Origin of the sequence: uncultured Bifidobacterium sp., assembly GCF_945269915.1 — a bacterium.
In the GTDB taxonomy this organism is placed as follows: Bacteria; Actinomycetota; Actinomycetes; order Actinomycetales; family Bifidobacteriaceae; genus Bombiscardovia; species Bombiscardovia indica.
In genome coordinates this window covers 1-57,671 of record NZ_CALYOY010000003.1, presented here as the reverse complement: position 1 = coordinate 57,671, position 57,671 = coordinate 1, and the positions used below count along the sequence as shown (strand labels likewise).

The following is a 57,671-nucleotide window of genomic DNA, read 5'->3' as shown; positions in this document are numbered from 1 at the left end:
CTCTGCGGGAACCGGGGCCGTCTGTGCTGGTGCCGGGGTCTCTTCAGGGCTCTCGGCTGTGGCAATGGGTTCGGCGCCGGCCTGGGGGGTCTCGGCGGCAGTGTTCTCCTCTGCCGTCTGATCCGTGCGCTGCTCCTCCTCAGGCGTCTGGGTGTTCTCGGGTGTGGTGGCAGTCTCGTCGGCCATGGCCAGCTCCTTAAGCTTGTGTGTTGGAGAGATCGCAGAATACGGCGATGCCATTTTCCTTGACCTCTTCTATTATAGGTTCTTATGGCAAAAGGCGCATCATTATCAGGATTTCCGGAATGGCTGCCCTCCCAGCGGGTGGTTGAGCAGCGGGCCATCGATACCCTTCGCAGGGTTTTTGAGCTCAATGGCTACATCGGCATAGAGACCCGGGCCGTCGAACAGGGCTCCAGCCTGCTCAAGAAGGGGGAGACCAGCAAGGAGATCTATCTCCTTTCCCGCCTGCAGGATCTTGGCCAGGAGAAGGACGTGCCCGTCGAGAACCGTCTCGGTCTTCATTTCGACCTGACCGTGCCTCTGAGCCGGTACGTGGTCGAGAACAGCGGTCAGCTCACCTTCCCCTTCAAGCGCTGGCAGATTCAGAAGGTCTGGAGGGGGGAACGGCCCCAGGAGGGTCGGTTCCGCGAGTTCGTCCAGGCCGATGTGGATGTGGTGGGCAACGGTGACCTGCCGGACCACTATGAGGTCGAGGTGCCCCTGGTCATGCTCAGCGCCCTGGAGGGGCTACGGGCCCTGGGGCTCCCCAAGCCCACCGTCCACGCCAACAACCGCAAGCTCTCCGAGGGGTTCTACCGGGGGATAGGACTTACCGACATCGAGGGTGTCCTCCGTGAGATTGACAAGCTGGACAAGATCGGGGCCGACGATGTGGCCAAACTCCTGGTCTCCGAGTGCGGCGCCAGCCAGGACCAGGCCCGTGCCTGCCTTGACCTGGCCGAACTGACGGCCCAAAATGGCACCCAGCTGCGTGAGCGCTTCGAGGCCCTGGCCGACAGGGTCGGGATCGACATGGCTTCCGATGCCTACAGCCTGGCCATGGAGGGACTGGGGACCCTGGCCATGATCATCGACGAGGCGGATCGGATCCGGCCTGGTTCGGTCATTGCAGACCTGAAGATCGCCCGCGGACTGGACTACTACACCGGGTCCGTCTACGAGACCTTCCTGGAGGGGGCGGAATCGCTGGGTTCCATCTGCTCGGGCGGCCGTTACGACAACCTGGCCTCCCAAGGCAATCGGACCTACCCGGGAGTGGGCCTGTCCATAGGGCTCTCCCGTCTGCTCTCCTACCTGCTGGCCCAGGGCGCCCAGGCTTCGCGCGTTTCCCCCGCCACGGTCATGGTGGCCGTCTGGAACGAGGAGGAACGGCCCGTCAGCAACCACATCGCCCAGGGTCTGCGGGCACGGGGGATTGCGACCGATGTTGCACCCACCGCCGCGAAGATCGGCAAGCAGATTCGTTATGCCGACCACCTCGGCATTCCCTATGTCTGGTTCCCCGCCCAGGAGGATCAGGAGGAAGGGGACCAGGTCAAGAACATCGTCACCGGGGATCAGGTCCCCGCCGACCCGGTGTCGTGGACGCCCGATAGCGTATACGCCCGGCAGACAGTGGAATTCAAGGCCTGACACAGGGCCAGGCGAGCACTATGGAGGAACGAGGAAGCATGGGCCATTCGGCTTACAGAACCAGCTACGCCACGGAGGTCACCGAGGCCAGGATCGGCGAGGAGGTCACGGTCGCCGGTTGGGTGGATCGTCGTCGCGATCACGGCGGCGTGGCCTTCATCGATCTGAGGGATCGTTCCGGTCTGGTTCAGATCGTCATCTACGACGAGGAGGTTGCCCGCCCCCTGCGTAGTGAGTTCGTCATTCAGGTCAGGGGGAAGGTCAGGGCCAGGCCCGAGGGCAATGACAACGAGCACCTCTCCACAGGCCACGTCGAGATCGTCGCCGATGCCATCACGGTCCTCTCCAGGTCCGACGCCCTGCCCTTCCAGGTCTCCACAGCCCTGGAGAACGAGTCGGAGAACAGGCTGCCCGGCGAGGATGTCCGTCTCAAATACCGGTACCTGGACCTGCGCAGGCCCTCCATGCAGCACGCGATCCGTCTCCGGGCCAAGATGAACAAGGCCGCACGAGCAGCCCTGGACGACATGGACTTCTGCGAGATCGAGACACCCACCCTGATCAAGTCCACCCCTGAGGGCGCCCGTGACTTCCTGGTTCCGGCCCGCCTGGTGCCCGGCTCCTGGTACGCCCTGCCCCAGTCGCCCCAGCTCCTCAAGCAGCTGCTTATGGTCGGTGGGTTCGAGCGCTACTATCAGATCGCCCGTTGCTACCGTGACGAGGACTTCCGCGCCGACCGCCAGCCCGAGTTCACCCAGCTGGACATCGAGATGAGCTTCGCCTCCCAGGAGGACGTCATGGCCATGGCCGAACAGGTCATCGCCGCCGTCTGGAAGGCCGCCGGGTTCGAGGTCAGGCTCCCCATCCAGCGCATCTCATGGCATGACGCCATGGATAAGTACGGTTCCGACAAGCCCGATCTCCGTTTCGGCAACCAGATCGTGGAACTGACCGACTACTTCAAGGACACCCCCTTCAGGGTTTTCCAGGCCCCCTACGTGGGTGCCGTGGTCTACAAGGGGGCCGCGGACCTGCCACGCAGGCAGTTCGACGCCTGGCAGGAATGGGCCCGGCAGCGTGGGGCCAAGGGTCTGGCATACGTTCAGTTCTCCACGGATGGTGTCCTCAAGGGCCCCGTGGCCAAGAACCTCTCCGACCGGGAGCGTGAGGGTCTCAAGGCGGCCGTTCATGCCGAAGACGGGGATGCCGTCTTCTTCGCCGCCGGGCGGCGTGAGGTCTCGCAGACCCTTCTGGGTGCGGCCAGGGTGGAGATCGCCCGCCGCCAGGGTCTCCTCAAGCCTGATGAGTTCGCCCTGGCATGGGTCGTGGACTTCCCGCTCTTCAAGCCCACCGATGACCCGGAGGACGACGATGTGGCCGTTGGCCACTCCAAGTGGACATCCATGCACCACCCCTTCACCATGCCCTCCGCCGACTGGATTGACACCTTCGACCAGGACCCTGAGCATGCCATGAGCGATTCCTATGACATCGTCTGCAACGGCGAGGAGATCGGCGGTGGTTCCGTCCGTATCCACCGGGACGACATCCAGGACAGGGTTCTGAAGGTGCTGGGCATCGGGCAGGAAGAAGCCCAGGAGAAGTTCGGGTTCCTACTGGAGGCCTTCAAGTATGGAGCACCTCCCCACGCCGGCATCGCCTTCGGATGGGACCGGACCGCTCAGATCCTGGCGGGCGTCGATTCCATCCGCGATGTCATCGCCTTCCCCAAGTCAGGTGGCGGTCAGGATCCGATGACCGGTGCCCCGGCTCCGATCTCCGATGATCAGCGTGCGGAGACCGGCGTCGACTACGATCCTGATGAAGTGGGCAAGGCCGACTGATAGCCGTATTCCTTGCAGGGGAGGACCGCCAGGTTCGGTCCTCCCGTTCTTGTCTGTGATGTTCCACGGTGGTCTCGGTCCCCGGATCTGATGGTCGGCTATGCTCTGTGTCGGTCTTCTCGAGTCCCATGGGCAGGTCATGGCGGCCTTTTCGTGTGCCGCTGAGGAGTCCATGCAATGCGATGTGCGGGGAGGATTTCAGGTTTCAGTGCCTGGTTGCGCCCACTATGTGAGACAGTTTCTCCCGTCTCTGACCCCCTGGAGATTTTGGCGACTTTCCGGCGCTTTCGCGCACCCCTGAACCTCCCGTGGATTTGGAATCCGTTCCGTTATCTGCCAGCTAACAATCCTTGGGTACACTGCCGTCTATGAGTGAAACCGAGACAAGAACCACGCCCATCGACGCAAGTCGTACTGATAGGGGCGCCTCAGCAGCAACAACAGCCACCAGGCCCCTGGTGGAACTGTCGCATGTCGAAAAGCACTTCGGCTCCCTCCATGTCCTCAAGGACATCAACCTGCGGGTCAACATGGGGGAGGTCCTGGTGGTGGTCGGGCCTTCCGGCTCCGGGAAGTCGACCATGTGTCGGACCATCAACAGGCTGGAATCCATAGACTCCGGCGTCATCAGGATCGATGGTGAGCCCCTGCCCCAGGAAGGCCGGGACCTGGCCAACCTGAGGGCCGAGGTGGGCATGGTCTTCCAGTCCTTCAACCTCTTCGCCAACAAGACCATACTGGAGAACATGACCCTGGCTCCGATCAAGGTGCGCCACATGGACAAGAAGGATGCCGAGGACCTGGCCATGGATCTCCTGGCCAGGGTGGGTGTGGAGTCGCAGGCCTCCAAGATGCCCTCCCAGCTCTCAGGCGGTCAACAGCAGCGTGTGGCCATCGCCCGCGCCCTGGCCATGAAGCCCAAGATCATGCTCTTCGACGAGCCGACCTCGGCCCTGGATCCTGAGATGGTCAACGAGGTCCTGGATGTCATGATCCAGTTGGCCCAGGAAGGTATGACCATGATCTGCGTCACACACGAGATGGGCTTTGCCCGCAGGGCCGCCAACAGGATCGTGTTCATGGCCGATGGGCGCATCCTGGAGGAGGACACCCCGGATGGGTTCTTCGACCATGCCAAGACCAAACGTGCCCAGGACTTCCTCTCCAAGATTCTGACCCATTGATTCTGGTGGCGGCAAGACTTTGAACAGTCATAGAAAGAACGTTGAATGAAAGACACAATGCAAGGAACGGGGATTCATGCCAGGCGGTTCTTCCGCAACCTGACGGCCTTCCTGTGCGCCCTGGCCTGTCTCTTCTCCCTGACGGCCTGCGGGTCAGACAAGGAGGCCGGAAAGATTCGTATAGGGATCAAGTTCGACCAGCCCGGTCTGGGATTCAAGAAGTCCGGCACCTACGTGGGCTTTGATGTGGATGTGGCCACCTACGTGGCCAACAAGCTGGGGTACTCGGAGGATGACATCATCTGGAAGGAGGCCCCATCCAAACAGCGTGAGGCCATGCTCCAGAACGGCGATGTGGACATGATTGTGGCCACCTACTCGATCACCGATGAACGCAAGAAGGCCGTCAGCTTCGCCGGACCATACATCGTGGCCGGCCAGGACCTGATGGTCAGGACCGATGATCACCAGATCAACGGACCGGAGGACCTGAACGGGAAACGCCTCTGCTCGGTGACCGGTTCCACTTCGGCCGTCACCGTCAAGCAGAAGTTCGCCAGCGAGGTCCAGCTCATGGAGCAGCCGGGGTATGCCGAATGCGCCACGGCCCTTTTCTCGGGGATCGTCGATGCCGTGACCACCGACGACATCATCCTGGCCGGTCTGGCCTCCGCCTCCCGTGGGCGTCTCAGACTGGTCGGCAAGCCCTTCACCCAGGAACGCTATGGGGTGGGCATCAAGAAGGGCGACAAGGCCCTGGCAAAGAAGATCAACGCGGCCCTGGCCGATATGGAGGCCAACGGCTCCTGGCAGCGCGCCCTGGACAACAACACCAGGGGAACCCACTACAGACCAGATCCCCGGTACAATCCGCCCAAGCCTCAGGAAGGGGAGTGATCATGGGTTCCGTGCTCCAACTGTTCTCCGAGTACAATATCCCGGGCGCTTTCTGGGTCAACATCCAGCTGACCCTCTGGTCCGCCCTCTTCTCGCTGATTCTGGGTGTCATTCTGGTTGTCATGCGCATCTCTCCGATCTCCTCCATGAGGGTCTTCGGCAGGACATATGTGGAATTCTTCCAGAACATGCCTCTGACCATCATCATGGTCTTCATGGTTCTGGGGGTCTTCGCCCAGCTCAAGTTGAGCTTCTCGACCGTCTTCTCGGTCAACTTCTTCTGGTTGGCCGTTGTGGGGCTTTCCCTCTACACGGCGGCCTTCGTCTGTGAGTCCTTGCGTTCGGGCATCAACACGGTTCCCCTGGGTCAGGCCGAGGCCGCCAGGGCCCTGGGGCTGAGCTTCATCCAGTCGGCCTCCGAAATCATCCTGCCCCAGGCCTTCCGCGGATCGGTGGCCCCCCTGGGCAACACCTTCATCGCCCTCCTGAAGAATTCGACGGTGGCCGCGGCCGCCTCGGTGGCCACTGAGAGCTCCTCCCTGATGAGCGAGATGATCGAGTACCATGCCAATTCCATCGTGGCCATCTTCCTGATCTTCGCCCTGGGGTATGTGATCCTGGTTCTGCCCATCGGGGCCCTGACCACCTTCCTGTCCAACAAGCTCGCTGTGAGGAGGTGACCCGGATGGCACAGACAAACGAAAGTTCGCTCCTCTTCGACCAGCCCGGTCCCAAGGGTCGTCGCACCATCCGCATCGCCAACCTGATTGCGGCGGTGATCTTCGCCCTGGTCATCCTCATGATCCTGATGCGCCTGCACAATCCGCCGGATGGGGAGAACCAGCTCAGTTGGGAGCTCTGGAAGCCCGCCCTGGATTACGAGGCCTGGTCGGACTTTTACCTGCCGGGCCTGTGGCTGACCATCAAGGCCTCGGTGCTGGCGGTGATCGGGTCCGTCCTCTTCGGTTTCATCTTCGGCATCGGGCGTCTCCTGCCAAATCTCATCCTCCGGACGGTTTCCGGGGTGATCGTCGAATTCTGCAGGGCCGTGCCCGTGCTGATGCTGATGATCTTCTTCTGGCGCTGGTTCGCCTTCTCGGGTGTCAGCGAGGCCTCCTACTGGGCCGTGGTCCTGGGACTGATCCTGTACAACGGTTCGGTCGTGGCCGAGCTGATCCGCTCTGGTGTGGGCAATCTCCCCAATGGACAGCGTGAGGCCTCCCTGGCCCTTGGACTGACCAGGACCCAGTCCCTGATGCAGATTGAGGTGCCCCAGGCGGTCTACGCCATGCTGCCGGCGGCCGTGACCCAGCTGGTCGTGGTCCTCAAGGATACGGCCCTGGGCTCCATCATCATGTATACCGACCTCCTCCAGGAGTCACGGCGCCTGGGATCCATGTATTTCAACATTCTCCAGACCCTGGTCGTAGCGGCCGTGATCTACTTCCTCGTTTGCTTCCTTCTCTCGCACTTCGCCAGGTGGCTGCCCAAGAAGATGCAGGAGCGGACGGCGGCCCCGGCCGACTTCGTGGAGCCTGTGGCCCCCCTGGCCATCATGGATCCGTCGAATGTCAACCAGATCGCCGTGGCCAAGGAGGTTGACGAGGACAAGTACGGTGGCGCCCCCAGGCAGTACCACGCCCACCACCGCGGCTCCAACGCCTCCATCAAGCATTGGAAGAAGACCAGGTACATCCAGGGGTATGACAGGACACAGCCGGATACGCTGGTCGACCCGAAGAGCCTGGATATCCCTGAATTCCTCAAGCCTTCCCCCCCGCATAAGGTCAAGGGCGGCAAGGGGAAGAAGAAGGGGAACGGCCACTCCAAGGGTTCTTCGGACACTCCGGACAAGGAGTCCTGAGGAAGGTTCCCGAACGCGGCGCCCCCGCATACGGCAGGCCGGTCATGACCGGGCTTGTCCTGGCGGGGGCGCCCTCTGTATGCGGCAGCCCGATATCGTGTACCTCGTTCCCAATCAATACCCAGTGATGGCGTGTTTGTGTGAGGTTCCCGGCACCAGTCGTTTCCCGGTCTAGGTCGGGGGGGGGGGGCCATGAAAGGCCCTCTCTTGTGGTTGCCGGCGGATAGACTGGAGGACATGTCTGTGTCAGCAAGCACCCAACCCGCCTCATCCGAACCGGGGGAGACCTCGACGATCGGAGGGGGTGCCGAACCCGTCTCCTTGGGCGACCTGGTCCCGGGCATGGGGGAGCCGCGCAACCTGACCGATGATGACATCTATGGGCGCTTCTTCCAGTGGGTCGAGTCGAGTGGCATCACCCCCTGGCCCCACCAGGAGGATGCCGTCCTCTCCCTGGTGTCGGGCAATCATGTCATCCTGTCCACGCCGACCGGGTCGGGCAAGTCCATGGTGGCCCTGGCCATGCATTTCATCGCCCTCTGCACCGGCAGGCGCTCCTACTACACGGCCCCCATCAAGGCCCTGGTATCGGAGAAATTCTTCGACCTGGCCAAGGTGTTGGGGCGTGACCGGGTGGGGATGGTTACCGGGGACACCCATATCAATACGGATGCACCGGTCATCTGCTGCACGGCTGAGATCCTGGCCAATCAGGCCCTGCGCGAGGGGCGGCAGGCAAATATCGGCTGTGTGGCCATGGACGAATTCCACTATTACGGGGACCCGGATCGGGGCTGGGCCTGGCAAGTGCCCCTCCTGACACTTCCCGACACCCAGTTCCTGCTCATGTCCGCCACCCTGGGCGATGTGAGCCAGATCGCCGAGGATCTGGAGAGGAAGACCGGAGTGGATGTGGACATCGTTTCCGATGCGCCGCGGCCCGTACCCCTGTCCTATGAGTACGTCGAAACCCCCCTGCCCGCCACGGTCGAATCCCTGATGGAGGAACAGGACACCCCGGTCTACATAGTCCACTTCTCCCAGGATGCCGCTCTGGAGACGGCCCAGGCCCTGTCGGCCACCGGGGTCTCGGACCGGCAGCAACGTGACCGGATCAAGGAGGCCATGGCTGGGACCCGGTTCACCACGGCCTTTGGCAAGATCCTGCAGAGACTGTTGCGGACCGGTGTCGGCATTCATCACGCCGGCATGTTGCCCCGGTATCGTCGCCTGGTCGAGCGGCTGGCCCAGGAGGGGCTCCTGCCGGTCATTTGTGGTACCGATACCCTGGGGGTGGGTATCAATGTTCCCATCCATACGGTCCTCCTGACCGGGCTGACCAAGTTCGACGGGTTCAAGATGCGCAGGCTCCGGGCCAGGGAGTTCCATCAGATCGCCGGTCGTGCGGGTCGGATGGGCTTCGATACCCAGGGCCTGGTGGTGGCAGAGGCCCCCGAATACGAAATCGAGAACGCCAGGGCCGTGGCCAAGGCGGGCAATGACCCCAGGAAGCTGAAGCGGATCAAGAAGAAGAAACCCAAGGAAGGGTTTGTCACGTGGAGTGAGGGGACCTTCGACAAGCTGATCCATGCCAGTCCCGAGACCCTGACCCCCCACTTGAAAATCACCCATTCCATGGTCCTGAACGAGGTGGACCAGGGTGGCGACGCCCGGGCCCGTGTGGATGATCTGATCGAGGATTCCCGCCAGACCCCCCAGCAGAAGGAGGACCTCCAAGACAGGGCCGATGAGATATTTCAGACCCTGACCGACTCCGATGTCATCGAGACCGAGCGGAACCCCGATGGTGGGCTGAATTATTACACCACTGTCGACCTGCCCGAGGATTTCGCCCTGGACCAGCCGCTTTCGCCCTTCCTCCTGGCGGCCCTGGAGCTCCTGGATCCGGAGGACCCCTCATACGATATGGACCTGATCTCCCTGGTCGAGGCCACCCTGGAGGACCCCAGGCAGATCCTCAAGGCCCAGCAGCGCCGGGCCCGCGATGCGGCCATCCAGGAGATGAAGGAGGAGGGGCTGGAATACGAGGACAGGATGGAGCGTCTCCAGGAGGTGACCTACCCCAAGCCCTTGGAGGAGATGCTGACCCAGGCCTTCGACCACTATCGGAAGGATGTTCCTTGGGCCAATGACTATGAGATCCACCCCAAGTCCGTCCTGCGCGACATGGTCGAGACGGCCTCGGACTTCAACGGGTACATATCACGCTATGGCATCTCCCGGTCGGAGGGGACCCTCCTGCGCTATCTTTCGGACGCCTACCGGGCCTTGGACAGGACGGTTCCCGAGGAGTACCTGGACGACCGCCTGGACGACATCGTCTCCTGGCTCGGGTTGATTGTCCGCTCGGTCGATTCCAGCCTGGTCGACGAGTGGGAGGCCGCAGGTGTTACGGATTCAGGGGAGAGGACCGGCCTGGACGCCGCACCGCCCAGTCAGGCCGATCAGGTGGTCAGGGACCGGCGTGGGCTGATCGTCCTGGTCCGCAATGCCATGTTCCAACGGGTGGAGCTGGTGGCCTATGACAGGCCCGAACGCCTGGCCGAGTTGGATGGCGACTGGGGGTATGGCCTACGGGCCTGGCAGGATACCCTGGATGACCTCTACGAGGACCACGAGGGGATACGGACCGATGCCCAGGCCCGGTCCGCCGACTACTTCAGCATCGACCAGAAGGGGGAGTCGAAAGACCATACCTGGAAGGTCCGTCAGATCTTCGACGACATGGAGGGGGACCACGACTGGGGGATTGTCGGTGTCGTCGACCTGGATGCCACCCAGGACAGCGGTCAGGTGGTCTTCAGCGCCTACAAGGTCGGTCCCATCGAAGATATCCTGGACATCTGAACCGGCAGACGCAAGGGTCCCTGTCTTCGGTTACGCAATCCGAAGACAGGGACCCCTGCGTCTGTAGTAGACTTGTTTCCACACGGTGCTTTTCGGGCCAGGGAATCCGTCTCCTAGAGGACCTTGGAGAGGAAGGACCGGAGCCTGGGGCTTTGGGGGGTGCCGAAGATCTGTTCGGGTGTCCCTTCCTCCTCGATCACTCCGGCGTCCGTGAAGATCACCCGGGAGGAGACCTCCCTGGCGAATCCCATCTCGTGGGTGACCAGGATCATGGTCATACCGCCCTCGGCCAGGGACCGAATGACCTCCAGCACGTCGCCCACCATCTCCGGGTCCAGGGCCGACGTGGCCTCGTCGAAGAGCATGACGGCGGGATTCATGGCCAAGGCCCGGGCGATGGCAACACGCTGTTGCTGACCGCCCGAAAGGTCGGTGGGGCGTACGTCCGCCTTCTCCTTGAGTCCGACGATCTCCAGAAGGTCCAGGGCCTGCTGGTAGGCATCCTCCTTGGGGGTCTTGTGGAGCATGCGCGGGGCCAGCATGATGTTCTCGGCCACGCTCATGTTGGGGAAGAGGTTGAAGTGCTGGAAGACCATGCCCACATGTTCACGGACCTTGTCGATATTGGTCTTCGGGTCGGAAAGGTCCATTCCGTAGACGGTGACCGAGCCGGAACTCGGCCGTTCCAGGGCGTTGATGCACCGCAGAAGGGTGGATTTGCCGGCACCCGAGGGGCCGATGATCGAAATGACCTCACCCGATTTGACCTCCATATCGATGCCCTTGAGCACCTCGGTATCGCCGTAGCGTTTGTGTAGGTCCTTGATCATGATGGCCACCCCGGTCTGTCCCTGCTCGTCGCTCTGCTGGGTCTGACGGATGCGCTGGGTCAGTCGGCTGGTGTCCATCGCGGAATCCTCGAGTTCGCTCTTGGTCCGGTTCAGTGTCTGGTTCATCGATTCATCCTTTTATCGAGAATATTGGCCAGCCATGTCAGCAGGGTGATGGCCACGAAATAGATGACACCCACCATGAAGAGGGTTTCGGTCACGCGGAAGTTGGCCGCATAGATCTGCTGGGCCTGGTAGAGCAGTTCGCCGAAGCCGATGGCCAGCAGGAGCGAGGAATCCTTGAGCATGATGACCAGCTGGTTGATGATGGACGGAGTCGCGATGCGGACGGCCTGGGGGAGAATCACCCTGCGCAGGGCCATCCGGCGGGTGAGGCCCAGGGACCGTGCTCCCTCCATCTGCCCGGTGTCGACCGATTGGATGGCCCCCCGGACGATTTCGACCAGGTAGGCTCCGGAGTTCAGGGAGAGGGTCAGGGCACCGGCCAGCCAGATGCTGATCTTATGGCCGATCAGCTGGGGAACGCCCAGGTAGAAGAAGAAAGCCCAGACCAGGACGGGTGTGCCTCGGAAGATGGCCACGTAGATCCTGGCGACCCAGGAGAGTATCCTGTTGGGGCTGACCCGCCAGAGGCCGAGGATGATGCCGATCAGGAGAGCAATGACGAAGGCCATGGCCGTAATCAGCAGGGTGTTCTTCAGACCCAGCATCAGAGCGGGGAAGGATTGACGGACCAGACCGAAGAAGCTGAGCTTGTGTGCCGCCGCCCCCTTTCCGGTGGTCCCCTGCCCGCCCAGGTACTTCTTGAGAAGTTTGTTGTAAGTGCCGTCGGTCTTCATCTTGGCCAGGCCCTCGTTGAAGGCAGCCACGAAGTCCTGGTTCTGCCCCTTGTTGACGGCCACCCCGTAGGAACCGCCCCTGACCTTCGCGGTGACGGTCTTGAGCCCGTTGCCCTGGGTGATGCCATAGGCCAGGACGGGGTAGTCGTCGATGACAGCCTGGGCGTTGCCGGACTTGACCATCTCGTACATGGTCGAGGACTGGTCGACGGCCTTGACCGTGTACCCGTACTTGGACGCGTTCCTCTTGGCGAAGGCCTCGCCCTCGCTGCCCGTCTTGACGGCGACGATTGCGCCCTTGAGATCCTTGTACCCCTTGATCTCTTCATTGTCCTTGGCGATGGCCATCTGGACCCCGGAATCGAAATATGGGTCCGTGAAGTCATAGACCTGCTTGCGGTCCTCGGTGATGGTCATACCGGCTATGACGGCATCGGCCTGCTTGGAGGTCAGGGCCTGGAGGGCGGCATTGAAGCCCAGGGACTGGATTTCAACCTTGAATCCTTCGGTCTTGGCGATCTGCTGGATCAGATCCATATCGATGCCGACCAGTTCGCCTGTCGTGTCGCGGAACTCGAAGGGGGCAAAGGTGGTATCTGTGGCGATTCTGAAGGTCTTTCCCTTAACCGCTCGGGAGATGGTGGAGGCCTGAGCCGGCGCCCCGGTGGTCACCACGGTCCCCGCCAGGGCGGCCATGCCCAGGAGCAGGGCCAGAAGGGCCGCAACCCACCTGGACAGGCTCTGGGTCCCGCCTAGAACTTTCCTCAGAGGCATCACGTGCATCCCTTCCTGTCTGTTCTTGCCCCATCGGGGGCATGGATACGAAACCGTGCGTTTCAAGACGTGTCTCACAGCATGGTCCACCCGGTATAGGGGTCCGGGCACGACACAAGTCGCATCAAGGCATTGGTCCCGCCTGTGAAGTCGAACAATACTGTACTCGCCGATGGTTACGAACCGTTGAATTCGCGTAAGGCGATGAGTCTTGTTGTTCGTCCATACCGTCCCCGGTTCTCGTCGGTCTGCCTGCGGCCCGTCCTATGCTGGAGGGCAGTATCGGTGCTTGGATGCGGTCAGTGTACAAGGAGGACTTTCATGGTAGATGATCTGTTCCAGGTGGCGGATCCGCCACAGGACCATACCCTGCCCCTGGCCGTCAGGATGCGCCCCACCAAGCTTGACCAGGTGGTCGGGCAGGACAAGGTCATCGCCCCGGGCACGCCCCTGGAACGACTGGCCCAGGCGGATCCGGTCAACAGGCTGACCGCCCCAAGCTCGATCATCCTCTTCGGGCCTCCCGGTGTAGGCAAGACCACCCTGGCCTACATCGTCGCCGGTCAGTCAGGTCGGCATTTCGAGGAGCTCTCAGCCGTCACCTCCGGGGTCCGTGAGGTGCGCGACGTCATCGCCCAGGCCCGGGACCGCCTGGTAAGCCGGGGTCAGGAGACGGTTCTCTTCATCGACGAGGTCCACCGGTTCTCCAAGTCCCAGCAGGATGCCCTCCTGCCCAGTGTGGAGAACCGTGACGTGACCCTGATCGCCGCCACGACCGAGAACCCCAGTTTTTCGGTCATCTCCCCCCTGCTTTCCCGATCCGTGGTGGTGAAGTTGGAGGCCCTGGATGAGGAGGACATCAGGACCCTGATTGAACGGGCCCTGAAGGACGAGCGGGGACTCAAGGATCAGGTTCGACTTGATCCTGCGGCCTTGGACCAGATCGTCCGCTTCGCCGGAGGGGACGCGCGCCGGTCCCTGACCATCCTGGAGGCGGCGGCTGGTGCCGTCACCGAGGGCAAGACCCGGGCCAAAAGTGCCCGCCGCCCGGTCATCACCGCGGACGTGGTCTCCTCGGTCATGGACGTGGCGACGGTCAGATACGACAAGAAGGGCGATGACCACTACGACGTGGCCTCGGCATTCATCAAATCCATGCGGGGGTCGGATGTTGACGCGGCCCTGCACTACCTGGCCAGGATGATCAGGGCGGGGGAGGACCCCCGCTTCATCGCCAGGAGGATCATGATCGCCTCGGCCGAGGAGGTCGGTATGGCCTCCCCGGAGGTCCTGCAGGTAACGGTGGCGGCGGCCCAGGCCGTGGCCATGGTGGGGATGCCCGAGGCCCGGCTCATTCTGGCTGAGGCTGTCATAGCGGTCGCCACGGCCCCCAAATCCAACGCCAGCTATATGGCCATCAATGAGGCCCTGGCCGATGTGGATGCAGGCAGGACAGGTCCGGTTCCCCTCCACCTGCGCAACGCTCCCACCAAGCTGATGAAGCAGTGGGGCAACCACGAGGGTTACCAGTATGCCCATGATGCCCCGGGGGCCGTGGCACCCCAGCAGTACATGCCGGACGGCCTGGTCGGGCGGCGGTATTACCACCCCAACGATCGCGGATACGAGCACCAGTTGGGGCCCCGCCTGGCGGCCATCAGACGGATACTGGACCAAGCCGGTGATTCACCGGACGAATCCCATGAGGGGTAAAGGAAAGCAACGGAATCTGCATGCGGCACGGCTCTTCACCATGCTGGTCGGCTCATGCGTGGGCCGTTTCCCTCCAGGCACCTGACCATCATGTTCCTCAACCGGTGCAACGGGTATGGCTGTGCCCCGACCCGGAAAGGAATCGGGGCACAGCCATTGATCAGACCAGGGAAATATCAGACATCTGTAGCCAGAAGCCGGTTGTACACGCAACGTAGTTCATCGTGGAAGCCCTGTGGGTCGATCTGGGGATTCTGCTCGAAGAGTTCGACCCACCAGTTGTTGATGGCCTTGATCCTGTCCCGGGCCATATCGGCTCCCTCACGGGTCAGGGCGATGATGTTGACTCTGCGGTCGGCGGGATTCTGTTCGCGGCTCACCAGACCCTGGTCGGTCAGAGTCTTCAGGTCCCGGGCGAGCAGGCTGGGGTCCACGCTAAGATCACGGGCAATCTGCCGTTGGCTCAGTCCCGGGTGGTCATAGAGATACATGATCAGGTCGCTTTGCGTCCCCCTGATGCCGTTGTCCATGACATACCTGTTGATATCGTTCTTGGAATGCCTGTAAATGCCGGCAATGCAACCGCTGAGGTTATGGTATTGCTTTTTCTTGAGCATCGTTCCGTTGCCTTTCCCTAGCCAATGCGAGCATCAAACCGGCATAGATTTCATGCTCCCCTTCGTGTTCCGCACCTGCCCGGGCATGCCCCTTGTTTCATGTGGGAACAAGCAGAACCAGGAACCATAGTACATATCATGGAACCAAAATTGCAATATTCAATTGATTGCAAAGCGGCCTAATCATTTGGCCTCGTGTGATAAGGCGGGTATTCGTATGGGGGGAGCCGATTTCCCGTCTTTTGACAGCATCGGTGATCTTGGTTTCTTTGCTGTCATTACTCCACGATATGGTTCGCTTCGTTTTGCGGACGGGAGCGGAAACGTCGGTATGCGGGTACTGGATTCCGACGTGACCTTCACGATGGTGAGAGCCTGCCCGACTTCCGCTTCCTCACCCTGTACCGGTATGGCGGCCTGGCCGGGTTCTGCGCCCACCGCCATGTATTTCGCGCTCAGGTACAGGTCGGGAAGGACGGCCCAGGAAGAACTGGACGGGCCATGCGCCGGTTGACCTCCGGACCCGGTTTTGATATGGACGGGCTGGTCGGGGAATTCTGGGATCGGAACATGCACAGGGTCATGGATCGGTACCGGCCCCGGGAGGACGACGTCGTGCTGCCGGCAGGTTTTGACCTTCCTGTTGGAGAGGCCTGCCGGCGCCTGGGTGTGGGCGGGTGCATCGGATCCACCCTTGACCAGGGGACCTTGGAGGTCGGACACCTCGACTTCGGCCCGGGCAAGCCCCGTTCACTTCCTTGAGATGGTCGGGGAGGGGCACCGTGATTGATTTCTTCCGCAACGGCAGCGGTTTCGATGCCCTGATGACCGGTCTGGCCAGGAAGGCCTATCTGGTTGAGGGGGGAGGGCAGTGCCGCCGCATCAAGTGAGTGACCCCGCCCCGGAGGTTGGTCAGGCCTCGAAGGGATAGACAAGTCCCCACTGGTGGCGAATGGAATCCATCAGCTCCATGATGCGCAGGGTGTCCTGGTGGGGCATCTCCGGGCACTCGGTCTTTCCGTCCAGGATGGCTTCCGCTGAGCTGGCCACCTCATATTCATATCCGGTCAGCTGGGCGGGGATGGGGTAGCTGCGTGTCAGCCTGTGGTCGGAATTATAGAGGTCCAGGGATTCCACGTTGTTGATGTTTCCGCACATGAGGTACCCCCTGCTTCCCCAGACGGAACCGAACCGGTCGCTGTCGGAGACCATGGAACTGGTCGCGGCCCCCATGGACCCATCCCGGTAGAACAGGGTCATGGAATTCTGGCTGTCGACCCCCTCGGGACTGCGGACCCAATCCGTGCTGATTCGCTCGATGGGCTTGGGCCCCATGACCATGTCGATGAAGTTGAGCGGGTAGACACCCACATCCAGGAGGGCGCCGCCGGCCAGGGCGGGGTCCGTCATCCTGGCCTTGCCGGTGGTTACATAGCCGAGGTTTCCGGTTACCGTCTGCACGGTACCCAGGTCTCCCGAGGCCACGACCTGGTCGATGATCGAGCGTGAGGGCATGTACCTGGTCCAGATGGCCTCGGTGCAGAGGAGCCCGGTCTCCCGTGAGGTCTTCAGGACCTGCCTGGCCTGTGATGCGTTGGCTGTGAATGACTTTTCGACCAGCACGTTCTTGCCGGCCTTCATGCAGGCTATGGCCTGTTCGGCATGCAGGTTGTGGGGGGTGGCGATGTAGACCAGATCCACATCGGAATCCTCCAGAAGCTCCTGATACGAGCCGTAGGAGCGCTCGAATCCGTACTGGGCCGCGAAGGCCCTGGCGCGCTCGCCGCTCCTGGCGGCCACTGCATAGGGGGCTATCAGGTGGCTGTACCGCTCGTCCATGGTCATCATGACCAGGGTCTTCGCCAGGGAGTGGGCTATCCGCCCGGCCCCGAGAATGGCCACTTTGACGCGAATCCCCTTCTGCTCGGCTTCCTGACGTTTGCCGTTCAATCTACTCATCCTTGACTCCTTTGTTGGGATCGTCCGCCTCGTCGGTCTCCCCGATTCGACCGGGGTCGGTGAGGGCTTCATACAGGTCGTTCAGGGTCTTCTTGCTGTGGGCGGCATCCAGCTGGCACTCCCAGACCGTGAAGACCCTCCACCCCATGGCACGCAGTTTGCGACCCTGCTCCAGGTCACGCTGACGATTCCTTGTCAGCTTGGTGGTCCAGAATTCGACGTTGGACTTGGGAATGGAGAATTTGGCACAGCCCTCATGCATGTGCCAGAAGCAACCGTTGACGAAGACCATGGCCCTCCATTTGGGCAGGACCACATCGGGGTGGCCCGGGTACCTCTTGTCGTTCTTGCGGAAACGAAGTCCGCGGGCGAAGAGGTAGGACCGGACCTGGCGCTCGATGGAGGTCTCCTTGCCCCTGATGCGGGACATGGTGTAGCTGCGGGTGCCGGGCTTGTACTTGCTTGGTATCGTCTTGGAAGCCATGCCCGGACCGCCGGCTCAGAGCACTTCGATGCCGTTGATGAAGACCGGTTCCTGGGGGCGGTCGCCGGAGTCGGTGGCCAGGGCATCAAGCTTGTCGACAACCTGCCTGGAATCCTCATCGGCCACCTGGCCGAAGATCGTGTGGTGGCCGTCCAGCCAGGGGGTGGGGACCGTGGTGATGAAGAACTGGGATCCGTTGGTGCCGCGGGCCTGTCCGGTGGCGGGGTCGCGGCGGAGTCCGGCGTTGGCCATGGCCAGCTTGTAGGGCTGGTCGAAGGTCAGGGAGGGATCGATCTCGTCATCGAACTCGTACCCGGGGCCGCCGGTGCCGGTGCCCAGGGGGCAGCCGCCCTGGATCATGAAGTCCTTGATGATACGGTGGAAGGTCAGGCCGTCGTAGAAGGGGTCCTTCCGCTCCTTCCCGGTCTCCGGGTCCGTCCAGGCTTTCCTGCCCAGGGCCAGGTCCAGGAAGTTGGCCACGGTCTTGGGGGCCTGGTCGTCAAAGAGGTCGAGGCGGATGTCGCCTTCTGATGTGTGCATGATGATGGTAGTCATACACTTGATTCTTTCATGACTGCACGACGCCCCGGCCCTGGTCGCCACCTGGTCAGAGGATGACGGCCCCGAAGGGCATCAGGGCCAATTTGGCCATCTTGAAGGACTGGAGACCGAAGGGGATGCCGACGATGGTGATGAGGTTGAGGAGACCGGCCGTGAAGTAGGTCAGAGCCAACCACCAGCCTCCCAGGACCAGCCAGAGCAGGTTGGCCAGGGTGGATCCGACCTGCCCCCCGTAGACGACGGAATGGCCGAAGGGCGCCAGGGTCAGTCCGGCCATTTTGAAGGCCTGGGACCCCAGTGGGATGCCGATGATGGTAAGGCAGAGAATGATGCCGATGAGGGCCCAGATCAATGAGATGACCAGGCCGCCCAGAATGAGCCAGATGATGTTGCCCAAGAGTTTCATGAGTTCATGTCCTTGCATGGGTTCGCCTGGTTTGTCCGGCGGTCCCCGTTCGTCCTGACTGCCCGGCTTCGCTGATCCGTCTGCCTGATCGGGTCCGCCAGGGTTCTTTGATCGTTCCGCCCGGTTTCGGTCTGCTTCTTGGACAATGCCACTATCACGGCTCGTGTGGCCTCGGTGATGTCTTCGATGATGGTGGAGACCATCTTCGGATCGGGTTCCCCCTCCCGGTTGTCCAGGGCGTCAATCAGCCGCATGCCGGATTGGACAATGCCCCGGGTGACCTCCACGCCGGTTCTGGCATCGTCGGGCCTCAGGGATTGCCAGGCGTCGATCAGGGGTTGGTTCACCTGTCGATGGAAGTCCACCATGGCATCTGTGGTCAGGTCGGACGGTTTGGTCTGGTCCTGCCCCCGGTCGAAAGGCTGCCCGTAGAGGAAGGACCGCCGGAACTGGGTGTCGTTGCCGTCCGTGTAGAGGTTCATCAGCCAACTGTGGCCATGTCGGCCGGCCTGAACAAGATTGGTCCGGGTCCAGGCCAGGATGACCTCCTCCGCGGTTCCGGCCCGGGCCAGAGCCTTGGTCAGGGCCTGGGCCCAGACGGGCAGGTGGACCTCCAGGACCATGTCGCAGAGCTGGTCGGTATCGGCGGCGTACCGGTAGAGCGAGTTTCGCGCCATGCCCGCCTGCCTGCTGACCGCCGCCATGGTCAGCCCGCCCCGTCCCGAGGTTCTGAGGATGCGCTCGGCGGCTGCAAGGATGCGCGAGCGGGTCCTGGAACGATGCTCGTCCAGGCTGGCTTCCTCGATTTTCGGCATGGTCCTCCTCGGGTTGTGATTCGGGGGTCGGGTGTCTGCCGGCCCTGTGGCCTCCTGGCCTTCCCGGGTCTCTGTAAGGAATCCTATGGCCTAAGGGGAGTGGACTCAACCGGGTTGTATTCCTTTGGCTCCGAATGCTGATGAGACCTACCTGTTTCTTCCAGGCCGGATTCCGAGGTTCAGCCTTGAGCGAGCGCGCGTGTCGGGACTTGTCAATGACATTTTCGCGACGTATAGTCTCAAAAAGTTCCTGAAGGAGGGACTGAAAAGCTTGGATGGACATCAGGTTCCAAGGATTCCGGAAGGTGAAAGAGGGGGGCACGGGATGAGTCAGGATCAGGTTGCTGGGGGGAAGCGGTCCCAGGCCGCAGGGGAAGGCCGGACCAGTCCGGTCGGAGCCATGGACACTGCCGGGAAACCACCATGGAAGGCGCTCTGGGTCCTGGCCCTGGGCCTGGCCATGATCGTTCTGGACTCTTCCATCGTCAACGTATCGATACCGGCCATCATCAATGCCATCCATATCGACATGACCGATGCCCAGTGGGTCACCGCCCTCTACAGCATCGTCCTGGCCGCCCTCCTCCTGCCCGCGGGGCGTCTTGGTGACATGGTGGGGCGGAAGCGGATGCTCCAGGTGGGCACCGTGATCTTCGTCCTGGGTTCCCTGCTGGCGGCCTCCTCCACGAGTGGTTCCTGGCTCCTGACGGCAAGGGTCGTCCAGGGCATCGGCGGGTCCCTGGTCATGCCCTCCACCCTCTCCTCGGTTTCGGCCACCTTCCGCGGCAGGTACCGGGCCGCCGCCTTCGGGGTCTGGGGGGCGGTCATGTCCGGGGCTGCAGCTGTCGGACCCTTCCTGGGTGGACTGTTCACCTCCACGATCGGTTGGCGCTGGATCTTCCTGGTCAACCTCCCCCTGGGGCTGATCGTCATCCTGACCTCCATGGCCTTCGTGCCGGAGACCAGGTCCGCGCCGGCTTCCGGCACCAGTCGATTCGGGTTGCTCAGTGACTGGAGGGGGATTCTCCTGTCGGCGCTTGGCTCGGCCTTTGTGGTCTTCGCCCTGATCGAGGGGCAGACCTACGGGTGGTTCAGGCCTTCGAAGAAGCTGGTGCTGGGGCCCCTGGTCTGGTCTGTCAACGCGCCCGTGTCCCCGGTGCCCGTCAGCCTGGTGGTGGGGCTGGTCCTCCTGATCTGCTTCACGCTGGTGGAGTTGCGCCGCAAGCGGCAGGGCCGCATCATCATCCTTGACGTGACCATGTTCACCATCGGCACCTTCGGATGGGGGAACCTGACCGCCGCCATCATCAACGCCGGCCAGTTCGCCGTCATCTTCATCCTGCCCCTCTATATGATCAATGCCCGCGGTCTCAGCCCTCTCCAGGCCGGTTCGGTCCTGGGCATCATGGCCCTGGGCGCCGTCTTCTCCGGTGGGCTCGCCCGGCTGGTCTCCGCCCGTCTCGGTGCTGGCGGCACCGTCCAGCTCGGTCTGGCCATGGAGATTCTCGGGGTGGTCGCCTCGGTCCTGCTCATGCGTGGTTCCGTACCGGTCTGGACCATGCTGATCACCCTGATCATCTACGGAACCGGCCTGGGCTTCGCCTCCGCCCAACTGACCAGTCTGGTCCTGTCCGGCGTGCCGGTGGCCCAGTCCGGCCAGGCCTCCGCCACCCAGTCGACGATTCGGCAGTGGGGCACGGCCCTGGGTGCCGCCGTCTCGGGCACCGTCCTCTCCGCAGCCCTCAGCATGGTCATGCCGGCCCATCTGAATGCCATCCCCGGTCTTCCGGCTGGCGCGGCCAGGGGACTGGTCCAGTCCGTCCGTTCCTCGGCCGGCAACGTCATCTCCTCCTTGAGGATGCAGGGTGCCTCCGGTCGCCTTGGCGGACTGGGCCCCCAGGTGACCCAGGCGCTGACCCAGGGCTTCACTCAGGGTGCCCAGTTGGCCATGGCCTTCGCCGGGGTCCTTCTCCTGGTCGGGTTGGTCACCTCGGTCAAGGTCAGGCAGGCCGCTCGCAAGGCCGGTGCCGACAGGGTCTGATATACCGCATGCAGGACCGGCCCCGAGTGGTCACGTCGCGTTCCGGGATCGTTCCGGAGTCGTCGGCGTGACCGGTCCGAGTCGCTGACGTGATTGTCGCCGATGTCACCTTGCGTGACCGTTCACCAGCGTCGGCCTGATCGTCCGGCGTCGTCAGCACCGGTCCTGAGCCTGCTGGAGCAGATCCGCCTGGATAGGTGAGGCGTGATCCCAAGATTGGTTCCCGGTTCTCACGCCGAGCCGGACGGTTCGGCACTGGAGCGGGAAAGGAATTCGGCGCGGTTGCCCCTTCCCGGCACCTCTTCGGTTTAGAATCGCCAGTATGAGTATGGAAGAACGCGATCAATCATCGGATGGCTCCCTTCTGGTGGCCTTGGCGCAGATCGACACCTGTGTTGGCGACCTGGACGGCAACGCCGCGAAGGTCATGGATTATTGCCGCAAAGCCGCCTCCCGGAAAGCCGACATGGTGATCTTCCCCGAGATGACCCTGACCGGGTATCCGATTGAGGATCTGGCCTTCCGGGCCACCTTCCGCCGGGCCGCATGGGCCAGGGCCGACCAGTTGGCAAGGGACCTGAAGGATGCGGATCTGGGTGACCCCTATGTGGTGGTCGGCACCGTCGGGACCGACCGGGAGCATGACCGACCGCGCAATCGCATGGTCGTCCTCCACGATGGTCTGGTCTGGGCGGGATACGACAAGCACTTCCTGCCCAATTACGGGGTTTTCGACGAGTATCGAATCTTCACGCCCGGGGAAAAGAGCGTCATCCTCGACATCAAAGGGCGGCGCATCGGCCTGGCCATCTGTGAGGACATTTGGCAGGAGGGCGGCCCCATCAGCGACATGGCCGCCAAGGGCATCGATCTTCTGGTCACCATCAACGGGTCGCCCTTCGAGGAGGGCAAGGGGCACGTCCGCCGGGAACTGGCGGCCAAGCGCGCCCGTCAGGTCAAGGCTCCGGTCATCTATGTCAACCAAGTGGGCGGCCAGGATGATCTGGTCTTTGACGGTGGCAGTTTCGTGGTGGATGCCGATGGGGCCATCCTGGAGCATTCCCCCCAGTTCGTGGAGCACCTGGGGTACTGGGCCCTGTCGGCCTCGGGGGAGTCGGGGGCATCCGCCCAGCCGGTCAGATCGCTTCTGGCCGATGACCTTCCCGGCGATGAGGAGGTCTACCGGGCCTGCGTGCTTGGACTCAAGGACTACATGGTCAAGAACCATTTCACAGGGGTCTGCCTGGGTCTGTCCGGGGGAATCGATTCGGCCCTGGTGGCGGCTATTGCCGCGGACGCCTGTGGCGGCTCCAATATATGGGGCATCTCCATGCCCAGCCGATACTCCTCCGAGGGGTCGCGTGACGATGCCGCAGACCTGGCCCAACGACTGGGTCTGCATTATGAGGTCAAGGCGATCGGCTCCGAGTTCGATGCCTTCCAGGATGAGCTTCATCTGGAGGGGGTGGCCGAGGAGAACATCCAGGCCCGTATTCGCGGGGTCATCGTCATGGCCTATTCCAATTCCAAGGACCTCCTGGCCCTGGCCACCGGGAACAAGTCCGAGTTGGCCTGCGGGTATTCGACCATCTACGGAGACGCGGTGGGCGGGTATGCGCCCATCAAGGACCTCTTGAAGACCAGGGTCTGGGAACTGGCCAGGTGGCGCAACCAGGAGGCCAAGCTCCATGGTCAGGTCGAACCCATTCCGGTCAATTCCATTGTTAAACCGCCATCGGCGGAGTTGCGCGAGGGGCAGAAGGATTCCGACTCCCTGCCTGATTACGCCCTCCTGGACCAGGTGCTCGAGGCTTATATCGAGAAGGCGCACGGTCGTGAGGATCTCCTTGCCGACGGATTCGACCCCGAAACCGTCAACACGGTCATGCGTCTGGTGGACCGGGCAGAATGGAAGCGGCGCCAGTACCCCCTGGGGCCCAAGGTCACCTCGCTGGCTTTCGGTCGTGACCGCCGCCTGCCCATCACCAATGCCTTCAGGGAGTGATGCGAAGCAGTGATTCAGGGCGGGCCGGGCCGCTCATATTCTCGGAGGATGATTCGGTGCCAGAAGTGGTATCTGGGCCTGGCGGGATCTGATTCCACCAGGTTCATCGGCAAGGAGGCGATCATGGCTGAGCAGCAGGGCGAGTGGTTTCTCAACACGGTGACGGGTAAGCCCGAATTGGGCAAACTGTCGCCATCGGACTACCGGATGGGTCCCTACCCTTCCTATGAGGACGCACTTGATGCGTGGAAGATCGCCAAGAAGCGCAACAAGGTCTGGGAGGAAGAGGACCGGCGTTGGCGCCGACAATGGGAGGGAGACCCGAACGGGTCATCAACCGGCGGAGATCGGGACCAGGGTCAGGACTGAGAAAAGCGATGCCCGCCGCAGGGCCGCTTCGTTTTGGCCCGGAGTGCAGATGGAGTCAATCGCTTGGACCTGAAATCCAGGTTGTCGTCTTGCTTTTACGACGAAGGTCCCTCGTCAACGCTTGTAAGGGGAAGCTTCAAGACTCGGTTGGCTCAATGTGACAAAGCTCACGTCCATGGCCGACTTTCGGCGTCAATCCCCACCCTATACTGGACGTAACAGTGGTGTGAGGAAGCGCCATTGACATATCAACAAGGAGTTGAGTATGACAGCAGTTGAGACCATGTCAGTCTCACCCGATGAGCTGCAAGCCAAGGCTTGGGACAGCTTCAAGGGTGAAGACTGGAAGAAGAACATCGACGTCCGTGACTTTATTCAAAAGAACTACACCCCCTATCTGGGTGATGAATCCTTCCTGGCGCCTGCCACCGAGAAGACCAAGTTCCTGTGGAAATATCTCGACGACAATTTCCTTGCCGTCGAGCGCAAGCAGCGCGTTTACGATGTAGACACTCACACACCCGCCGGTATCGACGCTTTTCCCGCCGGATACATTGACGGCAAGTCGGCTGATGAAACACAGGATAATGTCATCGTCGGCCTGCAGACCGACGTTCCCTGCAAGCGCGCCATGATGCCCAACGGTGGTTGGCGCATGGTCGAACAGGCCATCAAGGAGGCCGGCAAGGAGCCCGATCCGGAGATCAAGAAGATCTTCACCAGGTATCGCAAGACCCACAATGATGGTGTCTTCGACGTCTACACCAAGCGGATTAAGCTGGCCCGCCACAACAAGATCCTCACCGGTCTCCCTGATTCCTACGGCCGTGGCCGCATCATCGGCGATTACCGTCGCGTGGCCCTGTACGGCATCAACGAGCTGATTGCCCGCAAGCAGGCCGACAAGGATTCGATTCCATACCGCAATGACTTCACCGAGGAAGAGATCGAGCACTGGATTCGCTTCCGCGAGGAACACGCCGAGCAGATCAAGGCCCTGAAGCAGCTGCTGAAGCTGGGTCAGGAGTATGGCCTGGATTTGAGCCGTCCAGCTCAGAACGCCAAGGAAGCCGTCCAGTGGACCTACATGGCATACTTGGCATCCGTCAAGAGCCAGGATGGCGCGGCCATGTCCATCGGTCGTCTTTCGGCCTTCTTCGACATCTACTTCGAGCGGGACTTCCAGAAGGGTCTGATCGACGAGACCGACGCCCAGGAGATCATCGACAACATCGTCATGAAGCTGCGTATCGTCCGCTTCCTGCGTACCAAGGACTACGACAATATCTTCTCCGGTGATCCCTATTGGGCAACCTGGTCGGATGCAGGCTTCGGCGACGACGGCCGTCCGCTGGTCACCAAGACCTCCTTCCGCCTGCTGGCCACCCTGACCCTGGAGCATCTTGGGCCCGGTCCTGAGCCCAACATCACGATCTTCTGGGATCCGAAGCTGCCTGAGGGCTACAAGCGCTTCTGCGCCCGTATCTCCATCGACACCTCGGCCATCCAGTACGAGTCCGACAAGGACATCCGCGCCCACTGGGGCGACGATGCAGCCATCGCCTGCTGCGTCTCCCCGATGAGGGTCGGCAAGCAGATGCAGTTCTTCGGTGCCCGTGTGAACTCCGCCAAGGCACTGCTCTACGCCATGAACGGCGGGCGTGACGAGATGACCGGTATGCAGGTCATCGATGAGGGCATCGTCAAGCCCGTAACCCCCAAGGAGGACGGCTCCCTGGACTTCCAGGAGGTCAAGGACAACTACGAGAAGGCTCTGGAGTGGCTGAGCGAGACCTATGTCGAGGCTCTGAACATCATCCACTACATGCATGATAAGTATGCATATGAGTCCATCGAGATGGCCCTGCACGACAAGGAGGTCTACCGTACCCTCGGTTGCGGTATGTCCGGCCTGTCGATTGCCGCCGACTCACTGTCCGCCATCAAGTACGCCAAGGTCTACCCGATCTACAACAAGGATGCCAAGGGCACCCCGGAGTATGTCGAGGGTGCCGACGACGACCTGATCGTCAACTACAAGACGGTCGGCGAGTTCCCGATCTACGGTAATGACGATGACCGCGCCGATGATCTGGCCAAGTGGGCCGTCTCCACAGTCATGGGTCAGGTCAAGCGCCTGCCCGTCTACCGTGGCGCCGTGCCGACCCAGTCCATTCTGACTATCACCTCCAACGTGGAATATGGCAAGAACACCGGCTCCTTCCCCTCGGGCCACAAGAAGGGTACCCCGTATGCACCTGGTGCCAACCCCGAGAACGGCATGGATTCCCACGGCATGCTGCCCTCCATGTTCTCCGTCGGCAAGATCGACTATGACGATGCGCTCGATGGCATCTCGCTGACCAACACGATCACTCCTGACGGTCTGGGTCGTGATGAGGACGAGCGGATCAACAATCTGGTGGGCATCCTGGATGCCGGCAACGGACACGGGCTCTACCACGCCAACATCAACGTCCTGCGCAAGGAGCAGCTTGAGGATGCAGTCGAGCACCCCGAGAAGTACCCGCATCTGACCGTGCGCGTCTCGGGTTATGCGGTCAACTTCGTCAAGCTGACACGTGAGCAGCAGCTTGACGTCATCTCTCGTACCTTCCATCAGGGTGCCGTGACCGACTGATTGATTTCAGTGGTCCGACCCGTTGAAAGACGGTGAGCCGAAGGGGGGCGGGGCAGATACCCCGCCTCCCTTCATTTTCGTAGTCAGGAGGTTCCAATGACGGAGGCCATGACCTTCCACACCACCCAGCCGCATATGCTCAAGGAGTCCAAGGCATACCAGAGCCAGACCCTGATGGGGGGATTATCAGGGTTTGAGTCACCTATAGGGTTGGACCGGCACGACCGGATGGCAGCCTTGAGAACAGGCGATATCGGTTTTGTGCATTCCTGGGACATCAACACCTCGGTGGATGGACCGGGCACCAGGATGACGGTATTCATGAGTGGTTGCCCACTCCGGTGCCAGTACTGCCAGAACCCTGATACCTGGAAGATGCGTGACGGGCAGCCCGTCTATCTCCAGGCCATGATCGACAAGGTGGCCCGTTACCAGGACCTCTTCAAGGCCACAGGAGGCGGTATCACCTTCAGCGGTGGCGAATCCATGATGCAGGGGGCCTTCGTGTCCAGGGTCTTCCGTGCAGCCAAGGAGATGGGTGTCCACACCTGTCTCGATACCTCAGGCTTCCTCAACCGCAACTACACGGACGAGATGATCGACGACATCGATCTCTGCCTGCTGGATGTCAAGTCGGGTGACGAGGAGACCTACCAGAAAGTCACCGGTGGCACCCTGGCCCCGACCATCGCCTTCGGCAAGAGGCTGGCCGAGCGCGGCAGCAAGATCTGGGTACGGTTCGTTCTGGTCCCTGGATTGACCGACTCGGAGGAGAACGTGGAAAAGGTGGCCGAGGTCTGTGAGCAGTTCAAGGATGCCATCGAGCACATCGATGTTCTGCCCTTCCACCAGCTGGGCAGGCCGAAGTGGCATGAGTTGCGCATTCCCTACCCCTTGGAGGATGCCAAGGGCCCCTCGGCGTCCTTGAAGAAGCGTGTGACCGAGCAGTTCGAAGCCCATGGTTTCGTGGTGTACTGATCATGGAACGGAAGACCCCGACGACCATCAAGTTGGCGGGGTCTTCTTCTTGGGCTATGCTTTCTGCCGTGCGAGGACCCAGGTGAGGCACCTCCGGAAAGAGAACAGGTATGGAGGATAATGCCCGTCGAGAGGACGTGACCGTCCGCTACCGGTGCCGTGCAAAACCGAGACAGTCAATCGACAAACGATCTCAGCTGCTGACCGAGCCGCGGGGCGGTGTTCCCCAGGTCGTCGATGATCGGCAGGGATTCGTCAAGGCCTGTCGAGATCTCTCCCTGGCTGACGGGGCCCTGGGTGCCGATGCGGAACGTGCCTCCGGATTTCGCTATGGGCATGATGATTATCTGGTTCAGTTCAAACGTGGTTCCTCCCGGATCATCCTTCTGGACCCGCCGGCCTTGAACCGGGCGGGATGCGACTGGAATGACTTCAACCAGGCCGTGGAAGGTGTCCAGTGGATCATCCACGATTCTCCTCAGGACCTGCCCGGTTTCCATGATCTGGGTATGAGGCCCTCGTCCCTCTTCGATACGGAGCTGGCCGCCCGGCTGCTCAATCTCAGGCATTTCGGCCTGTCCGCGGTGACCGAGCACTTCCTGGGGCTTTCCCTGGCCAAGGAACATTCAGCGGCCGATTGGTCCTACCGGCCGCTGCCCAGGGACTGGCGAAACTATGCCGCCCTTGATGTGGAGCTTTTGGACCCCCTCCGGGAGTGCATGGAGAAGGAACTTGTCCGGCAGGGCAAGGAAGACTGGGCCAGGCAGGAATTCGAATGGCTCCTGACCGATCGGATCCAGGGTAAACCCAAGCAGGAGCAGCCCTGGCGGCACTTATCCCATATCAGTGCCCTGCGTAATGACAGAAGGGGCCTGGCCGTGGCCAGGGCACTCTGGACCAAGAGGGACCAGCTGGGCAGGGAGTACGACATCGCCCCCAATCTCCTCCTGACCGACAAGTCCATCATCATGGCCTCGCAGGTCAAGCCCCACAACGCCGCCCAGTTCCGAGCCGTCCGATCTCTGAATGAACGGGTCAGGATCCACACGGGAGGCGAGCAGGACAAGATGTTCGAGCGGTATGCCCCCATCCAGCGTCAGGTTCGACCCAGGATCTGGAGGGAGACCATCATCGAGGCCCTGAACCTACCCGATGAGGACCTCCCCATGGGGCCAAAGGTGCAGACGGACCAGAACAACGCCCCCAGGTCCATGCAGGTCTGGCGACAGCGCCATCCCGACCGGATGGCCAGACTTCAGGCGGCCCGCAGGATGGTGGCCCGTATAGGGCAGGACACCAATACCCCGGCCGATGTCCTCATCAAGCCCAAATACCTGCGTAACCTCTGCTGGACCGACGAACCCGGCAAAAGGGATGTCGCCGACTTCCTGACAGAGCAGGGAGCCCGACCATGGCAGGTTTCCCTCCTGTCAGAGTCCCTAAGTCGAGCTATCATGTAACGGTTGCCTTACTGGCAGATCAAACGGTTTTGATGAATTGGAGCGCAGCGTGAAAATCAGCGTCAGGAACCTCGAGCCCACCAAGGTCAGGCTCACAATCACCGTCGACAAGGACGAGCTGGACCCTTACCTGGACCAGGCCCGCAAGGAGATCGGCAAGCAGGTCACCATCCCCGGCTTCCGCAAGGGGCATGTGCCCGGAGCGATCATCGATCAGCGCGTAGGATTCGCCAGTGTTGCCGGCGAGGCCATCAATGCGGGTGTTCCCGAGATCTATTCCAAGGCCCTGGCCGAGAAGAAGCTGCATGCCATGGACCAGCCTCAGATCGACGTCAAGGACGTACCCCAGTCCGCCAAGGACGATACCAAGCTGAAGTTCACTGCCGAGGTGGAGATTCGCCCCAAGTTTGACCTGCCCGACTTGGATGGAATGGAGGTCGAGGTCCGCAGGCCCGAGGTCAGCGATGAGGACGTCGACAAGCGCCTGGACAACCTCCGTCAGCGCTTCGGCACCCTGATCAGTGTCGATCGCCCCGCCAAGAAGGGCGATTACGCCAGCATCGACCTGGATGCCGTCATCGACGGTGAGTCCGTGGACTCCCAGCAGGGCATCAGCTACGAGCTGGGCTCCAACACCATGCTCGACGGACTGGATGAGGCTCTGGACGGCCTGTCCGCCGACGAGGAGACCACCTTCGAGGGCACCCTGGAGGCCGGTGACCATCAGGGAGAGAAGGCCCAGATCAAGGTCAAGGTCAACTCGGTCAAGGCCGAGGAACTGCCTGATCTGGATGACGAATTCGCCAAGGAGGCCTCGGAGTTCGACACCCTGGACGAGCTCAAGGCCGATGTGCGCAAGCAGTGCGAGAGCGATGCCGAGGGACGTCAGGCCACCGATGCCCGTGACGCCTTCATCGCCAAGCTCCAGGAGGGGTTGGATATCCCCGTCCCCAAGGGCATCGAGGCCAACATGGTGACCGAGCAGCTCAAGAACACCGGCAAGGATCCCGAAAAGGCCACCAAGGACGAGAAGGCCGAGGCCGAGAAGAACGTCGATAAGGAACTGCGCGACCAGATGACCCTGGACGCCCTGGCCGAGAAGATGGAGGTCAGCGTCAGCCAGGTGGATGTGACCAACTTCCTGGCATCGATCGCCCAGCAGTACGGGATGGACCCCTCCGCCTTCATCAACTCCATCGTCCAGAACGGCCAGCTGGGTTCGGCCGTCCAGGAGGTCGGTCGTTCCAAGGGAATGCTGGCCGGTATGCGGGCCGTGACCTTCAAGGATCCCGAGGGGAACGAGGTCGATCTGAGTCGGTTCCTGGGGTCCGACGAGGAGCAGGGTGAGTCCATGGAGGACCAGGACGAGAGCGTCCAGGCCGCCTCGGCAGCGGCTGCCGTGGCTGACGAGCTCTCGGGTTCCGCTGAGGAGACCGAGGACGAAGACAAGGGCTGACCTCCCCATCCACGGGGACCGGGTCGCTTCGGCTGCCTGTGACCCCCCCCCCCCCGGTGAGATGACCGCTTGATCATGGGATGCCCGGCGATGACTTCGCCGGGCATCCTTGTGTTTGTGCCCCGGCCCGGGCGCATCCCACCTGGCCCGTGCAAACCCTCCAGGGGTTGCGCAAAGAGCGGAAGTCCCCCCATGCGTCGGTTCCGGGCGCTAGGCTCGAATGCATGACACGTTTATCGAAGGAGACACGGTGAGCAATACACTTGCAACCAGCCCCGTCATGGAGGAGGGGGAGGCCCCTGCGGTGACCGACCCCATTTTCAACAGACTGCTCAAGGACCGGATCATCTGGTTGGGTGATGAGGTCAAGGATGCCAACGCCAACGTCATCTGCGCCCAGTTGCTGATGCTGGCGGCCGAGGACCCCAAGAAGGACATCTGGCTCTATATCAATTCCCCCGGCGGTTCCATCACGGCCGGCATGGCCATCTACGACACCATGCAGCTGATCGAGCCCGACGTGGCCACCGTGGCCGTGGGCATGGCCGCATCCATGGCGCAGTTCCTCCTGTCCAGCGGGGCCAAGGGCAAGCGCTTCGTCACCTCGCACGCCCGGGTCCTCATGCACCAGCCCTCGGGCGGTGTGGGTGGCACGGCCACCGATGTTCGGATCAACGCGGAGCTGATCATGGACATGAAGAAGTCCCTCTCGGAATTGACGGCCGAGCAGACCGGGCACACCCTGGAGGAGATTTACCGCGACAACGAGTACGACCACTGGTTCACGGCCCAGCAGGCCCTGGAGTACGGCTTCGTTGACAAGATCGTGACCACCCCGGGCACCATGAGCGCCCAGGAAGGGAAGTGAGCTGTTCCATGGCATCAGAAGAAGCGAAATTCGTGGCACGGGCCCAGCGTCTGGCCGGCCCCCGTGGCCTGGCGGCCATGCCCCAGGACAGGTATGTGCTTCCCCAGTTCGAGGAGCGCACCCCTTACGGCTACAAGCGCCAGGATCCCTATACCCGGCTTTTCGACGACCGGATCATCTTCATGGGTGTCCAGGTCGATGACACCTCGGCCGATGACATCATGGCCCAGCTCCTGGTTCTGGAGAGCCAGGACCCCAACCGGGATGTGATCATCTACATCAACTCGCCCGGTGGTTCCATGACGGCCATGACCGCCATCTACGACACCATGCAGTACATCAAGCCTGATGTGCAGACCGTCTGCCTGGGGCAGGCCGCCTCGGCCGCAGCCATCCTCCTGGCTGCCGGCACCAAGGGCAAGAGGCTCATCCTGCCCAATGCCCGGGTGCTGATCCACCAGCCGGCCATGGAGCAGGACTTCGGCAAGGCCACCGAGATCGAGATCCAGGCCAAGGAGATGCTGCGCATGAGGACCTGGCTGGAGGAGACCCTGGCCAAGCACACCGGTCAGAAGGTCGAGAAGATTCGCAAGGACATCGAGATCGACACCATCCTCACGGCCCAGGAGGCCAAGGAGTACGGGATGGTCGATGAGGTGCTGGAACACCGCAAGTAGGCGGGCCCTGCACGGTTCCATTTGGGGAGAGACCCTGGTCCCCGGTTGTGCACTGGTTCAGACGCAACCGGGGATTGTCATGACGGACGGGCCCACCCTGGCCTATCATGGGTAAGAATGGGAGGGATTCCTGTGGGGCCTCGACGATTCAACGGGAAGGTTGAGCGATGGGACGAGTGGTCAGCTACAATGACGGCCTGAGCCGGTGCGAGTTCTGCGGGAAGAACGAGCACCAGGTGCGCCGCCTGGTCAAGGGGCCATCGTCGGCCATCTGTGACGAGTGCATCCAGCTCTGCATGCAGATCATCCAGGAGGACAAGGCCAAGGATGCCGCCAAGGACCGGCGCTCCCTGCCGGTGCCCAGCCGTATATTCGACTACCTGAACAGGTACGTGATCGGCCAGGAGGCGGCCAAGAAGACCCTGTCGGTGGCCGTCTACAACCACTATAAGCGGGTCAATATGGAGTTGAGCGACCTGCAGTCGGATGTGGATGATCCGGACCAGATCCCCATGGTGATCAGATCCGATGACGGACAGACCGCTGGGGTGCAGGCGGATCCGGCCCTCCGTGCGCAGGTGGCCAAGTCCAACATCCTCCTGTTGGGGCCGACGGGTGTGGGCAAGACCTACCTGGCCCAGACCCTGGCGAGAATCATGAACGTCCCCTTCATCATCACCGATGCCACGACCCTGACCGAGGCCGGGTATGTGGGTGATGACGTGGAGACGGTCCTGCAGCGGCTCCTTCAGGGGGCCAATGGAAACCTGGACAGGGCCCAGCACGGCATCATCTACATCGACGAGATTGACAAGATAGCCCGCAAGTCCGGCGAGAACACATCCATCACCCGTGACGTGTCGGGGGAGGGTGTTCAACAGGCGCTTCTCAAGATCATCGAGGGCACCGTGGCCTCCGTTCCCCTGGAGGGCTCCCGCAAGCACGGTGAGGCCAGGACCGTCAAGATGAACACCCGGAACATCCTCTTCATCTGTGGAGGGGCCTTCGTGGGCTTGGAGGATATCGTCCGCAGGCGTCTGGGGGTGCATGAAAGCGGATTCTCGGTCTCCCGGGCGCAATCGCAGGTTCCCGACGAGGACATCCTGGCCCAGGTGAACGCCGATGACCTGGAGGAGTTCGGACTCCTGCCCGAGTTCATCGGCCGCCTTCCGGTCGTTTCGACCCTGAGGCCCCTTTCGGTGGAACAGCTCAGGCAGGTCCTGACCCAACCCGACAACGCCCTGGTCAACCAGTACCGGCGCATGTTCCTGGACGACGGCACCGACCTGGAGTTCACTGACGAGGCCCTGGATCGGGTGGCCGACATCGCCATGGAAGGCGGGGTCGGGGCCAGGGGTCTGCGGGGTATCATCGAGCGGACCCTGGAGGATGCCATGTTCGAGATTCCCGACAGGGATGATGTGACCAAGGTCCTGGTAGACACCGAGGCCGTGGACGGTCTGCGCCCGCCCCGGTATCTGAGCGACCGGTCCCCCCGGAAGAAGGCGGACAGGCGAAAGGCCTGAGCCGGTTCCATCCGGTCTGTTGGGCGGAGCGGATAGGATGGAAAACACTGCGGCTCGCCGATGGGTGACAGGTCCGGTCCCCGTCATGGGCCGTCAAGGTCATACTTGGGAGGTATGCCCATGGGCAAACGCAACGCGGTGGTGGTCACGCACAGCAGCGTGCGCTCCAGCGGCAACCTGGTCAACGAGGTGGTCCATCAGCTCCAGACCGACGGCTTCAGGGTCGACATCATCGACAACATCGAGGCCCCCGCCTTCGGTGAACCCTCGCAGCGGGTCCAGGACGACACCGAGATCGTCATCGTCCTGGGAGGGGACGGGACCATCCTGCGCGCGGCCGAGCTGGTGAAGTGCACCGAGGTACCCATACTGGGGGTCAACCTGGGCCATATCGGGTTCCTTGCCGAATTCGAGAGCTTCCAGATAGGGGAGGCCATCCGACGGGTGGCCGACCACGACTACTCCATCGACGAACGCATGGTGGCCCATGTGGACCTTTGGCTTCCGGGGGCCGATGAGCCCCTGACCGACTGGGCCCTGAACGACATGACCCTGGAGCGCTATGACCGGGGCAAGATGATCGAGGTCTCCGTACGGGTGGACGATGTGGAGATGAGCTCCTTCGGGTGCGACGGAATGATCGTGGCCACCCCCACCGGGTCGACCGCCTACGCCTTCTCGGTCGGGGGGCCCATCGTCTGGCCCGATGCCCGTTCCCTGCAGATGGTGCCCATCGCGGCCCACGCCCTCTTCGCCCGATCCCTGATCATCGGCCCGGATTCCACCTTTACCCTGGACATCCTGGGGGACTCCCAGTCGGCCGGCTGGATATGCAACGACGGGCGGCGCCAGCGCGAGGTTCCCAGGGAGTCCCGGGTCGTCGTCCGTCAGTCCCATGACATCCTTCGCCTTGCCCGCCTGTCCGGGGTGCCCTTCACCCAGCGGCTGGTCTCCAAGTTCGACCTGCCGGTTGTCGGATGGCGCGAGCAGCACAAGCCCAACCTCCCCGGGACCGGTACCCGGGTACCCGACGGGGGCCGCTGATGCTGGAAGAATTGGAAGTCCGTGATCTGGGACCCATCCACCAGGCCTTGCTGCGACCCGCTTCCGGCATGACGGCCATCACCGGGGAGACCGGGGCCGGCAAGTCCATGCTGCTCAATGCCATCAGACTGATCTCCGGGGCTCCGACCCGGTCCGACCTGGTTGCGCCGGGTTCTTCCGAGGCCTGGGTTCAGGGCATCTTCCTGCCGGAGGGGGATCGCGCCCCTGTCGAGGTCATCAGCCAGGCGGGACTGCCCGGTGAGGAGGATGGCCAGATTTTCATCTCCCGGTCGATTCCGGTCACGGGACGTTCCCGGGCGAGCGTCAACGGGCGGACGGCCCCTCGTTCCTTACTTGAGGAGGTCTCCGCCGACCTGATCACCGTGCACGGTCAGGCCGATCAGCTGAGGATGGCCGCTCCGGGCCGGCAACGGGACTTCCTGGATGCCTATGCCCGTGACGGGCAGGAACTGGCCGCCTTCCGTGCGGCCTGGGCAACCTACCAGGAGACCAGGGAGCACCTGGAGACCCTGCGCAATCAGGAGACGGGCATGGCGGCCCAGGCCGACTACCTGCGTGAGTCCATTGACCGGATCGATCGGGTGGATCCCCATCCCGGGGAGGACGATGATCTGCACCTGCAACGCGACAGGATTGAGCATGCCGCCCAGATCAGCCAGGGGCTGCGGGTGGCGCTGGGAGCCTTGGATGCCTCCCAGGTCGATCCTGACGGGGATGGGCCCTCGGTCTCAGGACTGATCGACCAGGCCATCTCCGCCCTGGATGGGATCGGGGTGGATGGGGTCTTCAAGGAGAGCGCCGAACGGCTGCGGTCAATCAACACCGACCTGGCGGACCTGGTCTTCACCCTGAGCAGCGAGGTGGATGACGAGGTTCAGGAGGGCGACCTGGACAGGATCAACGCCCGGATCCACGATCTATCGGAGCTGACCCGGCGTTGGGGGCCCACCATTGATGATGTGCTGGCCTGGCGGGAGAAGTCCCGGTTGGACCTGGAAGATATGGACGCCTCGCCCGAGAAGCTCCAGGAGCTCCAGGACCGGTGCGACCTGGAGAGGGACCGGGCCCTGCAAGCGGCCAGGGCTCTTTCTCGGGTTAGGGACAAGGCCGGACGAGACCTGGGTGGCAAGGTCTCTGATGAGCTGAAATCCCTGGCCATGGCAGGGGCCGGCCTGGAGGTCAAGATCGTCCAACGGCCCGACGAGGCCCTGGATTCGCAGGGGCTGGATGATATAGCCTTCCTCTTCACCCCCTACCCGGGGTCGCCCCGGTTGCCCATGGGCAAGAGCGCCTCGGGCGGTGAGCTGAGCCGTCTGATGCTGGCCATGGAGCTGGTGGCGGCCGATGCCAGGGCCATTGACCGGAAATCCGGAGACGGCCGGGATGAGGCCGGGCCTTCCATGACCTTCATCTTTGATGAGGTCGATGCCGGTGTGGGCGGTCGTGCCGCCGTGGAGCTGGGACGTCGTCTGGCCAGGCTGGCGGCCACATCCCAGGTGATTGTGGTCACCCACCTGCCCCAGGTGGCTTCCTGGGCCGATGCCCATTTTGTGGTCTCCAAGGGGGCCGGCCAGGCTGGCGGGGTGGAAACGGTCATAAGTCAGGTCAGCGGTGAATCCCGCCAGCGGGAAATCGCCCGCATGCTGGCCGGGAGCGAGTCGGAGACCTCCCTGGAGCATGCACGGGAGCTCCTCGATTCCAGCCGTCTCTAGCTGATGCGGGAACGTTTTTCACCACATCAGAAGCATCAGGGGTTCGAAAAACCGGAAAGGATGGCCGTCCAGGATGACACAGCCTGTCAATGCCGGTAAGGGCGCTATTTTCGATTTGGATGGGACCCTCTTGGATTCCATGGGTGTCTGGGCGGAAGTGGACAGGATCTTCTTCGAGCGTCGTGGCATCCCCATGCCCGCCGACTACGCCCACGAGGTGGCGGCCATGCAGTTCGGCGACATAGCCGACTACACCATCAGGCGATTCTCCTTGGATGAGGACTGGAAGGACCTGATGAGTGAATGGAACGATACTGCCCAGGAACTGTATGCCACCAAGGTCAGGCCTAAGCCGCACGCCCTTGACTACCTGCATCACCTGCGCAATACCGGGGCCCGATTGGCCGTGGCGACCAGTCTGGCCCCCCGGCTGAGGGAGACCGCCCTGGAGCATGCCGGCATCCGGGATTGCTTCGACATGGTCTGCAGTGTCGACGACGCCGGTCCGGGGGGCAAGGAGCGCCCGGACATCTTCCTCCATGCCGCAAGGGGGCTCGGTCTGCCTCCTGAAAGGTGCACGGTCTTCGAGGACATCCTTATCGCGGTGCGCACGGCCAAGTCACTGGGCATGCGGGTCTGGGCCATGTATGACTCTTCCTCCGACAGGGACTGGGAGCGCATCTGCCAGGAGGCGGACGGCGGCATCCACGATTTCGAGCAGGCGCCACTCCGGATCTGAGCGGTCCTTCATCCCTTTCTTCGCCCAATGAGGTAATGCATAAGAGCGAACCGTTCTTGCAGGGGCCTCCCAACGTCTCATGGGCGAACCTGAAATCACGGGCATGACCATCACTGTGAACAGGCTTCTTGCCCCCCCCCCCCCCATGAAGCCGATTAGGTTCCATGGGTGATGTCTTTCGACTGGGAGATACGGGCAACTGTTATATAACCGACTTGCACAGTTGGCCAAACTGTTATATTGTATAGCTAAACAGTGATACAGCCTAACCGGGCGGTTCCTGTTCAAACACAGAAGGAGGACTGGATGAAACTGATCATCTCATCCGTGTCCGGAAAGCCGATTTACCAGCAGATAGAAGACCAGATACGTTCTGCCATCCTGTCCGGCGACCTGGCGGCGGGGGAGGGGCTCCCCTCTCTGCGCCACCTGGCCCGCGAACTCAGGGTGTCCGTGCTCACCGTGACCCGGGCTTACAACGAACTGGCCCAGGAGGGTCTGGTGGAGAACATCCAGGGCAAGGGGACCTTCGTCATGGACCGGGGCAATGAGGTCATGCGCCGGCAGCTCCAGAACAGGGTCCAGAACCTCCTGCAGGAGGCCGTGCAGGTTTCCGCCCAGGCAGGCATGGGCCCCGAATGGGTCCGTACCAACCTGGAGCAGGTCCTGGATGACACCGTCTCCGACTCGGTACCTGAGCGAGGGGCCGGGGAGACGTCAGGATCCGTATCCGCATCTGGTCCTTTCTCGTCAGCCGGTCGTCGGCGACCAGGGAAGGGAACGGAATCATGGCTGCAATAGGCCAGGATGATGTGCAATACGCTCTCCGTGCCAGTGATGTCGGCAAGCGCTTCCGGGCGCGGCCTGATCATGACCCGGATTCCAGGGGACCGAAGGGACTTCTTGGCAGAGGCGGTACAGGAATGGCGGCCAGCAAGGAGGGATTCGGTCTCAAGGACGTGACCCTTGATCTTCCCTTGGGATACATCATGGGGTTGATCGGTCCAAACGGCGCCGGCAAATCAACCCTGATCAAGCTGATCCTGAACATGATCAGGCGAGATTCGGGTGACATCCAGGTCCTGGGACGAGACAACATCCAGGAGGAGGAAGCCATCAAGGGCGATCTGGGTGTGGTCTTCGACTCCATCTTCCTCAACGGCCAGTGGTACGTGGAGGCGGCCGAGAGGATCATGGCGCCCTTCTACCCAAGATGGAACTCCCGGCGCTATGCCGACTACCTGCAACGGTTCGGACTCCAGCCCGGGCAGAAGATCAAGAAGCTCTCCCGGGGCATGCAGATGAAGCTCATGCTGGCCATCGCCCTGAGCCACGATGCCAGACTCCTCATCCTTGACGAGCCCACGAGCGGGTTGGATGTCCTCTCCAGGGACGAGCTGATGGACATCCTCGTCGACTACATAGCGGATGGGCGGCATTCGGTCCTCTTCTCCACCCACATCACCGCAGACCTGGAGAGTGTGGCCGATTTCATCACCTACATCAATGCAGGATCGGTCTATTTCACCGGTCCAAAGGACGAGTTCGAGGATTCCTTCATGCTCGTTCAGGGGGCCCATGGCGATATCAGCCGGGCGCAGGAATCCATGCTCCTGGGTCTGCGCGCCTATGCCACCGGCTTCGATGCCCTGATCCGAAGCGAGGACAGACAGACCTTCCTGGAGGCCGCCGACCCTGCACATTCCGGAGTCCGGGAAGGCCGTTACCAGATGCAGCGTGCCGATTTCGACACGGTTATGCGTCTGACGGTCCATGGGCCGCGACAATTGGGGAGCACCCCTGAATTCCATAGCGTGGATGGCGGAACCGCCTCCTCCCGGGTGAAGAGCGGTGCTTCCCTGTCAGTCCGGAATGGCCACGAGGGAGGCAAACAATGAATCAGATAATGCTGGCGGCCAAAACCGACTGCAGAAGTTGGTCTCATCGTGGCAGGGCTTGGATGATTCTTGCCATCCTCGGGGCCTTCCCCCTGGTTTCGTGTCTGCTGATTGTGCTTGTCGGTCTGGGCGATGAGGTCTCTGATGTATTGGTGGGCCTGTTGACAGGCAGCTGTTTCGGTCTGATGATAGGTCAACTGGTGGATTGTTTCTTCAACTTCGATGGACCTGAAGGCAACCTCTTCGGACTCATGCCGGTACAGAGGAAGAATCAGATTCTGGGCAGGTATCTGTATCTTCATCTGACTCCGCTGGGAATGGGTCTGGGTTTCATCCTTATGGTTTTCACGGCCCGAGCCTACCGGAACAGGGTCCTGGACTTCAGCGGTGCCGTGAACGAGCTCGGAAGCATCGTCCTGGCTGGTCTGGCGCTCCTGGCTCTGGGTATGGTGTTTCTTGACCTGTGTCTGCCGCTTTTCTATCGCAACACCGCCACCCAGGCGATGTTGAAAATATTCACCTATGCTGTCGGGTTGATTGTTCTCGGTCTCCTGATTGCCCAGATACCCCTGGATTGGTCCGCCTTCCTTAGCGAGGTCCTGCTGTTCTTCTCGGCCAATACCTGGCGGACAATGCTGATCGGTTTGGCGCTCCTGGTGGTCATCGATCTGGTTTCCAAGTACATTTCCCGCCAGGCCTATCTGGCCAAGGATCTATGACCCTTCCTCCGGTTTGCTCAGTTGGCATCCGGGCCGGATTGTCTTGTCTCCGTGGACAGTGGCTATGAGGCCAACGCCGGAGTTGGCCGGCAGGCCTTTTCCAAGGGAAGGACACTCGTGACGGCAGGACTGTGAACCCAAGGTCCGTCGGCTTTTGGCTAGGCCCTCATCTCTATGGCAGCGCGGCGGACATAAGCGGGCATGTCGGCGATGTCGATGCAGTCCTCGAAACGGACCTCCTCGGTCTCCAGGTTGCGCAGGTTGACCGGGGCCGTGGTGCCGGTGGCCTGTGCGATGGCATCCATGCAGGCGAAGTCGCTCTCCGGGGTGTCCAGTCCCAGGGACCGGCCCACCACCCGGGGGAACTTGTAGGGGCTGGCGGTCGAGAGGAGGACCCGGGGGATGCCGTCCTGACGGCGCTCGCGGTCCATCACATGGTAGCCGCAAGCCGTGTGGGGGTCGATCAGGTAGTGGTGGTCCTGCCAGCAATCGTGAATGGCCGCCGATACCTGACCCTCATCGGCCCAGCCGCAGGCGAAGAGGGACTGGATCCTGGCCAGGAGGTCGGCCGGGACCTGGTAGCGGCCGGTGGTGGCCAGATCCTCCATCAGGGAGGCGATCAGTTCCGTGTCGCCGTTGGACATGTAGTAGAGCATCCGCTCCAGGTTGGAGGAGATGAGAATGTCCATGCTGGGGGAGGTGGTGGTGTAGAAGGGCCGGTTCCTGTCGTAGACGCCGGTGGTCAGGAAGTCGCTCAGGACCTTGTTCCGGTCCGAGGCCACGGTCAGCCGGGCCACGGGCAGGCCCATCATCCTGGCATAGTATCCGGCCAGGATGTCGCCGAAGTTGCCGGTTGGCACGCAGAACTCCACCGGGTCGCCCACCTGTATACGGCCCTGGTCGAGGAGGGAGCCGTAGGCATGGAAGTAATAGACGACCTGGGGGACCAGGCGCCCCACATTGATTGAATTGGCCGACGACAGGACGGTTCCGGCCCCACTGGCCAGATTCGAGGCCAGGTCCCGATCGGCGAAGATGGTCTTGACGGCCGACTGGGCATCGTCGAAGTTGCCCCGGACGGCGCAGACGCGAACGTTGGAGCCCGCCTGGGTGACCATCTGCAGCCGTTGCACCTGGCTGACCTTACCCTCGGGGTAGAAGACCGTGATACCCGTGCCGGGTGCATCGGCGAACCCTGCAAGGGCGGCCTTGCCGGTATCTCCAGAGGTGGCGGTCAGGATCATGATCCGCTGGTCCGCCCCGCCCTGGGGGAGGGTGCGGCTCATCAGCTGTGGCAGCATCTGCAGGGCCACATCCTTGAAGGCCGAGGTGGGTCCATGAAAGAGTTCCAGGATGTAGTCATCGCCCACCTTGGTCAGGGGGGTGATCCTGGGGTCGGACCACTGGTCCCCGTAGGCGGCACGAATCGATTGGTCCAATTCGTCTGCCGTGTAGTCGTCCAGCAGCAGTCCCAGTATCCTGGCTGCGGTCTGCTGGTAGGTCTGACCGGACAGGCAGGCCGGATCGACCTGGACCGATGCCAACCGGTCGGTGACGAAGAGACCGCCGTCCGGGGCCATGCCCTGACGGATGGCCTGCCTGGATGTCATGGTCCGGTCGTTGCTGCGTGTGCTGTGGAATGCCTTCATGCGGTAGTGCCCTTCCGCCCTGGTCTCTCACTGATGGTCCCCCCGCAAGGCGAACCGGATATGGGTTGATTCTAGCCCAAGGTACGGCCGAGGTGGCCCTGTACAGCCGAGGGGCAGAACCGTGTTCCAAGAAGACCGAAGAGGGTATCCTGATTCCACACCTGCCCAGGCCCGGTTCACAATGTGGACACATTCTAAGAGAAATGGCTGTTTCGTTAACGTGGCCAGCGTACAGTATTGCCAATCAGTCCTGAGTGAGTGCGGCTGAGCGTCAAACAAAAGGAGAGACCGATGGTCGAAGAGAAACTGGTACAGCAATACGACGATGCCTTCAACTCTTCGATCTCGCAGGTCGATCCTGAGATCTCCCGGCTGCTTGATCATGAGTTGGACCGTCAGCGCGACGGTCTTGAGATGATCGCCTCCGAGAACTTCGTTCCCAGGGCCGTCCTGCAGGCCCAGGGGTCCGTGCTGACCAACAAGTATGCCGAGGGCTATCCGGGCAGGCGCTACTACGGCGGCTGCGAGTGGGTCGACCAGGTCGAGACCCTGGCCCGCAACAGGGCCAAGGAACTCTTCGGCGCCGAGTACGCCAATGTCCAACCCCACTCCGGGGCCCAGGCCAACGCAGCCGTCTACCAATCCCTGATCAAACCGGGTGACACCGTCCTCGGCCTGGCCCTGGACCACGGCGGCCATCTGACCCACGGCATGAAGATCAATTTCTCCGGTCGTTTCTACCACGCGGAGGCTTACGGGGTGAACCCCGAGACCTTCCGCATCGATCCGGAGATCATCCGTCGGCGTGCCAAGGAGGCCCACCCCGCCCTGATCATCGGAGGATGGAGCGCCTATCCGCGCATCGAGGACTTCAAGGCCATGAAGGAGATCGCCGACGAGGTGGGTGCCAGGTTCTGGGTGGACATGGCCCACTTCGCAGGCATGGTGGCGGCCGGTCTGCACCCCAGCCCGGTTCCCTATGCCGACGTGGTCTCCTCCACGGCCCACAAGACCCTGGGAGGTCCCCGTTCGGGCTTCATCCTGGCCAAGGAGGAGTACGGCAAGAAGATCAATTCCGCCGTCTTCCCCGGGAACCAGGGCGGCCCGCTCATGCACGTCATCGCCGCCAAGGCCGTTGCCTTCAAGCTGGCTGGAACCCCCGAGTTCAAGCAGCGCATGCAGCGCACCCTTGAAGGGGCCAAGATCCTGGCCGAGCGCCTGATGGCCCCCGATGTGGCGGCCAACGGGATCACCGTCCTGACCGGTGGAACGGATGTCCACCTGGTCATGGTCGACCTGCGCAACAGTGAGATGGACGGCCAGCAGGGGGAGGACCTCCTGGCACAGGTCGGCATCACGGTCAACAGGAACACGGTTCCCTTCGATCCCCGTCCGGCCTCCGTGGCCTCCGGTCTGCGTATCGGCACTTCGGCCCTGGCCACCCGCGGCTTCGGCAATGCCCAGTACGAGGAGGTCGCCGACGTCATCGGCACCGCCCTGGCGCAGGGCAGGAACGCTGATGTCGATGCGCTCAAGGCCCGTGTGGACCGTCTGGTCGAGGAGTTCCCGCTCTATCCGGGACTCAATCAGACCCACTGATTGCAGGAATCGTCCATCCGTGACCATCAGGAAGGCCCGGCCGGAATCCGGTCGGGCCTTCCTGCCGTTTCAGCAGCCCCAGCCAGGACATGCCGAATGGATCCTCGGCACTCGCCTCTTCGCAATCCGACCGCTGCTTCGCGTTTCTGCGACGGACACCATTGATGGGCGAATCGGGCGACCTCAACCTCAGGGTTACAATCAGAGCAGTGATAAGGATGGGCCATCGGCCCCGGAGCGTGAGAGGACCGCAGGATGAGTGATCAAGAGACCTCCCTGAGTCAGTCGGATGTCTCCGCCAGGGTCTGCGCCATGGCAGACCGGGCCGCCAGCGCCCAGACCAAGCTGGCCATGATGGATGGGGACGCCAGGAACGCCCTGCTCACGGCTCTGGCCGATGCCCTGATCGCCTCGGCCGAAGAGATCGAGGCCGCCAACCGTTCCGATCTGGATGAGGCCTTCGAGTCCGGTATGTCGGCCGGTCTGATCGACCGGCTCCGCCTGGACAAGGTCAGGGTGGCCGCAGCGGCGCAGGAGGTGCGTCAGGTGGCCGCCCTGCCCGACCCGCTCGGCAGCCTGGTCCGGGGGCATGAGATGCCCAACGGGATGCGGCTCAACCAGGTCAGGGTCCCCTTGGGGGTCGTGGCCATGATTTACGAAGCCCGCCCCAACGTGACCGTCGATGTGGTCTCCCTATGCCTGAAATCAGGCAACGCCGTCCTCCTGCGTGGTGGCCACGCGGCGGAACGGACCAACCGGGCCCTGGTGGGCCTGATTGGCAGGGTCCTTGATCAGGGGGGTCTGGACCCCGCCCTGGTGGCGGCAGTGGACGAATTCGGCAGACAGGGTGCCCAGGCCCTGATGCAGGCCCGGGGTCACATCGACCTCCTGGTGCCCCGTGGTGGTCGGGGGCTTATCCGGAGCGTCATCTCGCAGGCCACGGTGCCGACGATCGAGACCGGGGCCGGCAACGTCCACATCTATCTGGATCGTTCCGCCGACCTGGACAAGGCCATCCCGGTCATCATCAACGCCAAGACCCAACGCGTCGGGGTCTGCAACGCCGCCGAGAAGCTGGTCATCCACCGTGACGTGGCCGCCAGGTTCCTGCCCCGGATCGCGCAAGCCCTTACCGCCGCCCAGGTGGAGCTCCACCTGGACACCGTCTCCATGGACATCCTCAGGTCCCTGGATGCCGACCAGGGAGACCAGGGGATTTCCCTGCCGTCTGAACTGCTCATGGAGGCCAGGCCCGAAGACTGGGAGACCGAGTACCTGGACCTGAAGATGGCCGTCAAGGTGGTCGACTCCCTGGACCAGGCCATCGATCACATCAACCGGTACTCCACAGGGCACACCGAAGCCATCATGGCCGAGGACTATGAGGCCATCGAGGAGTTCACCAAACGGGTGGACTCGGCCGTGGTCATGGTCAACGCCTCGACCAGGTTCACCGATGGCGGCCAGTTCGGCATGGGGGCCGAGCTGGGCATCTCCACCCAGAAACTTCATGCCAGGGGCCCCATGGGTTTGCAGGAGCTGACGACCACCAAGTGGATTGGCTACGGAAGGGGGCAGGTGCGCCCGTGAACGAAGAGATCGAGGAACTGTTCCGTCAGGAGCAGGACAATCCACGCATATGGCTCCGGGTGGCATCGGAGCGGCTCAGCATACTCAGGTATGTCTTTTTGGTCCAGATAGAGGACGGCATCCCCGATGCCGAGCAGCGTGCCTGCCTGGAGTACGCCGATGCGGTGCTGATCGGTTGGCCCGACGAGGTTTCCGAGGAGGTCCGCGACCCGAGTGATGAGGAACTCAATGAGGTCCGCCGCCAGATAACGGTCATGGAGAACCATGTTCCTGACTTCCGCAAGCAGGAACAGGATGGGAAGATAGCCGACCTGTCGGCCTCCCTGGTCACCATCACCCAGTGTGTGGCACAGGTGCGCCGGGCCTACCAGCCCAACTTCCCCCTGCCCACCTTTGCGGAGATTCGCCGGGTGGTCCAGGAGGAATGGAATGCCGATATGGAGCGGATCGATCCCGACCGGGTCAGTCCCAGTGCCGAGCAGCTCAAACAGGAGGTCACTGAGGAGAAGAAGGAGAATGCCTTCCTGGCCAAGGCTGAGGACCAGGAGGAGGCTTCCGGGGAAGCCGAACCGTCCGGGGAGGCCCGATGAATCCGGGGGAGTCGGACGGGAACCGCAAGATGTCCGACCTGTCCAGGAAGGACCAGCCCAGTCCGACGGAGCCCACGCGGCTCCATACCGATGCCCCCGGGGTGGGTACACGCCCCAGGGTCGGAATCATGGGCGGCACCTTCGACCCGATCCACAATGGCCACTTGGTGGCCGCTTCGGAGGTGGCCTGGGTCTACGACCTCGATGAGGTCATCTTCGTGCCGACCGGCCGGCCTGTCTTCAAGTTGGACAAGGCCGTGACCAATGCCGAGGACCGTTATCTGATGACGGTGATCGCAACCGCCTCCAATCCCAAGTTCACGGTCTCCCGGGTCGATATCGACCGGCCGGGCATCACCTACACCGTCGACACCCTTCGTGATATTCAGCGGTTGAGGCCGGACAGCGACCTCTTCTTCATCACCGGGGCAGACGCGGTAGCCGAGATCATGCGATGGAAGGACGCCGATACCATGTGGGACCTGGCCCACTTCGTGGCAGTGACCCGGCCCGGGTATTCACCCAGCCTGCCTGCCCTGAACCTACCCGACCAGAAGGTCGACATGCTGGAGATCCCCGCCCTGGCCATCTCCTCCACAGACATCAGGCGGCGCTCCGCCAAGGGGATGCCGGTCTGGTACCTGGTGCCCGACGGGGTGGTCCAGTACATCAACAAACACGGTCTCTACAGTCGTGGTGGCGAGTCCGACACGGACTGAGCCCGGTCAACACGAACTCCCCGCCGTGTCAGTGCGCGCGATTATCATGGATGCTGTCCGCTTCAGCGACAACAACGTTTGGAGATATGGTGAGTGCAATCCTCAAAGGCAGACCAGGCAAAAATCTCATTCTTGTAACGGGCAGAACCCACCCGAGGCTTGCGGCGGATGTGGCCAATCAACTTGGCATCGAAGTTCTGGAAACCACGGCCTACGACTTTGCCAACGGAGAGATGTACGTGCGGTATACGGAGTCGGTGCGCGGGGCCGATGTTTTCGTCCTGCAAAGCCACGCTGACCCTATCAACAAGTCCATCATGGAACAGTTGATCATGATCGATGCACTGAAGCGCGCCTCGGCCGGCAGCATCACCGCCGTCTGCCCCCTCCTGGGATACTCCCGCCAGGACAAGAAGCATCTGGGTCGTGAACCCATCTCCTGCCGACTCATGTTCGACCTGCTCAAGACCGCTGGTGCCGAACGCATCATGTCGGTCGACCTGCACGCCGCCCAGTCCCAGGGCTTTTTCGATGGCCCGGTGGACCACCTGATCGCCATGCCCGTCCTGGTGGACTATGTTCGTGACAGGATGGACCTCTCCAAGGTGGCCGTGGTCTCGCCCGACGCCGGCCGTATCCGGGTGGCCGAGCAGTGGGCCCAACGCCTGGGCGGCGTTCCTCTGGCCTTCATCCACAAGACCCGCGACGTCACCCAGCCCAACAAGGCCGTGGCACACCGCGTCGTCGGCGATGTGAAGGGGTTGGATTGCGTCCTGGTCGATGATCTGATCGATACCGGTGGCACCATCGCCGAGGCTTGCAACGTGCTTCGTAAGGCCGGTGCCAGCTCCATCACCATCGTGGCCACGCACGGGGTCATGTCCGGTCCTGCCGTCCAGAGGCTCCAGGACTGCGAGGCCAAGGAGGTCGTCGTGACCGACACGGTACCGATTCCTTCCGAGAAGCGTTGGGATGGACTGACCGTGCTCTCCATCGCCCCCCTCCTGGCTTCAGCCATCAGGGCGGTCTTCGAGGACGGCTCCGTGGCCAAGCTCTTCGATACCTACCCGGCCCATCACGGTCAGGGATTTCTCTTCGCCTGAGCGGCCCGGGGCCGACATATGCTGGCCGCGCCGGTATGACCGGTGTGCCGCTATCGTCGGTTTGTGGCATAATGATTTCGGTGGTGCACCTTGCTTCCGCCTTTCCCCCATGGTGTAATGGCAGCACACGGGTCTTTGGAACCCTTGGTCTTGGTTCGAATCCAGGTGGGGGAGCTTACGCTCGCCGATTCCGGTCGGAGACGGCCTTGAGGGGTTGGTGATCAACCGAAAGGAACTGATTTGGCAGTCAAGAAGATCGAAACCTGGCTCACCGATATGGATGGGGTGCTGGTGCATGAGAACACCGCCCTGCCCGGAGCTGCCGAATTCATCGAAACGCTGAAGGAACATAACCGACAGTATCTGGTACTGACCAACAACCCCATTTACACACCGCGCGACCTCTCGGCCAGACTGGGCCGGAGCGGCATCGACGTTCCTGAAGACAAGATCTGGACCTCGGCCCTGGCCACGGCCGACTTCGTCTCCCGCACCATCCCGCGCGGATCCGCCTATGTGATCGGCGAGGCCGGTCTGACCACGGCCCTCCACGAGGCCGGGTTCATCCTGTCCGACATCAATCCCGACTATGTCATCCTGGGCGAGACCAGGACCTACTCCTTTGAGTCGATTACGACGGCCATCCGTCTGATCCTGGGGGGTGCCCGGTTCATCTGCACCAACCCCGATGCCACCGGCCCCAGCGAGAACGGCGTTCTGCCGGCGGCCGGATCCGTGGCTGCCCTGGTGACCAAGGCCACCAACCGGGAGCCCTACTTCGTGGGCAAGCCCAACCCCATCATGTTCCGCACCGCCCTGAACAGGGTCGGTGGACACTCGGAGACCACCGCCATGATCGGCGACAGGATGGATACGGATGTGGTGGCCGGCGTGGAGGCGGGCCTCAACACCTTCCTGGTGCTGACGGGCATCACCAAGCGCGAAGAGGTGGAGACCTTCCCCTTCAGACCCGATAAGGTGGTCAATTCCATCCACGACCTGATTGATGTCGCCGAAAGCGGGGTGGTGGAGTTTTGATGCCGGAATCAGGGCTGACGGCGGGCATCATCCTGGCCGCCGGTGAGGGTACCCGCATGCGTTCCTCCCTGCCCAAGGTCCTGCATAAGCTTGCCGGCAGGACCTTCCTTGAGCGGGTCATGGCATCGGTTACGGCCCTGGATCCGGGGCTGACCGCAGTGGTGGTCCACTTCCAGGCCGAGAAGGTGGCCGAGGCCGCACGTTCCTACGATGGCCAGGTTCGCATCGTCCAGCAGGACGATTGCCCCGGTACCGGCCGCGCCGTCCAGTGCGCCATGGACCAGTTGCGTCAGAGCCTGGATCCGAACGGGTACGTGCTGATAGCGGCCTCCGATATGCCCCTTCTTGACACGGACACCCTTCGAGGCCTGATCGACCACCATGTCAGGACCGGAGATGGGGCCACGGTCCTGACCGCGAACCTGGACGATCCAACCGGGTACGGGCGCATCATCCGTGACCAGGACGGGCGGGTGCTCCGCATCGTCGAACAGAAGGACGCCACCGGTACCGAGCTTGCCGTCAAGGAGGTCAATACCTCCGTATACGTCTTCGACGTTGACGTGCTTTGCCAGGCCATCAGGGGGCTTCGGGACAGCAACGCCCAGGGGGAGTTCTACCTGACGGACGCCCTGGAGGTCGCCCGCCAATCCGGTACCGTCGGTGCCTTCACTGCGCCCGACCCACTCAGCGTCGAAGGTGTCAACGACAGGGTGCAGCTGGCTGCCCTGGCCAAGGACCACAACATCCGGGTCTGTCATGAACTGATGCGGTCCGGGGTGACCATCCTGGATCCGGCGACCACATGGATCGAGGACGATGTGTCCATCGAACCCGATGCCACCATCCTGCCCGGGTGCCTCCTCCAGGGGCATACCGCCATTTCCGCGGATGCGGTCATCGGTCCCTATACCACCCTGATTGATGCGACCATCGACCAGGGTGCCACAGTGGAACGCTCCAGGATTCAGGAGACCCACATCGGCGCCAGGGCCAGCATCGGGCCCTGGACCTACCTGAGACCCGGCAACGACCTGGCCGAGGACACCAAGGCCGGAGCTTTCGTGGAGATGAAGAAGGCCCATATCGACCATGGGACCAAGGTCCCCCACCTTTCCTATGTCGGTGACACCCATATCGGCCACGACAGCAATGTCGGGGGTGGAACCATCACGGCCAACTACGACGGGGTCCACAAGAACAGGACCGAGATCGGGTCCGGGGTCCATGTCGGTGCAGGCAACCTTTTCGTGGCACCGGTCCAGGTGGGCGACGAGGCAACGACCGGGGCCGGGTCGGTGATTCGTCACCAGGTTCCCGAAGGGGCCATGGTCTACTCCACCAACGATCAGCACACGGTCGGGGACTGGAAGCCCGAATGGGAGCGTTGAGCGTATCCCGCCCGGCGCGATCCCCTCACTTGGAACCGGGTTCCTCCACCGGTCGAAGAGTGAGGAATAATGACAGGTAAGATAAACCGAGCAGTTTCCGAGACCTCGGACAGATCCAGTTGAAAGGCATATCAGTGCCAGCATTGCAGGATTCCATAGACGCGGTACGGGTGGCCGCCAAGGCCGCCAACGATATCAAGGCCATGGACATCGTCGCTTTCGACGTGTCCCAGCCCATCGCCATCACGGACATCTTCATGGTGGCCACGGGCGGCAACGAACGTCAGGTCCTGGCCATCGCCGAGGAGGTGGAGAAGCAGCTGCACATCCAATGCAAGCGTGACACGCGTTCACGCGAGGGCATCGACGAGGCACAATGGGTCCTCCTGGACTACGGCGACTTCGTCATCCACGTCATGCACAAGCAGGCCCGGAAGTACTATGACCTCGAGCGTCTCTGGAAGGACTGCCCCCAGGTCGACCTCCAGCTGGAGCACCGGTTCACCCTGGAGGATGACCAGACCGATGAGGACCCCGATTCCATGATGGCCGGTTTTGAGGATACGGACATGCGCAGCAGGTTCGCCCGGCCCGACCGGGACGAGGAGTCCTTGTCATGAACGAAGGGGCGGGTTCTCTTCGTCATGTCCGCTCCCTGACACTGGTCAGGCATGGGCAGACCAACTACAACGCCAAGCATCGCATGCAAGGGCAGATTGACATCCCCCTGAATACGACCGGCCGTTGGCAGGTTGAGCGTTCGGCCGAGGAACTGCGCCGAGAATACGTCGATACCGTACCCGAGGGACGCAAACAGCTGGTGGTCGCATCCGACCTGTCCCGGGCCATGGACACGGCAAGGGCCTTCGCCGATCCACTGGGGGTGGAGGTCCATCCCGATACCCGACTGCGTGAGCGTGGATTCGGCGACTGGGAGGGTGTCAGTGCCGCAGAGGTCATGGACCGGTGGCCCGAGGACTATACATCATGGATGTGTGGCGGCGGCGGTGAACTCAAGCACGGCGCGGAGTCCAAGCCCCATGTGGGGGAGCGTGGATTCGAGGCCATCACCGAGTGGGCCCTGTCGGCCGACGAGGACACCGATCTCTTTGTCTTCTCGCACGGTTCCTTCATCTCCCAGGCTCTTCAGGCCATTCTGGGCATGGCGAAGACCTACCCCGAGTATGTGGGCATGGTGACCATGCGCAATGCGCATTGGGCCAGACTTTCAGCCAGGAGCATGGAGGACGGTCAGTTGCGGTGGTCCATGATCGACTACAACAGGGGCCCGGCCATCGCCATGCGAGGAGACTGGGATCGCCCCATGGGACTGGTCGACCAGGACTGATTACCGCTGCGCGAAACCTTCGGGCGCCAGCCAAGAGGGGCCGGGTCGTAACCATTCGGCCTTGCGCGAGTGCGGCCTGCATACCCGGAGGCCTATCACAAGTTCGACACAGGTCGGCGCTATCATGATTCATCAGTACACGCAGCCGATGGGTATGAAGGAGCCGGGGGTTGAAGAATTTCTTCCATGACATTTCGTGGGCCCAGATAGCCGCCGGAGCCCTGGCTGCCATGACCTCGTTCTGGCTGGCGGCCAAGATCGGCGTAGCAGGGTCCATCATTGGAGTGGCCATAGGTTCCATTGTGTCGGCTGTGGCCTCACAGATCTACAAGAACGTCCTGGAGGCCTCCGGGCAGAAGTTCCAGGAGACCGTCATCGGCGGCGATGACGACAAGAACGCCGTGGACACGACTGACGATACTTCGAACCGGGAAACCCAGACCATGCCCCAGGTCGGTCGCGAAACCACGGTCATGCGGCCTGTGGGTGGGAAGACGGGAGGCGGTCAGGCCTCAGGAGAAGAAACGACCCTTTTGCCTCCGGCCCGGCATGATTCCGGCCGGACCACTGTCATGCAGCCGGTTTCGGCCGACAACGGAGGGAGACAGAACGGCGGCAGAACCGTGGTATCCACCAATGGGGGAGGAAATCACCGTGGTGATGATGCCCTCGGTGGTTCCCATCAGGGTGGTCGGGCCATTGCTCTTTCCCCCGCCCAGATCAAGCGCAGGAAACGGAACATCATCATCGTTTCCGTGGTCAGTGCCCTGGTGGCGGTCATCCTGAGCGCCCTGGCCATCAATCTCCTGACCAAGGGTGAGGGGACCGACCATGTGGTCCGCAACGTGGTCAGTCCATCGACCACCGAGCAGACCACCGAAGGCAACCCTACCGAAACGACCCGACCCCAGGATGAACGGGGGGAGACGAGTCAGCCCAGTGTGACCACCCAGCCCAGCCAGGGGCATACCCAGACGCCCCAGCAGACCACCAGACCGACCCAGCAGGAGCCTGAACCCAGTCCGGATGCCTCGAACTCCAAGACCCCGACAGCTCCTGAAACGACACCCACAACAGGGTCGTCCCCGGATTCCGCATCCCCGGCACCACCGTCAAAGGCGGCCCAGTAGTCAGCCTTGGTCTTGTCCGGGTGCCACGGTCAGCGTATACCGGTAGAATCGGTCCTGATGGATGATGGACTTCATCCAAGGAGCCGATGACGGTTCAGCGAAATATGTCATCTAGATAGGGGTTGCCATGCGTAAGGTTCTATGTTCTCCCGGAAGCTATATCCAGCAGGAAGGTGCCATGGGACAGCTGGCCGATGAATATGCGGCCATAGGTTCCAGAGGCGCCCACATCATCGTCGATCCGATGATCGACAAGCTCTATCACGATCAGATCGTCTCCTCCTTCGATCAGAAGCAGATGACTTATCAGCTCATGGAGTTCGGCGGTGAGTGCTCCGCCGAGGAGATCGACCACCACCGGGAGCATCTGGGGTCCAGCGATGTGGTCATCGGCATCGGTGGCGGCAAAACGCTGGATACGGCCAAGGCCGTGGCTTTCTACGCCCACCTGCCGGTCATGATCGTCCCCACTGCTGCATCATCCGATGCACCCTGCTCCCGTCTGTCCGTCCTTTACCGTCCGGACGGCGTTTTCGACAAGTACCTGCCCCTGCCTTCCAACCCCAACGTCGTTCTGATGGATACCGACATCATCGCCAAGGCCCCGGTGCGGTTCCTGGTCGCAGGGCTCGGTGACGCCTTCGCCACCTATTACGAGGCAGCAGCCTGCGTGCGGTCCAATGCCATCACCATGACCGGAGGCCATGCCACCAACGCCGCCTTCACCCTGGCCAAGCTCTGCCACGACACCCTCCTCGAGGATGGGGCCAAGGCGGTTGCCGCCGCAAAGGCAGGCATCCGCACGGCCGCCCTGGAGAACATCATCGAGGCCAACACCCTGCTCAGCGGACTGGGATTCGAAAGCTCCGGTCTGGCTGCGGCACACGCCATCCATGACGGGATGACCGCCCTGGAGGGCACCCACAAGATGCTCCACGGGGAGAAGGTGGCCTTCGGCACCCTGGCCGAGTTCGTCCTGGAGGATCGCTCATTCGACGAGACGGCTGAGGTCTATGACTTCTTCCGTCAGGTCGGCCTGCCCACATCCCTGGAGGAGATCGGCATTGGCGACGCCACCGACGAGGACCTGCTCAGTGTTGGCGAACATGCCTGCGGCCCTGATGAGACCATGGGGAACATGCCCTTCGAGGTCACCCCCGTCGACGTGGCCCACGCCCTGCGCGCAGCCGACGAGGTGGGGAAGCGTCTCTGATCCCTTGAATTGCAGGAGGGCCACCGCTGTGAAGCCGATGGCCCTCTTCTATATGTACTTTGTTCGCTTATCTCAGCATGGACGAGACAGCTTTCCGTATGGATTCCGCATCCGGGCAGGTGGCCGGTCCACGTTGCGTGGTGGAAAGGGCTCCTGCGCAGTTGGCCCAGATCAGTGCTTCCTCCATGGGCATGCCTTGGAAGATGGCTGCGCAGAGGACACCTGCGTGGGCATCACCGGCTCCGTTGGTGTCAACAGCATTGACTCGCGGAGTGGGGATGTACCGGCATCCCTTCGTATTGTCCGGCTGACAATACCATGCTCCGCGGGCACCGGCCCTGAGAATTACCGGGCTGCCGAGACCTAGACAGAGGCTGCTGCAGATGGATTCCGGTTCGGTCCCATCAGCCGTTGCAGGCCTGCACCCAAGGCGGTCTGCCAGGATTGGTCCCTCACGCTCGTTGAGGGACCAGATTGGATGAAGACCGTTGACCGTTTTGAGTACGTTCAGGTCTATATCGGCCACCATGGGCCCGATATCGAAGAGGACCGGTAATCTGTCCCCCTGGTGTTTCCTGGCGAACCCGACCAGACTTCGACTGTTGTCCTTATGGCAGAAGGAATATCCGCTCATGTAGATGACATCACCGGCAACTAGGCTCATGCCTTCGTAGGTACCTTCGGGTACGCGGGTTTCGGCTCCTCGTGCGGAGACGAAGGTCCGTTCACCCGAGGGTTCAATCAAGGCGATCGAATATCCGGTATCGCAGTCATCGAGGACTGGCCCCTTGGCGGGAACCTGTATGGATGCCAAGGCCTGACGGGACATATCCGCCATGGGTCCTGTACCAAGAGCACCCATATAGGAAATCGGGGCCTCCATTTGCCTGGCGGCACGGAGTACGTTGTATCCACCACCGACCGCCATGGCACTCCGAGTGGCGAATATGTCCCCACCGCGCTCCGGGAGGTGGTCGATATCCATGCTCAGGTCCACCACCACCTGACCGAGATGGAGAATGCAAGGTTTCCTGGTCGCTGAATCGGATTCATTCATGGTTATTCTCCTTCATTGCTGCGGATTCCCCGGAGAGGATATGCAGAAAGCCATAGAGGATCCCTCCCAACAGGAGGGAGACAAGCCATGCCAGGCCATTCCTGCCCAGGAAGCTTTCAGCCAGGGGGCCGGAGAACCAGATCTCATCTTTGGAGACCTGGGCCGTCACGAAGAGGAAGCCTGCAATGATTCCAACCAGCCAGCTGATGATGGCCGGAAGATTGATTCCGTGCCAGTACCAGTAGGGGGAGTCGGGTTGAAGATTCATGAGACCGTCGGCATCATAACGTTTGCGGGAAATCATATCTGTCAGGAAGATACCTGCCCAAGTGCTCAACGGTATGGCCAGCAGGGAGATGAAGGTGACGAAGGGACCGTAGAAACCGTCTGATCCCAGGGTGAAGTATAGGGCTCCGCAAGTTGTCACCACCACATCGACGATGACCGCATAGGCGCGGGGAATCCTGATGCCCAGGGTGATGGTGGTCAGGCCGGCTGAATAGACGGAAAGGTTGTTGGACATGAGCAACCCGGCGAAAGCGGCAACCAGATAGGGGATGGAGACCCATGCAGGAAGTGCGCCACGGACAGCGGCTACCGGATCAGCAGCGGCGGCAATGGTTGAATTGCCTGCGGTCAGTGCTGACCCCAGGCCGATGACGACGACAAGAGGTATGCCGGCTCCGGCTGCGGCGCTAAGAACCAGGGAGCCGGATTTTACCGAGGTTTTCTGGTAACGGGCCATATCCGCACCGGAATTGACCCAGCCGATGCCCGAGCCGGCGGCAATGGTGCCGATGCCGATTAGAAAGGCGCTGGCTGAGCCGGGTGCATTACCGACAAAAGAAGACCAGTCGACGGTCGTTGCCAGATAGATTGCCACCAGAAGGGTAAGTGCTCCGAATACCCAAGTGGCCCACTTCTGCACGTTGAGGATGAAGGCATGACCGGCGGCCGAAACGACCACCGTCAGCGCCACGAAGATGGCAATGCAGGCGAAGGTCAGGAGGGGAGAGTGCTTGGCGTCGGCCGAGGTGCCGAAGATGATGGCTAAGAGCGACAGTAGCGCGAATGCCCCGGTCATCGTGTTTACCGTTTCCCAGCCCAACCTGGAAAGGAGAGCCACGAGTGTGGGGCCTGCATTGCCTCTGACACCGAAAATGGCTCTGGATAGGGTAAGGGTTGGGGCTCCGCCCCTTTTCCCGGCTATGGAAATCACGCCCACCAGTGCAAAGGAGCCGAAAGCTCCGATGATCGTAGCGAGGACGGCTTGCCAGAGGTTGAGCCCCTGGGCAATCAGGGTGGCTCCGAGAGGTATTCCCATGATGGAGATATTGGCGGCGAACCAGACCCAGAACAGCTGACCGGGTGATCCGTTCCTTTCGTTTTCGGGCACAGGTTCGATGCCTCTTTGCTCCACCCTGGAGAGAATGGTGCTCTGTTTTGTTGTAGTTGGCATGTATTGTCTCCTTTGACTCATGTTGAACATTGGAATTGGCATGCTCCGGGTAGAAGATGTGGCATACAGCAATGTGGCGGTCTGCGAGTTGGCTGAGGCTGCCGCAACCATGAAAGGTGTCAGATTTCGACCCGGTCGGAATAGCTATCTCAAGGCGGTTAGCGCACGGGCCGCTTTCGGCAGGTTGAGGTGGGATACCGCGGCCACCTGTGAACATAATGCGGCATCGAAAGCGTCGGGACCGGCACAGGCACCAGTCATGGCACCGGTCATCGCGGCGATGGTATCGGTATCGCCGCCAAGGTTCACCGCTGTGAAAAGGGAGGTTTGGGGGTTGTCCGCGAACCTCCAAGCCAGGGCAAAGGAAGCCGCGACTGATTCATTTGATTCAACCGAGGTGCCGCAGTCCGCTATCAGGTGCTGCTCGAAATCGTCTTCGTCCAGGAATTCCTCGGACAGATGTATTGCCTGACGGGCACGTGCGGGGACAGAAGCCTTGGGTGTCCAGGCTCCACGGGAGTCCATGGAGTGCACCACGCGCAGGGATTCTTCCAAAGCCTCGCGAATGGGCATTCCCTCAACCCCCAGGCTCACCACCGTGCTGATCAATGCGGCGCCTTGGAAGCCCGCAACCGTATCGTGGGTGACTTGGCAGGACTCGTAGATCCGGTTCGCCAGCGTCCGCGTATCATCAGGCCTGTTGGCTATGCCGACGGGGGTGACACGCATGGCTGCCCCATTGGTGGTACCGGTTTTCCCTGTGCTTGATATGTCCGCACCCTGACGAACCTGCTCCAGGGCCAGCTTGGTGGAGGGTCCCAAGAGATCGAGCGATCCTCGGGATTTCATATCGTCCTCCCAGGCCAGAAGGCGTTTAGAGAAGTCAACGGGGTCGATATGGCCCCGGCCATTGATGATTAAATCTGCCACAATCAATGCCTGTTCCGTGTCATCGGTGACTGAACCTGCAGGCATACCAGGGGCGATGGGTTGATTGGGTATAGCGTCACGCAGGGTATCAACCCTGCCATAGGCTTCACGAATGGCTGCTGGACTCATGCTCTGCGTGGGCATGCCCAGTGCATCTCCCAGCGATAATCCCGTCAATGCACCAAGGGCGCTTTCTTCAGTCTTGTTCATTGCTCTGTGTACCTCCGAATTCGATGTGCAATGTGAAGTGCTCTGGATTTAAGTAGGACGTAACGAATTCCACCAGTCGATTGTCCTTGTCGAAACTGGCCCTGTCCACAATCAGGAAAGCATGGTCTCCGGTCATTCCCAAGGGTTGCCTATACTCTTCCGGTGGCAGGTCCACACGGGCATCCTGGACACCGCTGACAGGTTCGAGGCCCGCGGCTTTCATGGTCATTGATATGGAGTCACCAAGCAGACCGCGTTCCATGAGCAGGTCGAGAACCGGGGTGGATGGCAGGTGTGATATTTCCACTGAAACGGGAATGCCCCCACTCAGTCTGCGCCTGACGATCGTGTACATATCGACGTCTATCCCGTATGCTCTGCCTAACTGTTCGGGTGCTGAGCCCTTGGTGGTGGAGAGGATTTCCGTAGTAGTGGGGGAGCCGGTCTGAGCTGTGGCTTGCGCCCATCCCCAGGAATGCCGCATGTTGTGACCGTGGTAGGAAACGAAAGAGCCCACACCCGGTCTGGTGGTCACCATCCTGCGCTCGTTGAGTATAGCCAGGGCGTTGCGTAAGGTTCCGCGGGCGACGCCGAACTCTTCGGCAAGAGCCTGTTCAGAGGCCAGACGTTCCTCATTCTGGAGCTGCCCCTTGATGATACGCTCCGCAAGTTTGTCGGCGACGGACTGTGACTGCAGTCTGTGCGCCTTTGCTGATTTCTTGCTGCCATCGTTCATATCTGTATTGTACCTTAATAATGTCGACATGTCTAGTACCTGTATAGTACATGTCTATTCTTGGTTTGTTGTCGTATAGCTGAAACAAGTGTGACAGGATTGAAATGGAACGTAGTCGGCATGGTTTGAATCATGTCGTCGGCCGCGGCATGCAACGCCGTTACAGTGACCGAGGGTCGATGACGGCTTTGGCTTGACCAGGCCGGAATGGTCTGCCCGGTAGTGCCTTGTCCTCCTGATCGTGAGTTAGCTTCCTCTGGCGCCACGGGTGCGTAACCTGCCCTGGGTTATCCCGCCCGGTCCTGGACCGTCCTTGCAGAACACAGACACCTGCGGGATGCTCTTAGACCGGTGGGAAAATCAGGAGAAAACGAAAAGGGCTCCCGGGAAACCCCGGAAACCCTGTCCGTGGAGCTAGGGGGA

At 61.9% G+C, this 57,671-nt stretch carries 47 protein-coding genes, 1 tRNA gene and 2 pseudogenes (1 of these 50 running past the window's edge); 36 read left to right on the top strand and 14 right to left on the bottom strand.

Annotated features, from left to right (window positions below):
- Nucleotides 1-186 carry the 5' portion of a DUF349 domain-containing protein gene (locus Q0K62_RS01240; protein WP_297316162.1) on the bottom strand. The gene continues 1,437 nt to the left of window position 1, outside the view, so only the first 186 of its 1,623 coding nucleotides appear in the window; the start codon lies at nucleotides 184-186; its stop codon lies beyond the left edge, outside the window.
- An 84-nt stretch (nucleotides 187-270) separates the two neighbouring features.
- Between Q0K62_RS01240 and hisS the strand changes: the two genes are divergently transcribed.
- The 7 genes from hisS to Q0K62_RS01205 all read left to right on the top strand — a co-directional run bounded on the left by hisS (nucleotide 271) and on the right by Q0K62_RS01205 (nucleotide 10,313).
- Nucleotides 271-1,656, top strand: a complete 1,386-nt coding sequence (gene hisS / locus Q0K62_RS01235; protein ID WP_297316161.1) for a histidine--tRNA ligase — start codon at nucleotides 271-273, stop codon at nucleotides 1,654-1,656.
- A 38-nt stretch (nucleotides 1,657-1,694) separates the two neighbouring features.
- A complete protein-coding gene (aspS, locus tag Q0K62_RS01230) occupies nucleotides 1,695-3,500 on the top strand; it encodes an aspartate--tRNA ligase (RefSeq protein ID WP_297316160.1) in 1,806 nt (601 codons plus the stop codon).
- Nucleotides 3,501-3,868: 368 nt separating this feature from the next.
- Entirely contained in the window at nucleotides 3,869-4,684 is an 816-nt protein-coding gene (locus Q0K62_RS01225) for an amino acid ABC transporter ATP-binding protein (protein WP_297316159.1), read from the top strand.
- 57 nt (nucleotides 4,685-4,741) lie between these two features.
- The gene (locus tag Q0K62_RS01220) at nucleotides 4,742-5,581 is read left to right on the top strand and encodes a glutamate ABC transporter substrate-binding protein (protein WP_297316180.1); all 840 of its coding nucleotides are present in this window, start codon (nucleotides 4,742-4,744) and stop codon (nucleotides 5,579-5,581) included.
- A gap of 2 nt (nucleotides 5,582-5,583) precedes the next feature.
- Entirely contained in the window at nucleotides 5,584-6,261 is a 678-nt protein-coding gene (locus tag Q0K62_RS01215) for an ABC transporter permease subunit (protein ID WP_297316158.1), read from the top strand.
- A 5-nt stretch (nucleotides 6,262-6,266) separates the two neighbouring features.
- Nucleotides 6,267-7,445, top strand: coding sequence for an amino acid ABC transporter permease (locus tag Q0K62_RS01210; protein WP_297316157.1), 1,179 nt, complete (start codon nucleotides 6,267-6,269; stop codon nucleotides 7,443-7,445).
- Between the two features lie 342 nt (nucleotides 7,446-7,787).
- A complete protein-coding gene (locus tag Q0K62_RS01205) occupies nucleotides 7,788-10,313 on the top strand; it encodes a DEAD/DEAH box helicase (RefSeq protein ID WP_297316179.1) in 2,526 nt (841 codons plus the stop codon).
- A 113-nt stretch (nucleotides 10,314-10,426) separates the two neighbouring features.
- On the opposite strand, the gene Q0K62_RS01200 is transcribed toward Q0K62_RS01205, so the two are convergent.
- Together Q0K62_RS01200 and Q0K62_RS01195 are read right to left on the bottom strand one after the other, a co-directional pair.
- Complete coding sequence (locus tag Q0K62_RS01200; RefSeq protein ID WP_297316178.1) at nucleotides 10,427-11,143, bottom strand: amino acid ABC transporter ATP-binding protein; 717 nt, start codon at nucleotides 11,141-11,143, stop codon at nucleotides 10,427-10,429.
- 122 nt (nucleotides 11,144-11,265) lie between these two features.
- On the bottom strand, nucleotides 11,266-12,777 hold the full coding sequence (locus tag Q0K62_RS01195) for an amino acid ABC transporter substrate-binding protein/permease (RefSeq protein ID WP_297316156.1): 1,512 nt from the start codon (nucleotides 12,775-12,777) through the stop codon (nucleotides 11,266-11,268).
- Between the two features lie 321 nt (nucleotides 12,778-13,098).
- Between Q0K62_RS01195 and Q0K62_RS01190 the strand changes: the two genes are divergently transcribed.
- On the top strand, nucleotides 13,099-14,490 hold the full coding sequence (locus Q0K62_RS01190; RefSeq protein WP_297316155.1) for a replication-associated recombination protein A: 1,392 nt from the start codon (nucleotides 13,099-13,101) through the stop codon (nucleotides 14,488-14,490).
- Nucleotides 14,491-14,666: 176 nt separating this feature from the next.
- Here Q0K62_RS01190 and Q0K62_RS01185 read toward each other — a convergent pair whose 3' ends face one another.
- The 6 genes from Q0K62_RS01185 to Q0K62_RS01160 all read right to left on the bottom strand — a co-directional run bounded on the left by Q0K62_RS01185 (nucleotide 14,667) and on the right by Q0K62_RS01160 (nucleotide 19,332).
- Nucleotides 14,667-15,107: a MarR family transcriptional regulator gene (locus tag Q0K62_RS01185; protein WP_297316154.1), complete on the bottom strand. Its 441-nt coding sequence runs from the start codon at nucleotides 15,105-15,107 to the stop codon at nucleotides 14,667-14,669.
- A gap of 912 nt (nucleotides 15,108-16,019) precedes the next feature.
- The gene (locus tag Q0K62_RS01180; protein WP_297316153.1) at nucleotides 16,020-17,066 is read right to left on the bottom strand and encodes a Gfo/Idh/MocA family oxidoreductase; all 1,047 of its coding nucleotides are present in this window, start codon (nucleotides 17,064-17,066) and stop codon (nucleotides 16,020-16,022) included.
- Complete coding sequence (locus tag Q0K62_RS01175; protein ID WP_297316152.1) at nucleotides 17,059-17,550, bottom strand: very short patch repair endonuclease; 492 nt, start codon at nucleotides 17,548-17,550, stop codon at nucleotides 17,059-17,061. Before Q0K62_RS01175 ends, Q0K62_RS01180 begins: the two co-directional genes overlap by 8 nt.
- A 15-nt stretch (nucleotides 17,551-17,565) precedes the next feature.
- Nucleotides 17,566-18,105 carry a peptidylprolyl isomerase gene (locus Q0K62_RS01170; protein ID WP_297316151.1) on the bottom strand — a complete coding sequence of 180 codons (540 nt, stop codon included), beginning with the start codon at nucleotides 18,103-18,105 and terminating at the stop codon, nucleotides 17,566-17,568.
- A gap of 52 nt (nucleotides 18,106-18,157) precedes the next feature.
- Nucleotides 18,158-18,517, bottom strand: coding sequence for a YccF domain-containing protein (locus Q0K62_RS01165; protein WP_297316150.1), 360 nt, complete (start codon nucleotides 18,515-18,517; stop codon nucleotides 18,158-18,160).
- A complete protein-coding gene (locus tag Q0K62_RS01160) occupies nucleotides 18,514-19,332 on the bottom strand; it encodes a TetR/AcrR family transcriptional regulator (protein WP_297316149.1) in 819 nt (272 codons plus the stop codon). Before Q0K62_RS01160 ends, Q0K62_RS01165 begins: the two co-directional genes overlap by 4 nt.
- 325 nt (nucleotides 19,333-19,657) lie before the next feature.
- On the opposite strand from Q0K62_RS01160, the gene Q0K62_RS01155 reads away from it, so the two are divergent.
- The 16 genes and pseudogenes from Q0K62_RS01155 to Q0K62_RS01080 all read left to right on the top strand — a co-directional run bounded on the left by Q0K62_RS01155 (nucleotide 19,658) and on the right by Q0K62_RS01080 (nucleotide 39,486).
- Nucleotides 19,658-21,373 carry an MFS transporter gene (locus Q0K62_RS01155; protein ID WP_297316148.1) on the top strand — a complete coding sequence of 572 codons (1,716 nt, stop codon included), beginning with the start codon at nucleotides 19,658-19,660 and terminating at the stop codon, nucleotides 21,371-21,373.
- Nucleotides 21,374-21,701: 328 nt separating this feature from the next.
- On the top strand, nucleotides 21,702-23,378 hold the full coding sequence (locus Q0K62_RS01150; RefSeq protein WP_297316177.1) for an NAD+ synthase: 1,677 nt from the start codon (nucleotides 21,702-21,704) through the stop codon (nucleotides 23,376-23,378).
- A 123-nt stretch (nucleotides 23,379-23,501) separates the two neighbouring features.
- Nucleotides 23,502-23,747, top strand: coding sequence for a hypothetical protein (locus Q0K62_RS01145; protein ID WP_297316147.1), 246 nt, complete (start codon nucleotides 23,502-23,504; stop codon nucleotides 23,745-23,747).
- Between the two features lie 265 nt (nucleotides 23,748-24,012).
- Complete coding sequence (pflB, locus tag Q0K62_RS01140) at nucleotides 24,013-26,388, top strand: formate C-acetyltransferase (protein ID WP_297316146.1); 2,376 nt, start codon at nucleotides 24,013-24,015, stop codon at nucleotides 26,386-26,388.
- A gap of 96 nt (nucleotides 26,389-26,484) precedes the next feature.
- Nucleotides 26,485-27,366 (top strand): pyruvate formate-lyase-activating protein, encoded by an 882-nt coding sequence (pflA, locus tag Q0K62_RS01135; RefSeq protein WP_297316145.1) that lies wholly within the window; start codon nucleotides 26,485-26,487, stop codon nucleotides 27,364-27,366.
- A 110-nt stretch (nucleotides 27,367-27,476) separates the two neighbouring features.
- Entirely contained in the window at nucleotides 27,477-28,826 is a 1,350-nt protein-coding gene (locus Q0K62_RS01130; RefSeq protein ID WP_297316144.1) for an HRDC domain-containing protein, read from the top strand.
- A gap of 49 nt (nucleotides 28,827-28,875) precedes the next feature.
- A complete protein-coding gene (gene tig, locus Q0K62_RS01125; RefSeq protein WP_297316143.1) occupies nucleotides 28,876-30,282 on the top strand; it encodes a trigger factor in 1,407 nt (468 codons plus the stop codon).
- 250 nt (nucleotides 30,283-30,532) lie between these two features.
- A complete protein-coding gene (locus Q0K62_RS01120) occupies nucleotides 30,533-31,150 on the top strand; it encodes an ATP-dependent Clp protease proteolytic subunit (protein ID WP_297316142.1) in 618 nt (205 codons plus the stop codon).
- Nucleotides 31,151-31,158: 8 nt separating this feature from the next.
- A complete protein-coding gene (locus tag Q0K62_RS01115) occupies nucleotides 31,159-31,827 on the top strand; it encodes an ATP-dependent Clp protease proteolytic subunit (protein WP_297316141.1) in 669 nt (222 codons plus the stop codon).
- A gap of 167 nt (nucleotides 31,828-31,994) precedes the next feature.
- Nucleotides 31,995-33,353 (top strand): ATP-dependent Clp protease ATP-binding subunit ClpX, encoded by a 1,359-nt coding sequence (gene clpX / locus Q0K62_RS01110; RefSeq protein ID WP_297316140.1) that lies wholly within the window; start codon nucleotides 31,995-31,997, stop codon nucleotides 33,351-33,353.
- A gap of 120 nt (nucleotides 33,354-33,473) precedes the next feature.
- Nucleotides 33,474-34,397: an NAD kinase gene (locus Q0K62_RS01105; RefSeq protein WP_297316139.1), complete on the top strand. Its 924-nt coding sequence runs from the start codon at nucleotides 33,474-33,476 to the stop codon at nucleotides 34,395-34,397.
- Nucleotides 34,397-36,130, top strand: coding sequence for a DNA repair protein RecN (gene recN, locus Q0K62_RS01100; protein WP_297316138.1), 1,734 nt, complete (start codon nucleotides 34,397-34,399; stop codon nucleotides 36,128-36,130). The genes Q0K62_RS01105 and recN overlap by 1 nt, the downstream gene beginning before the upstream one ends.
- 73 nt (nucleotides 36,131-36,203) lie before the next feature.
- Entirely contained in the window at nucleotides 36,204-36,869 is a 666-nt protein-coding gene (locus tag Q0K62_RS01095; RefSeq protein WP_297316137.1) for an HAD family phosphatase, read from the top strand.
- A 306-nt stretch (nucleotides 36,870-37,175) separates the two neighbouring features.
- Nucleotides 37,176-37,454: pseudogene (locus Q0K62_RS01090) on the top strand (GntR family transcriptional regulator); the annotation flags it as partial.
- A gap of 338 nt (nucleotides 37,455-37,792) precedes the next feature.
- Nucleotides 37,793-38,539 (top strand): annotated as a pseudogene (locus tag Q0K62_RS01085) (ABC transporter ATP-binding protein); the annotation flags it as partial.
- 290 nt (nucleotides 38,540-38,829) lie between these two features.
- Complete coding sequence (locus Q0K62_RS01080) at nucleotides 38,830-39,486, top strand: hypothetical protein (protein WP_297316136.1); 657 nt, start codon at nucleotides 38,830-38,832, stop codon at nucleotides 39,484-39,486.
- 158 nt (nucleotides 39,487-39,644) lie between these two features.
- Here Q0K62_RS01080 and thrC read toward each other — a convergent pair whose 3' ends face one another.
- A complete protein-coding gene (gene thrC / locus Q0K62_RS01075; protein WP_297316135.1) occupies nucleotides 39,645-41,135 on the bottom strand; it encodes a threonine synthase in 1,491 nt (496 codons plus the stop codon).
- Between the two features lie 291 nt (nucleotides 41,136-41,426).
- Between thrC and glyA the strand changes: the two genes are divergently transcribed.
- The 12 genes from glyA (at nucleotide 41,427) to Q0K62_RS01015 (ending at nucleotide 52,856) form a co-directional block, all read left to right on the top strand.
- Nucleotides 41,427-42,734 carry a serine hydroxymethyltransferase gene (glyA, locus tag Q0K62_RS01070; RefSeq protein WP_297316134.1) on the top strand — a complete coding sequence of 436 codons (1,308 nt, stop codon included), beginning with the start codon at nucleotides 41,427-41,429 and terminating at the stop codon, nucleotides 42,732-42,734.
- A 255-nt stretch (nucleotides 42,735-42,989) separates the two neighbouring features.
- The gene (locus Q0K62_RS01065; RefSeq protein WP_297316133.1) at nucleotides 42,990-44,324 is read left to right on the top strand and encodes a glutamate-5-semialdehyde dehydrogenase; all 1,335 of its coding nucleotides are present in this window, start codon (nucleotides 42,990-42,992) and stop codon (nucleotides 44,322-44,324) included.
- The gene (locus Q0K62_RS01060) at nucleotides 44,321-44,914 is read left to right on the top strand and encodes a phosphoribosylglycinamide synthetase (RefSeq protein ID WP_297316132.1); all 594 of its coding nucleotides are present in this window, start codon (nucleotides 44,321-44,323) and stop codon (nucleotides 44,912-44,914) included. Before Q0K62_RS01065 ends, Q0K62_RS01060 begins: the two co-directional genes overlap by 4 nt.
- A complete protein-coding gene (gene nadD, locus Q0K62_RS01055) occupies nucleotides 44,911-45,633 on the top strand; it encodes a nicotinate-nucleotide adenylyltransferase (protein WP_339349461.1) in 723 nt (240 codons plus the stop codon). Before Q0K62_RS01060 ends, nadD begins: the two co-directional genes overlap by 4 nt.
- A gap of 89 nt (nucleotides 45,634-45,722) precedes the next feature.
- Nucleotides 45,723-46,736, top strand: a complete 1,014-nt coding sequence (locus Q0K62_RS01050) for a ribose-phosphate diphosphokinase (protein ID WP_297316176.1) — start codon at nucleotides 45,723-45,725, stop codon at nucleotides 46,734-46,736.
- A gap of 103 nt (nucleotides 46,737-46,839) precedes the next feature.
- Nucleotides 46,840-46,910, top strand: a tRNA-Gln gene (locus Q0K62_RS01045).
- 66 nt (nucleotides 46,911-46,976) lie between these two features.
- Complete coding sequence (locus Q0K62_RS01040; protein WP_297316131.1) at nucleotides 46,977-47,774, top strand: HAD-IIA family hydrolase; 798 nt, start codon at nucleotides 46,977-46,979, stop codon at nucleotides 47,772-47,774.
- Complete coding sequence (gene glmU / locus Q0K62_RS01035) at nucleotides 47,774-49,165, top strand: bifunctional UDP-N-acetylglucosamine diphosphorylase/glucosamine-1-phosphate N-acetyltransferase GlmU (protein ID WP_297316130.1); 1,392 nt, start codon at nucleotides 47,774-47,776, stop codon at nucleotides 49,163-49,165. Before Q0K62_RS01040 ends, glmU begins: the two co-directional genes overlap by 1 nt.
- A gap of 134 nt (nucleotides 49,166-49,299) precedes the next feature.
- A complete protein-coding gene (gene rsfS, locus Q0K62_RS01030; protein ID WP_297316129.1) occupies nucleotides 49,300-49,785 on the top strand; it encodes a ribosome silencing factor in 486 nt (161 codons plus the stop codon).
- Entirely contained in the window at nucleotides 49,782-50,513 is a 732-nt protein-coding gene (locus Q0K62_RS01025; protein WP_297316128.1) for a histidine phosphatase family protein, read from the top strand. Before rsfS ends, Q0K62_RS01025 begins: the two co-directional genes overlap by 4 nt.
- Before the next feature lie 170 nt (nucleotides 50,514-50,683).
- Nucleotides 50,684-51,643 (top strand): hypothetical protein, encoded by a 960-nt coding sequence (locus Q0K62_RS01020; protein ID WP_297316127.1) that lies wholly within the window; start codon nucleotides 50,684-50,686, stop codon nucleotides 51,641-51,643.
- Nucleotides 51,644-51,770: 127 nt separating this feature from the next.
- The gene (locus tag Q0K62_RS01015) at nucleotides 51,771-52,856 is read left to right on the top strand and encodes a glycerol dehydrogenase (protein WP_297316126.1); all 1,086 of its coding nucleotides are present in this window, start codon (nucleotides 51,771-51,773) and stop codon (nucleotides 52,854-52,856) included.
- A gap of 67 nt (nucleotides 52,857-52,923) precedes the next feature.
- Here Q0K62_RS01015 and Q0K62_RS01010 read toward each other — a convergent pair whose 3' ends face one another.
- The 4 genes from Q0K62_RS01010 to Q0K62_RS00995 form a co-directional block, all read right to left on the bottom strand.
- The gene (locus tag Q0K62_RS01010; protein WP_297316125.1) at nucleotides 52,924-53,913 is read right to left on the bottom strand and encodes a PfkB family carbohydrate kinase; all 990 of its coding nucleotides are present in this window, start codon (nucleotides 53,911-53,913) and stop codon (nucleotides 52,924-52,926) included.
- Nucleotides 53,906-55,372, bottom strand: a complete 1,467-nt coding sequence (locus Q0K62_RS01005; RefSeq protein WP_297316124.1) for a cytosine permease — start codon at nucleotides 55,370-55,372, stop codon at nucleotides 53,906-53,908. The genes Q0K62_RS01010 and Q0K62_RS01005 overlap by 8 nt, the downstream gene beginning before the upstream one ends.
- A 144-nt stretch (nucleotides 55,373-55,516) precedes the next feature.
- Entirely contained in the window at nucleotides 55,517-56,512 is a 996-nt protein-coding gene (locus tag Q0K62_RS01000) for an ADP-ribosylglycohydrolase family protein (RefSeq protein ID WP_297316123.1), read from the bottom strand.
- Nucleotides 56,499-57,248: a GntR family transcriptional regulator gene (locus tag Q0K62_RS00995; protein WP_297316122.1), complete on the bottom strand. Its 750-nt coding sequence runs from the start codon at nucleotides 57,246-57,248 to the stop codon at nucleotides 56,499-56,501. Before Q0K62_RS00995 ends, Q0K62_RS01000 begins: the two co-directional genes overlap by 14 nt.
- Nucleotides 57,249-57,671 lie beyond the last annotated feature (423 nt).

Excerpts from the sequence above, each read along its gene's own strand:
- hisS (WP_297316161.1), top strand. The coding sequence starts at position 271 with ATGGCAAAAGGCGCATCATTATCAGGATTTCCGGAATGGCTGCCCTCC.
- aspS (WP_297316160.1), top strand. The coding sequence starts at position 1,695 with ATGGGCCATTCGGCTTACAGAACCAGCTACGCCACGGAGGTCACCGAG.
- Q0K62_RS01225 (WP_297316159.1), top strand. The coding sequence starts at position 3,869 with ATGAGTGAAACCGAGACAAGAACCACGCCCATCGACGCAAGTCGTACT.
- Q0K62_RS01220 (WP_297316180.1), top strand. The coding sequence starts at position 4,742 with ATGCAAGGAACGGGGATTCATGCCAGGCGGTTCTTCCGCAACCTGACG.
- Q0K62_RS01215 (WP_297316158.1), top strand. The coding sequence starts at position 5,584 with ATGGGTTCCGTGCTCCAACTGTTCTCCGAGTACAATATCCCGGGCGCT.
- Q0K62_RS01210 (WP_297316157.1), top strand. The coding sequence starts at position 6,267 with ATGGCACAGACAAACGAAAGTTCGCTCCTCTTCGACCAGCCCGGTCCC.
- Q0K62_RS01205 (WP_297316179.1), top strand. The coding sequence starts at position 7,788 with ATGGGGGAGCCGCGCAACCTGACCGATGATGACATCTATGGGCGCTTC.
- Q0K62_RS01200 (WP_297316178.1), bottom strand. The coding sequence starts at position 11,143 with ATGATCAAGGACCTACACAAACGCTACGGCGATACCGAGGTGCTCAAG.
- Q0K62_RS01195 (WP_297316156.1), bottom strand. The coding sequence starts at position 12,777 with ATGCCTCTGAGGAAAGTTCTAGGCGGGACCCAGAGCCTGTCCAGGTGG.
- Q0K62_RS01190 (WP_297316155.1), top strand. The coding sequence starts at position 13,099 with ATGGTAGATGATCTGTTCCAGGTGGCGGATCCGCCACAGGACCATACC.
- Q0K62_RS01185 (WP_297316154.1), bottom strand. The coding sequence starts at position 15,107 with ATGCTCAAGAAAAAGCAATACCATAACCTCAGCGGTTGCATTGCCGGC.
- Q0K62_RS01180 (WP_297316153.1), bottom strand. The coding sequence starts at position 17,066 with ATGAGTAGATTGAACGGCAAACGTCAGGAAGCCGAGCAGAAGGGGATT.
- Q0K62_RS01175 (WP_297316152.1), bottom strand. The coding sequence starts at position 17,550 with ATGGCTTCCAAGACGATACCAAGCAAGTACAAGCCCGGCACCCGCAGC.
- Q0K62_RS01170 (WP_297316151.1), bottom strand. The coding sequence starts at position 18,105 with ATGACTACCATCATCATGCACACATCAGAAGGCGACATCCGCCTCGAC.
- Q0K62_RS01165 (WP_297316150.1), bottom strand. The coding sequence starts at position 18,517 with ATGAAACTCTTGGGCAACATCATCTGGCTCATTCTGGGCGGCCTGGTC.
- Q0K62_RS01160 (WP_297316149.1), bottom strand. The coding sequence starts at position 19,332 with ATGCCGAAAATCGAGGAAGCCAGCCTGGACGAGCATCGTTCCAGGACC.
- Q0K62_RS01155 (WP_297316148.1), top strand. The coding sequence starts at position 19,658 with ATGAGTCAGGATCAGGTTGCTGGGGGGAAGCGGTCCCAGGCCGCAGGG.
- Q0K62_RS01150 (WP_297316177.1), top strand. The coding sequence starts at position 21,702 with ATGGAAGAACGCGATCAATCATCGGATGGCTCCCTTCTGGTGGCCTTG.
- Q0K62_RS01145 (WP_297316147.1), top strand. The coding sequence starts at position 23,502 with ATGGCTGAGCAGCAGGGCGAGTGGTTTCTCAACACGGTGACGGGTAAG.
- pflB (WP_297316146.1), top strand. The coding sequence starts at position 24,013 with ATGACAGCAGTTGAGACCATGTCAGTCTCACCCGATGAGCTGCAAGCC.
- pflA (WP_297316145.1), top strand. The coding sequence starts at position 26,485 with ATGACGGAGGCCATGACCTTCCACACCACCCAGCCGCATATGCTCAAG.
- Q0K62_RS01130 (WP_297316144.1), top strand. The coding sequence starts at position 27,477 with ATGGAGGATAATGCCCGTCGAGAGGACGTGACCGTCCGCTACCGGTGC.
- Q0K62_RS01115 (WP_297316141.1), top strand. The coding sequence starts at position 31,159 with ATGGCATCAGAAGAAGCGAAATTCGTGGCACGGGCCCAGCGTCTGGCC.
- clpX (WP_297316140.1), top strand. The coding sequence starts at position 31,995 with ATGGGACGAGTGGTCAGCTACAATGACGGCCTGAGCCGGTGCGAGTTC.
- Q0K62_RS01105 (WP_297316139.1), top strand. The coding sequence starts at position 33,474 with ATGGGCAAACGCAACGCGGTGGTGGTCACGCACAGCAGCGTGCGCTCC.
- recN (WP_297316138.1), top strand. The coding sequence starts at position 34,397 with ATGCTGGAAGAATTGGAAGTCCGTGATCTGGGACCCATCCACCAGGCC.
- Q0K62_RS01095 (WP_297316137.1), top strand. The coding sequence starts at position 36,204 with ATGACACAGCCTGTCAATGCCGGTAAGGGCGCTATTTTCGATTTGGAT.
- Q0K62_RS01080 (WP_297316136.1), top strand. The coding sequence starts at position 38,830 with ATGATTCTTGCCATCCTCGGGGCCTTCCCCCTGGTTTCGTGTCTGCTG.
- thrC (WP_297316135.1), bottom strand. The coding sequence starts at position 41,135 with ATGAAGGCATTCCACAGCACACGCAGCAACGACCGGACCATGACATCC.
- glyA (WP_297316134.1), top strand. The coding sequence starts at position 41,427 with ATGGTCGAAGAGAAACTGGTACAGCAATACGACGATGCCTTCAACTCT.
- Q0K62_RS01065 (WP_297316133.1), top strand. The coding sequence starts at position 42,990 with ATGAGTGATCAAGAGACCTCCCTGAGTCAGTCGGATGTCTCCGCCAGG.
- nadD (WP_339349461.1), top strand. The coding sequence starts at position 44,911 with ATGAATCCGGGGGAGTCGGACGGGAACCGCAAGATGTCCGACCTGTCC.
- glmU (WP_297316130.1), top strand. The coding sequence starts at position 47,774 with ATGCCGGAATCAGGGCTGACGGCGGGCATCATCCTGGCCGCCGGTGAG.
- Q0K62_RS01025 (WP_297316128.1), top strand. The coding sequence starts at position 49,782 with ATGAACGAAGGGGCGGGTTCTCTTCGTCATGTCCGCTCCCTGACACTG.
- Q0K62_RS01015 (WP_297316126.1), top strand. The coding sequence starts at position 51,771 with ATGCGTAAGGTTCTATGTTCTCCCGGAAGCTATATCCAGCAGGAAGGT.
- Q0K62_RS01010 (WP_297316125.1), bottom strand. The coding sequence starts at position 53,913 with ATGAATGAATCCGATTCAGCGACCAGGAAACCTTGCATTCTCCATCTC.
- Q0K62_RS01005 (WP_297316124.1), bottom strand. The coding sequence starts at position 55,372 with ATGCCAACTACAACAAAACAGAGCACCATTCTCTCCAGGGTGGAGCAA.
- Q0K62_RS01000 (WP_297316123.1), bottom strand. The coding sequence starts at position 56,512 with ATGAACAAGACTGAAGAAAGCGCCCTTGGTGCATTGACGGGATTATCG.
- Q0K62_RS00995 (WP_297316122.1), bottom strand. The coding sequence starts at position 57,248 with ATGAACGATGGCAGCAAGAAATCAGCAAAGGCGCACAGACTGCAGTCA.